This window comes from Acidovorax sp. NO-1, from assembly GCF_000238595.1.
GTDB lineage: Bacteria > Pseudomonadota > Gammaproteobacteria > Burkholderiales > Burkholderiaceae_C > Acidovorax.
The window spans coordinates 1-54,588 of record NZ_AGTS01000094.1 but is presented as its reverse complement, the minus strand read 5'-3'; the positions used below and the strand labels follow the sequence as shown (position 1 = coordinate 54,588).

Sequence of the window (54,588 nt, the reverse complement as noted above, 5' to 3'; positions counted from 1 at the left end):
GGTGGTGTCGGCCATGGTGTGTCAGGCCGCGCGGCGTGCGGGTTTTTTGGCGGTGGGCCTGGTGGCCCGGGCGGCCGGAGTGCTTTTGGCGGCAGCGGCGGGCTTTTGGGCAGCCGCTTTTTTGGCGGCAGGCTTTTTGGCGGGGGTGGCTGGAAGCCGGGTCACGGTGCCTTTGCCCCTTGCTGCTGCGCCGCTGGCGGGCTTGTCGGCAGGGCGTGGACCCTTGCCTTCCAGACTGCGTTTGAGCAGAGCGGTGAGATCGAGCACCTCGGCGCCGGCAGATACCGTGGGGCCGCTTTCCACTTTGGCAACATCGGCGATGTCGCCCGCCTGCGCCTTGCGTTCCACCAGCTCGTGGATCTGGTCAGCAAACGAGTTGCGGAAGTTGTCAGCGTCCCACTTTTGCGTCATGTCCTCGATCAGCTGCACGGCCATGGTCATCTCGGCGTCTTTGATGCCTGCGGCCTTGGCATCCAGTGGCGGCAGGTTCAGCTGCTCGAACGAGCGGATCTCGCCGCCCCAGCGCAGCAGGTTCAGGATCAGCGCCCGCCCGCACGGAATCAGCACAGCCAGGTGCTGCTTGGTCTGTATGACCACCTTGGCCACCCCCACCTTGTTGGTATTGCGCAGCGCTTCGCGCAACAGTGCGTACACCTTTTCACCGCGCTTGAGCGGTGCGGTGTAGTAGGGCCGCTCCAGGTACACAAACGGAATTTCGTCGGCGTCCAGAAACGCTTCGATCTCAATGGTCTTCGTCACCTTCGGGAACGCCGCGGCAATTTCTTCGGGCGTAAGCACCACGTAGCGGCCATCTTCGTACTCGACGCCCTTCACGATGTCGCTGCTGGCAATCTCCTTGCCGGTGACCTTGTTGACGCGCTTGTAGCCCACCGGCTGCATGGAGCGCTTGTCCAGCCAGTCGAAGTCGATGCCCGAGCTGGTGGTGGCCGAATACAGGCCGACGGGAATGTGCACCAGCCCGAAGCTGATGGCGCCTTTCCACATCGTGCGCGTGGACGTGGGTGCTTGGCCTGAGGTGTCTGCCATGGCGACGCTCTCGATTCAAAGGAGTTGACGGAGGGAGGCTCCAAGGTAGTGCCGGCGCAGCAGGCTTGGTGTAGGACAAGCTCAAGGCACGCGGTAGGGCCATGCAGACCCCCGTGAACACCCGCTGCTCACACGCTGGTCACACGCTGTAAGTGCGCTCGACAAACGCCTGGGTTGCCACCAGGCCCGCAGGCGTCCAGTGCAGGGCGGGAGACATGGCGCGCACCAGCAGGTCGCGCTGCTCGGCGGGTGCAAGGGTGGGAAGCCGCTCACGCAACAGCGACAGGTCGGTATCCAGCCACTGCGACGTGCTGCCCGCAGGGGCGGCAGAGCCGGCAGTGCCGCTGCGCCCCGCGCGCGCTTGCCGCAGCCGTTCGGCCACGCGAAAGCTCACCGGCCGGCGCGGCAATTGCGGCAGGCCATCGGTGCCGTGGGCGCCAGCCGCTGCCTCAAAGGCGGCCCCGTCGGCGCTGGCGTCGCCACGCAACCAGTCGTGTATCACCTGCAACTCGTACGGAGAAAACACACCAAACATCTCCGCGCGGTCTCCCTGCAGCAGGTTCCAGAACCGGCTTTCGGTGGCGGGCTGGTTTTTCCTGATCCAGCCTGCCTGCTCCAGGGCTGCCAGGAATGCCGGGACCTCCTGCGGGTCCGCCAGCCAGTCGTTGACCTTGCGGCCGGCCACTTTGCAGAAGTCGGAATGGGCGCCATGCCCGGCGGGCGCCTTCTGCGCAAAGATGCGCACGACTTCCTGGTCAATGTCGAAGCTGCGGATGACATCGAGCGTACCCACGCCCACGTCACCCAGGCGGGCGCCGGCGCGCACGCGGCGCCAGTATTCGCCGCCGTCGTCCATGCGCGGCGCGGCGTCGATGGCTGCCTGGCAAGCGCGCCGTGCGTGGCCGGTGTCGGCGTTGTCCACGGTCACATGCAGCGTGAAGTAATACGGGTCGATGCCCAGCTCATTGAGTTCGTAGGCCGTGATCAGCAGGTGCAGCGGCAGCTGTTCGTAGGCCAGGTTGAAGCCCACGATTTCGGGCAGAAACTCCTGCGCGTTCCAGCCCAGCGCCAGCTGGATGAGGCCTTGCTGGTAGTGCGTATCGGGCACTCCATCCAGCGGGTCCAGTCCATAACGGGCCAGCAGGCCGCGGTACAGCGTTACATGGTTCTTGTCGGCATCGCCGTTGCCCAGCTCTTCCAGGTACGTCAGCACCAGGTCGGACAGGCGCGGGTTGTCGGCATAGGCGCACAGACCGTAGAGCCAGGCGCCGTCCACCAGTTTGGTCGGAGCCACCTGGCGCAGAAAGTACAGCGCGTGGGCGCGGTTGGTGAAGTACCTGCGCGGCGCACCACCGTGGCGCGCTTGCAGGTAGTTCTGGTACTGCCCATGCACAGAGCGCATGTTGGTTTCCATCCAGTCCACCAGGCTGGCGCCAGTGGCGGGCAGCTCGTCGGCCCCGTTGGCCGTATCCCGCAAGGCATCCCGCAGGAAGTCAGCTGCAGCAGCACGCTCTTGCCCGCCGGGTATGCCATTGGCAAGGGGCTCGTACAGCGATCGGAAGGCATCCGGATTGGCGCTTGGGGCAGCGCCCGGCTCGCGCGGAAGGGTAGACGTGACGGATGGTGCTTTGAGTAGGGCAGACATAAAAGGGGGGATAAGGTGCCGACATGGCAGACATCCCTAGGATGGCCGCACCATCGTCCTTCCGGCATCGGGCCGAAGCCCTTGCCTGCGTGGGCTTGCTCCTACGGCGATGCATGGCGCACCCGCCCCCTTGTCGCGCTTACTTCCCTGTCGGGGGTGTGGAATTGCGTATTTGTTACCGAGAATGACTACGTCGCTCACCACAATGCGATTTCGGATATGCCTGCAGGAGATACGACATGCCGTTTGAATACCTTCGAGAAATCGCGCAGTCACAGCTTCCGCTCACCGTGGACCAGGAAGCCAACATCGACAAGCTGCGGGTGCTGCGCGCGGCGGATCTGGTGTCGGTGATGCTGCCGGGGGCAAAGTCCGAAACGCAGACCTTTGCCCGGGTGCTGGCCATCACGCCCAAGGGGCGCAAGGTGCTTGCCCAGGAGCTGGACCGATCTTTATGACGCGGCTGCGGACAGCGCTTTCTTGTTCTCCACGCCCCACGCGTGCTGTGGCAAGTCGCTGAAGTACCCGCTGCCGGGATGGCGAAGCGGTATTACGGTTCAGGTTTCGCCCCTCGTCGCATGACGGTGACGCACAGGGCATCTCGGTCATCTCCAGAAACCGCTCCAGCGTCAGCAGCACGACCTGCTGGCGCGCGCCGTGTTTCCGGTGCAGCGTTTTCTTCATTGCAGTGGTCCTTTCAGAAGGCGTTGCCTGCCAACGACGGTAGCGACCTGCAAACGCATCGCCGGTAGGGTGGCACCGCGGCAGCCTGTAGGCGCGGGCGACTCCCCCTGAGGGGGCATAACTTCTGATGCCTGGAGTCAATGTTGTCTGACGTTGTGGCAACGCCCGCCGCGGGTTAATGGAGCCAGGCAAAGCGCCCACCCACCGCCCCCGTCTCAGGAGACCGCCATGTCCGACAGCCACCGCACCGGGCCCCACATGCTCAAGCCGCGCGCACTCAAGCGCATGCGGCAGTCACAGGCGGCGTTGCGGCCACAGCGCGAGCCATTGCGGTTCCCCGAGCCCGAGCCGCCGGTGTGGAAGCCGCTGGGCTGATGCTGCGGTCTCCATCGCATTGCCTTTTAGTCCACATGCACCCGATGCATTCTTTATTGCACACCAACCCGGAGCAACGCCATGACAGCCAAACCACCTTTCCCAGACTTCAACCAATACGGACTCAAGGATGAGGATGGCCCACCCAAGCAGACCTACGCCAACCGCGCAGGGGGCGAACAGCCCGGCGTGGGCCCGGCCGATGCGGTGGACGCGTCCGGTCACAGGCTGGGAAAAACGGATTCGCATCCGGATCAAAAGCCTTCTTCACGCATGGGCCGTGCGGACATCGGCGAGACGGACAACAAGAGGCGTTAAGCCGGTTTTGCTGCACCAGTTCTTTCATCCATTGCCATGAACCCGTCCGGATACCAGCCCAACGACCTGCCGCCAGCGCGTCCCGCGCCTTATCCCTCAGGTACGCCAGGCGACTGGCGCACTTTTGGGGTGGGGGTGCTTTTGATAGGGCTCCTTCTGTGCGTATTGGCGTTTGCTCCGACGGGTGCCGACGCAGTGCGGGGCGCGATCGCTGAGGACCCCGCCTCCCGCACCACCCCCACCCCGCCAGCGGTGCCCCTGGAACTGCACCAGAGCCAGGCACGCGCTGCCGAAAGCACATTGGGGCAGCCGGTGACTGCCGGGGGGCTGTAATCGGTGCCAAATTGGCCTCCAGCGCTTGATGGATATGCGCTGACAGCTATCAATTATGTAGTAAAAAGCTAGAGACAAGATGCAAGAACCCATCGCAGGTCTTGCCTTGTGCATGGCTGCCTGCGTCAGCGCGGCAGGCACCCGGCAAAACCGCTGGGGCCCAGCGCTGACACGTCCGCCAGCGTCAGCGCCTGCGTCTGGTCGTTCTGGCCTGGAATCTTGGTGAGCCGCTGCCCGTTTTGCCAACGCCACTGGTTGCCGTCAAAGCTGTACACAAACGTATGCGTGCGGTTCGATAGCAGGTGTGCAGGTGTGAGGGTAATGGCCTGGGCCTCTGGCTGCGTGGCGGCGGTGGCCTGTGCTTCGTTGTCCTTCACCACGATCTTGCCCACGTAGGGCGTGACCGGCGACTCGGTGCGGTTCAGCTCACGCTGCACCAGCGCGGGGCTGTAGCCGGTCTTGATCCACTCGCCACTGGCCCCAGGGCGCACGTGGGGCTCGCGCGCTGCCAGAAACTCCGTGCACGCCGCCACCAGAGCGTCAAAACCCGCTGGCGCGCGGCCATCGGGTTCGGGTTTGCTGCAGCCCACCAGGGGCACTATCAACAGCAGGGCAGCAGCGAAGGGTCGCAGGGGCAAGGGCATGTGTGTCGGTATGGTTGTGGGCAGACTCATTGTGTGCGGATGCGGGCTGCCCGGCTTGACGGGTGTCAAGATGCATTGCTTTCGCGAGCCGGTTTCAGCGCGGCGGCGTCTGCCTGGTACCAGCGGCCCAGTGCCGATGCGTCGGTCAGCGCTGCCAGCACGGCCGCGTTCAGCTCGTGTGCGCTGGCAGGCAGCTGCACGGCCTGGTACGCCTGCGCGGTGCCCGCCATCAGTGCCTCGGCGTCGAGCAGCAGGCGCAGGTTTTGGGGAATCAGCGGCGCCAGCGTGGCGCAGTGGTGTACCGACAGCGAATGGGCCTTGCGGCAGGCGCCGGGGCGCACGCTGTAGATGGAGCAGCGGTCTTCTACCAGAAAACCGCAGGGCTGGCGGGCCGTGTTTGCATCAGCCTGGGCGACATGCTGGCGAAGCCGGGCCGTGGCGGCGTCCACGCTGCCTACCCCCTCGGCCACCAGGTGCAGCGCTATGCGAAACACCTCGGGCTCTGTGGCCTCTACCCGCACATGGCAGCAATGGGCGCAACCAGCCGTGCAGTCGGGCACGGGGCCTGCGGCGGCAGACTGTGTGGCCACGGTGTCCAGGCTGTGGTGCAGCTGCGCAGTGAAGGCGACCGCACCCTCCGCGGTGCCGGTGCGTTGGAGCGCGTGCACCGCCAGAGCACGCACACGGGCGATGGATTCCTCAAATGCAGATTGTTCGTCGTGGGACAGCATGGGGTGTCTTATACCTTCGGGATGGCATGCCCCTGCCGGGTTTCAGGGCTGGGCAGGCGTTGCCTTGCTATATTGGTCGGCTTTGTCACCACCGAGATGCACCCCCCATGACCGAGCCCATTCGCCTCACCCAGTACAGCCACGGCGCCGGTTGTGGCTGCAAGATCAGCCCCAAGGTGCTGGACGTGATCCTGGCGGGCAGCGGTTCGCAAACGCTGGACCCGCGCCTGTGGGTGGGCAACACCTCGCGCGACGATGCGGCCGTGTATGCGCTGGACGGCGAGCGCGGCGTGGTGTCCACCACCGATTTCTTCATGCCCATCGTCGATGACCCGTATGACTTTGGCCGCATTGCCGCCACCAACGCCATCAGCGACATCTACGCCATGGGCGCCGATCCGTTGATGGCCATTGCCATTCTGGGCTGGCCCGTCAACGTGCTGCCCCCCGAGGTGGCGCGCGACGTGGTGCGCGGCGGGCGGGCTGCGTGCGATGCGGCGGGCATACCGCTGGCAGGCGGGCACTCCATCGATGCGCCCGAGCCCATCTTTGGCCTGGCGGTGACGGGCGTGGTGGACAAGCAGCACTTGAAGCGCAACGACACCGCCACCGCCGGGTGCCGCCTGTACCTCACCAAGCCGCTGGGCATTGGCATCCTCACCACCGCCGAGAAAAAGTCGAAACTGCGGCCCGAAGACGTGGGCGTGGCGCGCGACTGGATGTGCACGCTGAACACCCCCGGCAGCCGCTTTGGCAAGCTGCCCGGCGTGGCCGCCATGACCGATGTGACCGGCTTTGGTCTGCTTGGGCACCTGGTGGAGATGGCCGAAGGCAGCGGGTTGACCGCGCAGATCGACTACGCCGCCGTGCCGCGCCTGGCGGGCGTGTCGCACTACCTGGCCGAGGGCTGCGCACCCGGCGGCACGCTGCGCAACTTTGACAGCTACGGCCACCAGATTGCCCCGCTGGCGCAGGAAGAACACAAGCTGCTGCTGTGTGACCCGCAAACCAGCGGCGGTCTGCTGGTGGCGGTGACGCCCGAGGGCGAAGCGGAGTTTCTGGCAGTGGCCGCCGGGCTGGGGCTGGCCCTTGAGCCCATCGGGCAGATGACAACGCGACAGCAGTTTGCCGTGGAAGTGCGCTGAAACCTCGAACACACGCCATACACCCATGCGCGACAACCTCACCGACTACGCACACATCTTTCTGAACGATGTGCCCATGATGGACGTGCGTGCGCCGGTGGAGTTTGCGCAGGGCGCGTTTCCAGGCACCGTCAATCTGCCCCTGATGGACGACAGCGAGCGGCAGAAGGTAGGCACCTGCTACAAGCAGCAGGGCCAGCAGGCGGCCATTGCGCTGGGCCACACACTGGTGTCCGGGCGCACACGGCAAGACCGTATAGAAGCCTGGGCCGGGTTTGCCAGGGCGCACGCACAGCACGGGGTGCTGTACTGCTTTCGTGGCGGGCTGCGCTCGCAGATCGTGCAGCAGTGGCTTTACAGCGAGGCGGGTATTGCCTACCCGCGCGTCATTGGCGGCTACAAGGCCTTGCGAAGCTTTTTGCTCGACACCACCGAAGCGGCCGCGTCGCAGTGCGGTTTTTATGTACTCAGTGGCCTGACCGGCACGGGCAAGACGGAACTGCTGGCGCAGCTGCCCCACGGGCTGGACCTGGAAGGCCATGCCAACCACCGCGGCTCCAGCTTTGGCAGCCGCGTTAGCGGCCAGCCCGCGCAGATCGATTTTGAGAACCGCCTGGCCATCGACATCCTGAAAAAACGCGCAGCAGGCCACCAGACCCTGGTGGTGGAAGACGAAGGCCGCCACGTGGGCAGGTGCGCCGTGCCGCTACCGTTGCGCCAGCGGCTGGAGCAGGTGCCCATCGTCTGTCTGACGGACGACTTTGACGGCCGCGTCGAGCGCATATTGCAGGACTACGTGGTGCAGCAATGCGCCGCTTTTGTGGCCGCGCAGGGGCCGCAGGCGGGTGTTGACCTGTTTGCCGCACGCCTGCTGGAGAGCCTGGACAAACTGGTCAAGCGTCTGGGCGGGACACTGCACCAGAGCCTGCGCGCGGCAATGCAACGCGCACTGGCGGTGCAGAAAGACACCGGCAACGCCGAGTTGCACCGCGACTGGATCACCGTGCTGATGCGCCATTACTACGACCCCATGTACGCCTTTCAGCGCAGCAACCGCGCGGAACGCATTTGCTTTGAAGGGGACCATGCGGCCGTGCTGGCGTATTTGCGCGAACATCCTCTGGGCGGCTGACAGGCGGCAGGCTGTTTTAGCAGCCGTCAGCGCCGCCGCCACTACGCATTGCGCTCAGGCACTGCCCACCAGCCAGGCAGCAGCCTGCGCACCTCATCGCGCGCGAACCGGTCGTCCATCAGATGCACCACGCCCTCGTCGCTGGGCGTGCGTATCACCCGCCCCGCCGCTTGCACGACCTTTTGCAGGCCAGGGTACAGGTAGGTGTAGTCATACCCCGCGCCAAACAGCGCCTGCATGCGCTCGCGGATCTGCTCGTTCACCGGGTTGACCTGCGGCAGCCCCAGGGTAGCCAGAAAAGCGCCGATGAGCCGGTCGCCCGGCAGGTCGATTCCCTCGGCAAACGCACCGCCCAGCACCGCGAATGCAATGCCCTGGCCGGAGTCGGTGAAGCGGGCCAGAAACTCGCGCTGCTCGCCCTCCAGCATGCGGCGCGCCTGTGCCCAGTGCGGCACGCCGGGGTGCTGGTTTGCAAACAGGGCGGCCGCTTGCTGCAGGTAGTCGTAGCTGCTGAAAAACGCCAGATAGTTGCCCGGCCGCACGCGAAACTGCTGGGCCATCAGCGCGACGATGGGCGCCAGCGATGCACTGCGGTGCGTGTAGCGGGTGGAGATGTGCCGTGCCACCTGCACCTTGAGCTGCGCAGCGGCAAACGGCGATTCCACATCCACCCACACATGGTCTTCGGGCAACCCCAGCAAGTCGGCGTAGTAGCGCGCGGGCTGCAGCGTGGCCGAAAACAGCGTGCAGGTGTGCGCGGCGGCAAAACGCGGCTGCAGAAACGGTGCGGGCACCACGTTGCGGATGCAGACCACCGAATCGCCTGGCCTGGGAGCCCCATGGGGCCCGGCTGCACGAGCCTGGGTGATGTCCACCATCGAATGCGCGTCCAGCAGGTCGGCCATGCGCTGCAGATGCAGCGCGTCGAAGTAGAAGGTCTGCAGTGCGCCAGCGGGCTCGGCAGGGTGGTCGGTGAAATGCTCGCTGAGGGTGGTGGTGCACTGCTGCAGCGCGGCCCGCAGCCTGTCGGGGAAGTCTTTCAGCACCGTGTAGGGCGCAGTGTGCGCCTTGTTCAGTGCCACCCAGGCGCGGCGCACCTTGTCGAGCGCCTTTTTGACGGCGGCGTGCTGCACGGCGGTGGAGCTGCGGCGGGCCTGCTGGAGCGATGCAGGGTGCAGCTCGGCGGTGTACATATTGCGGCCGCGATCTACCAGGTTGTGCGCTTCGTCCACCAGCAGGGCCGTGCGCCAGCCATTGGCTTGTGCCAGGCCGTAGAGCAGGCCACCCAGGTCAAAGTAATAGTTGTAGTCGCCCACCACCACGTCGGCCCAGCGGGCCAGCTCCTGGCTCAGGTAGTAGGGGCAGACGTGGTGCTGCAGGGCCACCTCGCGCACGCGGGTTTGCAGCAAGGCGGCAGGTTCCCCTGTGGTGGTGGCAATGGCTGCGGCGCGGGCGGCGGGCAGCCGGTCATAAAAGCCCCGGGCCAGCGGGCACGATTCGCCGTGGCACGCGTTGCCCGGGTGTTCGCAGGCGTTGTCGCGCGCCACCAGCTCCAGCACCCGCAGGGGCAGGGCCGGGGCGCTGTCCGAGAGGCGCGCGAGCGCATCCAGCGCTGTCTGGCGCCCCGAGGTCTTGGCGGCCAGAAAAAACACCTTGTCGATGCGCTGTGCCGGTGCGGCCTTGAGCAACGGGAACAGTGTGCCCATGGTCTTGCCAATGCCGGTGGGGGCCTGCGCCAGCAGGCAGCGCCCCGCTACCGCCGCCTTGTAAACCGCCTCTGCCAGCGGGCGCTGGCCGGTGCGAAAGCCACCAAACGGAAAGGTCAGCGCGTTCAGTGCCGCATCGCGCATCGCGCGGTGGGCCACCTGCTGTTCGGCCCAGGCGATGAAGCGCTGGCAGTGGGCGTCGAAGTGCTGGCGCAGTGCGTCGGCGCTGCAGCGTTCGGTGAACACCGTTTCCTGCTGCGTGCCCACTTCCACATACACCAGCGCCACGTCAATGTGCGTCAGCTGGTACCGTTCGCACAACAGCCAGCCATACACCTTGGCCTGGGCCCAGTGCAGCTGGCGGTGTGATGCAGGCTGGCGGTCGAGCCGGCCCTTGAAGGTCTTGATCTCGTCGATGCGCTGGGCCTGCGCGTCATAGCCATCGGCGCGGCCCCGCACCTGCAGGCCCAGGTAGCCGCCGCTCAGGGCCACTTCTGCCCGGTAACCGGGGCCCCGGCGCGAGGCGGCCTGCGCATGGCCCGCCATGCCTTCCAGCGCGGTAGGTGCCGGGGTGAAGCGCAAGTCCAGATCGCCTTCCTTGGCCGTGAACTCACACAGCTCGCGCACTGCCACGGTATAGGTCACGGCGGGCCGTCCTGCGGTGCCGCTGGCCCCGTGCCCGGCGCTGGTTCACCCAGGTGGCACTGGACCCCTTGCTCTTCAGCGCGCAGCGGGGTGGATTTGCACAACGCCATCCAGACGGCAAACGGCAGGGTGCAGCTGCGATGCCGCGCGGGTCGCAATTGCTCAAACCGGCCGGTGTCCAGCCCGCCGTGCAGCACCCAGATGCCAAACTGCTCGGGTATCTCCTCGGGCTCTGCAATGCCTGCCGGGAACACGTAGTAGCACTCCTCGCACAGCCAGTGGTAGGCCTGCCGCTTCGCCTCATGCCGCAGGTCTGACAGCAGGTCGGCACGGCTGTATTTGATCTCGTGCACCATGGGCTGCAAGTACGAAGGTACCGAGGTGTTGCGCACCGAATACAGGTCAGGGCGGGCCATGCGCCATACGTTGGCGGCCCGCCGTGCGGCGGGGGTGTCGTCGCCTCCGGCCCACAAGGCAGACTGCAAGGGCGTCGAGGGAGTTGCAGTGGTGATCGCTGACAGGGGGCGTTCAGCGGGTGGTACGGACTGCTGGGCCGCGCAAGCTTCTGCGCATGCTGCTGCGCATGCTGCTGCCGCAGGGTGTTCGAGCAGTGCATGCAATGACAGTTCTGCCCACACAATGCGCCCGCCCTGCATCAACTGCGCAGCAAACTTGTGTGCCAGCCTGTCATGGCTGCTCACCGCGCGCACGTTGCGCTGGCGCGCAGCGGCCAGTGTACGGATGCCGTCTTCAGTCAGCTTCAGTGTTTCCAGCCCACCGGGGTCTGCGTGCAGTGCAATACATCCGGCAGCCAGCAGATCAATTTCGATCCCATCCCTGCACGGCCAGCCCGCCGACCGCCAGACCTGCATCAGACGTGTGTGGTGATGGCGGGTAAGGCGGATGGGTGGGGCAGGGTCTGGCAAAGGGGCGTTGGGTGACGTCATGAAATACGACCGAGCCACGCTGCATAGCCCGGCAGGGCCTTGCCGGGCTGTGCGATGGAGTTGTCCATTGTCAAACGTGCATGACCGCCCTGGAGCCTCCATAGGCCTGCAGCGCTGCCTCAGAGGCGGCCAGGCGGTCAAGCTCTGCGCACACGTCGGCCATGCGTCCGGCAATGACAAGCCGGCCCGTACCGCCCGGCGCAGCGGCCTTGCGCACGACCATGTTGGGCCGGCGTGCCGTGGCGGGCGCAGCCCATGGCGAACCTGTGGCATTGCAAGAAGGCGCCAACGGCAAAAAACCTCTGCCGGGTGCCTGTGCCAGCCGGCTCCGGGTTCTGGCTGAAGGGGCCGGGGGTTGACGGTGAACGGCCAGTTGCCACGCGGCGGGCGCTGGCCGGGAAGGATCGCCGGACGGTTCTGGGGCGCCCGCGGTGTGTCCGGCGTCACGGCATGGTCGTGCGGCGCGGGGGCCTGCGCAGGCCGGGTGACCGGCGTGGCATGGGCGGTGGATTGTTGAGCCAAAGGGCTTGTGTGGTGCAGCCAGCGGGCCAGGTGGCGCAGCGGGCGGACGAGCGTCGAAAGGGTGGTCAAGGCAATTCCCATGTGAAAACTCCGAAGGTCGGGGGTTGGACACAGGCAGGATTGCGAAGTGAACCGGCGCCGCAGGGCTGGCGTACCGGCAAAACCGGTACGCCAAACGCCCGCCACCTGCAGCGCGGCAGCTCGCGAACAGGTTCGCGAGGGGATGCGAAGGAGCGCTCTGGCTACATCAGCATGGTGTTCCGGATGAGGCCGACGGCCAGGCCTTCAATCTCAAACGGTTCACCGGGCTGCACGACGATGACCGGGTAGTCGGGGTTTTCGGGCAGCAGTTCGATGGCGGTTGCGGTACGGCGCAGGCGCTTGACGGTGACGTCGTCTCCGAGGCGGGCCACGATGATCTGGCCGTTGCGCGCTTCGCGGGTGGACTGCACCGCAAGCAGGTCACCATCCATGATGCCGGCGTCGCGCATCGACATGCCGCGCACCTTGAGCAGGTAGTCTGGCTTGTGCTGAAACAGGCTGTTTTCCACGCTGTAGGTCTGGTCCACATGCTCCTGCGCGAGAATGGGTGAACCCGCCGCCACGCGGCCCACCAAAGGCAGTACCAGCTGCGACAGGCCCGGGATGGGCAGGCTGAACTGGTTGCCGCGCGCTGCGTTGATGGAGCGCACGGTTTCGCTGCGCAACCGGATGCCGCGGGATGTGCCGCTGACCAGCTCGATCACCCCCTTGCGGGCCAGGGCCTGCAGGTGCTCTTCAGCGGCATTGGCCGACTTGAACCCCAGCTCGGCGGCAATTTCTGCCCGTGTGGGCGGGGCGCCGGTGCGGGCGATGGCAGTCTGGATGAGATCCAGAATCTGTTGCTGGCGGGCTGTGAGTTTGGGGTTGTCGAGCATGGTGGTTCCCGTTGGAGGCAGCTACAGTGGCGCACAACTGTTTTTTAATCCAGTAACTGTATTTTTCACCAGTTTTTCGGAGTGCGCAAGTGAGTGGGCAAAAAATTGTGGTTTTGGGCACCGGGGGCACGATTGCGGGCACCTCGGCGCAGGCGGGGGACAACATTGGCTACACGGCGGCCCAGGTGGGTGTCGCGCGGCTGCTGGAGGCCGTGCCCGGGTTGCAGGCGATGGCGGGCACGCTGCTGGCCGAGCAGGTGGCCCAGATTGACAGCAAGGACATGGACGGGGAGGTGTGGCGTGCTCTGGCCCTGCGCTGCGCCCACCATCTCACAGACCCTGAGGTGCGCGGCATCGTCATCACCCACGGCACCGACACGCTGGAGGAAACCGCCTGGTTCTTGCACCAGGTGCTGGACGCCCGAAAGCCCGTGGTGCTGACCTGCGCCATGCGCCCGGCCACCGCGCTGGCGCCCGATGGCCCCCAGAACCTGCTGGACGCCGTGACCGTGGCGACGGCGCCCGGCGCCACTGGCGTGCTGACGGTGGCCGCCGGGGAGGTGCATGGCGCGCGGCACGTGCAGAAGGTGCATCCGTACCGTGTCCACGCTTTCACGTCGGGCGATGTGGGACCTCTCGCGTTTGTGGAAGAGGGGGCTGTGCGTTTGACGCAAAATTGGCCTCCATCGCTTGATGGTAAAGCGCTAATAGCTATTGAAAAAATAGCAAACATCGCCACTTGGCCCCGCGTGGAAATTGTCGTCAGCCATGCAGGCGCCACCGGGGCGGTGGTGGATGTGCTGGTGCGCGATGGCGTGCAGGGCCTGGTGGTGGCCTGCACGGGCAACGGCACCATTCACCATGCGCTGGAGGCAGCGCTTGTGCGCGCGCAGGCGGCTGGTGTGAAGGTGGTGCGGTCTACGCGGTGCCCCCTGGGCCAGGTGCTGCCCAAGCCGGGGGATGTGCTTGCGGATTCGCACGGCCTGTCTCCGGTCAAGGCGCGCATCACCTTGATGCTGGACCTGCTTCGCTAGCCCAAGCCAAGGACTGCACGGTATGTTCGCCGATCTCAAGACCCACGTATGGGCCTACCCTGCGCTGGAAGTGGCGCACATCGTGGGCATTGCACTGCTGCTCGGAAACCTGGTGCTGCTGGAGCTGCGGGTGTTTGGGCGCGGTGCGGCGTTGCCGGTCAGGGACCTGGCCCGGCTGAGCCTGTCGGTGGCGCTGTGCGGCTTTGGCCTGGCGGCGGCCTCGGGCCTGCTGATGTTTGCCACGCAGCCTGCCGAGCTGCTCAGCAACCGCATATTTACCTTGAAGATGCTGTTGTTAATGCTTGCAGGCTGTAATGCTGCGTGGTTCCATGGACGCGGGTCATTGGCGCGTCTGGACGGGCTGGCCCGTGCGCAGATGCTCGCATCCACCGTGGTCTGGCTGGCCGTCGTGGTTTGCGGCCGCTGGATTGCCTATGTCTAGCCAATCAAGGAGAGAACCTCTATGAGCCTGCAACGTCGTCACCTGCTCGCGGTCGCCGCAGCCCTGCCGCTGGCTGCCCGCGCCCACCACGGCTGGAGCAGTTTTGACCCCGACCGCCCCATCTACCTGGAAGGCACGGTGCGCAAGGTGCGCTGGCAAAACCCCCATGCCGAGCTGGAACTGGAGCTGCCCGCCGATTTGAAGCTGCCCGCCAGTCTGGCGCAGCGGGCCGTGCCCGCCCAGACCTCGCCGGTGGATGGCAAGGCGCTGCTGGCCAAAACCGTCTTGCCCACCCGCAAGGACCGTACATGGGAGATCGAGCTGGCGCCGCTGACCCGCATGCAGGCCTGGCAGGTGCCAGAGATCAAGCCGGGCGCGGTGCTGTCGGTGGTCGGCTTTACCCTGCGTGAAGAAAAGGGCGATGCGGTGCTGCGCGCCGAATACCTGTTTGTGGATGGCAAGGCCTACGCGCTGCGTTCCGGGCCTGCCTGAGCGACGGACTGCAACGGGCTGGCGGAGGGGCCGTTCAAAAAGCAAAGCGGCGCACCCTGGGGGGTACGCCGCTCTTTTTGATGGTCTTTCCCGGGTCTGGGAGTCGGCAGGTCAGCTGGCCAGTGCCTCGAAGGCCCGCGCGGTGATTTCGTCCACGGTGCCCGTGCCACTGATGGCGCGGTACTTGGGCGCGGTGTCTGGCTCGGCCTTGGCCCAGTTGCTGTAGTAGTCCACCAGGGGGCGCGTCTGGTCGCTGTAGACCTGCAGGCGCTTTTGCACGGTTTCTTCCTTGTCGTCTTCGCGCTGGATCAGGTCTTCGCCGGTTACATCGTCCTTGCCAGCCACCTTGGGCGGGTTGAACTTGACGTGGTAGGTGCGGCCACTGGCCGGGTGGGAGCGGCGGCCGCTCATGCGCTCGATGATGGCGTCAAAGGGCACGTCGATTTCCAGCACGTAGTCGAGCTTGACGCCCGCCGCCTTCATGGCATCGGCCTGGGGAATGGTGCGGGGGAATCCGTCAAACAGAAAGCCGTGTGCGCAGTCTGCCTGCGTGATGCGTTCCTTCACCAGCCCGATGATGATGTCATCGCTGACCAGGGCCCCGGAATCCATCACGGCCTTGGCTTGCAGGCCCAGGGGCGTGCCCGCCTTGACGGCCGCGCGCAGCATGTCGCCGGTGGAGATTTGCGGGATGCCGTACTTCTGGCAGATGAACGTGGCTTGCGTGCCCTTTCCGGCGCCAGGCGCGCCCAACAGAATCAGTCTCATGGAAGTCCTCGAAGGTTAGAAATCGGTCGGCGCCGCTGGCGCGGGCATTCGAAGGGCGCCTGAAGCCGTTCGGGTCGCCCGGGATGCGATGCTCTGGTTGCGGGCGAGGATAGCATGTGACTCCCTCGCCCTGACTTACACGGTACGCGGGCTTTCAGGGGCCGTTCTGTGGGCAGTGCAGCACATCAGCCAGCCAGCAGGCGGCGAACCCGCTCCAGGTCTTGGGGCGTGTCCACACCCGGCCCGGGCGCGGTATCGGTCAGGTGCACCGCAATGCGGTGGCCATGCCACAGCGCCCGCAGCTGCTCCAGCGCTTCCACGGCCTCTGTGGGCGCGGGCGCCAGTGCCGGAAACGCGCGCAAAAAGTCCGCACGGTAACTGTAGATGCCCACGTGGCGCAAGGGCGCGAACCCCGCCAGCGCGGCCACGCCGGGCGCTGCCTCGCGGGCCGCGCCGTCCCACCAGCACGCATCGGCATGGTCGCGTGCGAACGGGATGGGCGCGCGGCTGAAATAGTGCGCCAGCCCGCGCGCGTCCAGCACGACCTTGACCACGTTGGGGTTGGTGTAGTCGGCCAGCGAGGCAATGGCGTGCGCGGCCGTGCCCATGCTGGCTTCAGGCCGGGCGGTGAGCAGGGCCGCCACCGCGTTGATGAGGCCAGGCTCCATCAGTGGCTCGTCGCCCTGCACATTCACCACCACGTCGTCGCCCTCCAGGCCCAGCAGGGTGCAGGCTTCAGCCAGGCGGTCGCTGCCGCTGGCGTGGTCGCTGCGGGTGAGGATGGCTTCCACCCCATGCTGGCGGCAGGCGTCGAGGATGCGCACATCGTCAGCGGCCACCACGGTGCGCTGGGCGCCACTGGCGGCGGCGCGCCGGGCCACGCGCACCACCATGGGCAGGCCCGCAATGTCCGCCAGGGGCTTGTCGGGCAGGCGGCTTGACGCCATGCGGGCCGGGATCAGTACGGTAAAGCTGCCCTCGCTGGCGGCGGCGGCCGGGGTGCTCACTGCTCCAGTTCCTCGTCGGTGAGCGTGCGGGCCTCGTTCTCCAGCAGCACCGGTATGCCGTCGCGCACCGGGTAGGCCAGGCGTGCGCTGCGCGATACCAGTTCCTGGGCTTCGCGGTTGTAGGTCAGCGGGCCTTTGGTGACGGGGCAGACCAGCAGTTCAAGCAGTTTGGGATCCATGGCGGCGGGCTTTCCGGGGGAGGGTTCGTTCAGGCAGGTGGGGATGGATGATAGCGGCGGGCTCATGTCAACCGGGCTTGGCCCAGGGCTGCATCCAGGCGGGCGTCCAGTGCTTCCAAGAACCCGGGGTCGATCTGCAGTTGCAAGGGCACGGCCAGTGCATCCACGCCCTGCAGCCACAGCTTCACGGCGTCTTTTTCGGTGCAAATCAGGGTGTAGCGCTTATCAGACAAGCGCTTCCAGCTATTGAAATCATAGTGATCGGGCAGGGGCTCTGCGTGGGCCAGCGTGAGCCCCTGCGCCCGCAGCATGGCAAAGAAGTCTTCGGGCCGGGCCACGGCCGCCACCGCGTGCAACGGCTGGCCCTGCAATTGCGCCAGGGGCACCTGCGTGCCGTCCGCGCGCAGCGCATGCGGAGCCAGGGTGCGCTGCAGGCCGAACGCTGGTGCGGTGCCACCGGGCACGGCGTGGCCCGCGTGCAGCACGAAGTCCACGCTGCGCGGCCAGGGCTCGCGCAGCGGGCCCGCAGGCAGCAGAAAGCCATTGCCGATGCCTTGGTCGTTGAACACGCAGATCTCCACATCGCGCTGCAGCGCAAGGTGCTGCAGGCCGTCGTCGCACACCAGCACGTCGGTATCCGGATGGGCGGCCAGCAGGGCGCGGGCGGCGTCGATGCGGCGGGCGGCCACATACACGGGCACCGCTCCCGTACCGGGCGCCCGGCTCGCGGCCATGCTGCGCGCCATCAGTGCGGGCTCGTCACCGACATCGCTGGCGCTGCTGTGGGGCGTGGCGGCCCGGCAATCGGTGGTGCTGCGCCCGTACCCGCGGGAGATCACCCCGACGCGCAGTCCGCGCGCCACCAAATGGTGCACCAGCGCCAGAACCACGGGCGTTTTGCCAGCGCCCCCGGCAATCACATTGCCCACCACCACCACGGGCCGGCCGGGGTGCTCTGCCCGCAGCCACCCCCAGCGGTACAGGGCGCGGCGCAAGCGCACCACCAGGCCGTAGATGACCGAAACAGGCCACAGCGCCCATGCGGCCACAGAGCGCTGGTGCCAGACCTGTTGCAGGCCGCGCTGCGTGGAAGCGGTCGTGGAAGGGGTCGTGGATGAGGCGGAGGGCGGCTGCGGCCCGGCGGCAGCCATGCCCGTCAGCGGCTGGCGGCGCGGCCTGTTGCCGACGACTGCGTGGCAAAGGTGATCTGCGTGAGGCCCACGCGGCGTGCGGCCTCCATCACCGACACCACGGACTGGTGTGGCGCCATTGCATCCGCGCTGATGATGACCACGCTGTCACGCCCCGCAGCGGCGGCGGTGCGCAGCGCCTGCGCAATGGCGTCCACGCTCTTGCCGTCCACACCGGTCTTGTTGACGGCATAGCGGCCATCGGCCGCCACAGAGACGATCACCTCCTTGGGGTGGTCGCGCTGCTGCTCGGCGTCGGCCACGGGCAGGGTCAGCTGCAGTTCGGTGAACTTGCTGTAGGTGGTGGTCAGCATCAGGAAGATGAGGATCACCAGCAGCACGTCGATGAACGGGATCAGGTTGATCTCGGGCTCGTTCTTGGGACGGGGGCTGAAGTTCATGGGCGATGGCAAGGAAGCGGGCAGGCGGCCAAAAAGGGCTTTTTATTTGGCCTTGCGCAGGCGCAGGATGTGGCGCACAAACTGCTCGGACGCGAGCTCCAGCGTGAGCAGGTAGGCATCCACACGGGCGCGGAAGTAGCGCCAGAAGATCAGCGCCGGGATGGCCACGATCAGGCCGAACGCGGTGTTGTACAGCGCAATGGAGATGCCATGCGCCAGCTGCGCGGGGTTGCCGCCGCCCATGGCCTGGCCCATGCCGCCGCCACCGGCCTGCGAGCCAAAAATCTCGATCATGCCGATGACGGTGCCCAGCAGGCCCAGCAGGGGCGCGGCCGAAGCGATGGTGGCCAGGGCCGACAGGTATTTCTCCAGCCGGTGCGCCACCGCACGGCCAGCGCCTTCCATGGCGGCGCGCAGGTCGGTCTCGCTGCACTGGGGGTTGCTGTTGAGGGTGCGCAGGCCGCTGGCCAGCACTTCGCCCAGCGCGGAGTTCTGCGCCAGCTGGTTCACCACGTCGGGGGTGGGCACTGCTTTCGACGATACCGTGATGGCTTCATCGAGCAATTTCGGCGGCGCGACGCGGGCCGTCTTGAGGGCCACGAACCGTTCGAAAATCAGCGCCATTCCCAGGACGGAACACGCAATCAGGGGCCAAATGGGCCAGCCTGCGGCTTGTATGATGGACAGCAAATCTCTCTCCGGGCAGATGAAAGCAATCGGCGATTATGGCCCAGCTTGCAGCGGCTTCTGCGTCACAAACAGTTACCTCGCCGCGCGCCTTTTCCCCGGCCGGTGTCACCCACAAAATCTGTGGATAACTTTGTGGGAAACCCGGTCTCCGGTCCGTGCAAAGTGGCGCCACGCCGTGGTTGCAACAGATTGATGAAAAATTGCGCAGCAAAAATGCCTTATAAAACAACAACTTGCACGTGTCTGCTTGCTGTGCGGCCGGCTCGGGCCACAGCGGCAAGCTACCCCGCCGCTCCCGTGGCGCTGTGGAGTACTCGCTCTTCAAGCCCCGCGCAAACACGCGCCGCGCCTCATGGTTGAGCGCCCAAACCAAGCAGTGGCGCCGCGTGTGTGGGAAGTTGGCGCGCTATGCCGCGCCATTGCTGATGCGCTGGAGGCAAGGTTCAATCCTGTCGCGGTGCGCGGCGAGATAACGGGCTTTTCGCGCGCATCCAGCGGACATTGCTACTTCTCGGTCAAAGATGCGACTGGGCAGTTGCGCTGCGCCATGTTCCGCCGCGCCGCCAGCCTGCTTGACTTTTCGCCGCGCGATGGCGAATTGGTGGAAGTGCGGGGGCGCCTCGGGGTGTACGAGGCGCGGGGCGACCTGCAGTTCATCGTGGAAAGCATGCAGCGGGCGGGGCAGGGCGCTTTGTTCGAACAGTTCCTGCGCCTGAAGGCGCAGCTCGACGCCGAAGGCCTGTTTGACAGCGCCCGCAAGCGCCCGCTGCCCTTGCAGCCGCGGGGCATCGGTGTGGTGACGTCCACCGGGGCAGCGGCCTTGCACGACGTGGTCACGGCGCTGCGCCGGCGCGTGCCGCACATCCCGGTGGTGCTGGCGCCTGCGCAGGTGCAGGGCGCTGCGGCGCCGGCCTCGCTGGTTGCGGCGCTATCAAAACTGTATCTGCTTGCGCAAGCGGGGCAAGCCCCGGAGGCTGATTTGAGCCAGAATCCGCCGATTGACGTGATTTTGCTGGTGCGCGGTGGTGGTTCCATCGAAGACCTCTGGGCGTTCAACGACGAGCAGCTCGCCCGCACCATCGTGCAAAGCCCGGTGCCCCTGGTGTGCGGCGTGGGGCATGAGACCGACTTCACCATTGCCGACTTTTGCGCCGACCTGCGCGCGCCCACGCCCACCGCCGCGGCCGAGCTGGCGGCCCAGCCGCGCGATGTGTGGCTGGGCGCCCTGGGGCTGCTGGCCGCGCGCATCAGCGACGGGGTGCAGCGCCAGCTCGATGCCCGGCACCAGCGGCTGGACCAGGCCGCGGCGCGGCTGGGCCGGCCCTCGGGCCTGGTGGCGCGCGAGCAGATGCAGCTGGCCCGCCTGGCCCAGCGCATGCACCACGGCGTGCTCCTGAAATTGCAGCGCCTGGCGCAATCACAGCAAGCGCTGGCGGCCCATTTGCCCCAGGCGCTTCAACGCAACGTGGCGCAGCAGTCCGACCGGCTCGGCCGTGCCTCCTTGCGGCTGGAGCTGCTGGACCCGCGCCTGGTGCTGCAGCGCGGCTATGCGCTGTTGACCGACGCTGATGGCCACGCGGTGACCAGTGTGCGCCAGGCCCGTCCTGGCGATGCGCTGCGGGCCACCCTGGCCGATGGTGCAGTCGATGTGACGGTCACCCAGCCGCGGCTGCTGTGAAGCCTTGCTGAGGGCACTCGTGTAGGACATGGCCGGTTTGTGGCCCTGGCCGCCGGTTTGGCGTGGCCCCGGGCTGCACATGTCATCTGATGTTCCTACAATGCCCCCTCGCTCTGTGCCCGACTGCGTTGCTCAGGAAAGCAAGCGTTGCAGATGGCATCCCAGAATTTCTAACCACAAGGAAACACCACCATGGAACACACCCTTCCCCCGCTGCCCTACGCCATTGACGCCCTGGCCCCGCACTACAGCCAGGAAACCCTGGAATACCACCATGGCAAGCACCACAACGCCTATGTGGTGAACCTCAACAACCTGCAAAAGGGCACCGAATTCGAATCGATGACGCTCGAAGAGATCGTCAAGAAGTCGAGCGGCGGCATCTACAACAACGCTGCGCAGATCTGGAACCACACCTTCTTCTGGAGCTGCATGGCCCCCCAGGGCGGCGGCGAGCCTTCCGGCGCGCTGGCTGCAGCCATCAACGCCAAGTGGGGCAGCTACGCCGCCTTCAAGGAAGCGTTTGTGAAGTCGGCCGTGGGCAACTTCGGCTCGGGCTGGACCTGGCTGGTGAAGAAGGCCGACGGCAGCGTGGACATCGTCAACACCGGCGCCGCCGGCACGCCCCTGACCACCGCCGACAAGGCCCTGCTGACGGTGGACGTGTGGGAACACGCGTACTACATCGACTACCGCAACATGCGCCCGAAGTTTGTCGAAACCTTCCTCGACAAGCTGGTGAACTGGAAGTTTGCCGAAGCCAACTTCGCCTGATACGCCCACGGCGGCCCGCCCTGCGCCTGTCTCGGCAGGTCAGGCGGGCAGACAAAAAAACGGCCCTCGGGCCGTTTTTTTAATGGAGTTTGTGTGTTTTGAGGCTCTGGCGCTTGATAGGTAAGCGCGAGTAGCTATAAATATAGTAGCGAGCCAGCGCCCAAAAGGCGTGTTGCTCCGGCATCACTTGCGGCTGAAAAGCGCCCCGCCCAGCTTGGCGCCCGCCTTGATGTTCTTCTTCGCAAACCATCCCTGGTTCATCTCCAGCACATAGCGCACCGGCTTGGTGGAGCAGTGCGAATCCAGTGTCTGCGGCTTCATGTCGGCCAGGTTCACGATGGTGCCGTCGTCATCCACAAACGCTGCCGTGAGCGGCAGCAGCGTGTTCTTCATCCAGAAGCACTGCTGCGCGGGTTGCTCGAACACGAACAGCATGCCCTCGTGCTGAGGCATCTCCTTGCGGTGCATCAGCCCCGTCTGGCGTTCCTGGGGCGTGGCAGCCACCTGGGCGTCGATGCGGTGCATGCCGATGGTCAGCTCCGTGCGCTGCAGGTTCAACTGCGGCTGCTCCTGGGCCAGCGCCAGCGGGGCCTGTGCGGCCAGTGCTGCGCCCAGCAGGGCAATGGCCACGGCGCGGCGGGCTGAAGATCCGGAGGGCAGGGAAGAAGCGGTCATGGCATGGCTTTCAGGGCAAAGGGCAAGGCGGCAGGTTGCCACAACGTGGCGAGCTGGCAGAAAAAAGGCGCGGTCACACGCTCTGTCAGCCGGCGATTTTGATGCAATGCGCAGACCGGCGCACAAGGCCGCGCAAAGCGTGGGCGTTGTTCATCGCGGGCAGCAGCAATCAGCGCACGGTGGGGGGCGTGCTGTGGCGCGGTGGCGCCACGACGGTGCCGGGGGCGGACAGCCTGGGCCCCCGATTTTTTGTCATTAGAATGGCTCGGCCCATTCCTTTCCAGCCCATCTGCCGGACGTGCTTCGGCTTCCACAGGAGACCCCTTCCATGACCACCTACCAGCACATCAAGGTGCCTGCCGAAGGCCAGAAAATCACGGTCAATGCCGACATGTCGCTGAATGTGCCGGACCAGCCCATCATTCCCTTCATCGAGGGTGACGGCACGGGCCTCGACATTACGCCCGTGATGATCAAGGTGGTGGACGCCGCCGTGGCCAAGGCTTATGGCGGCGCCAAGAAGATCCACTGGATGGAGGTGTACGCGGGCGAGAAATCGACCAAGGTGTATGGCCCCGACGTGTGGCTGCCCGAAGAAACCTTGGCAGTGCTGCGCGAGTACGTGGTGTCCATCAAGGGCCCGCTGACCACGCCGGTGGGCGGCGGCATCCGTTCGCTGAACGTGGCACTGCGCCAGGAGCTGGACCTGTACGTCTGTCTGCGCCCCGTGCAGTATTTCAAGGGCGTGCCATCGCCGCTGAAAGAGCCCGAAAAGACCAACATGGTGATCTTCCGCGAGAACTCGGAAGACATCTACGCCGGCATCGAATTCGAGGCCGAGTCGGACAAGGCCAAAAAGATCATCAAGTTCCTGCAGGACGAGATGGGCGTCAAGAAGATCCGCTTTCCCAATACTTCGGGCATCGGCGTCAAGCCGGTGTCGCGCGAGGGCACCGAGCGCCTGGTGCGCAAGGCCATCCAGTACGCCATCGACAACGACAAGCCCAGCGTGACCATCGTGCACAAGGGCAACATCATGAAGTACACCGAAGGCGGTTTTCGCGACTGGGCCTACGCGCTGGCCCAGAAGGAGTTTGGTGCGCAGCTGATCGACGGCGGCCCCTGGTGCAAGTTCAAGAGCCCCAAGTCGGGCAAGGACATCACCATCAAGGACAGCATCGCCGATGCCTTCCTGCAGCAGATCCTGCTGCGCCCGGCCGAATACTCGGTGGTTGCCACCTTGAACCTGAACGGCGACTACATCTCCGACGCTCTGGCCGCGCAGGTGGGCGGCATCGGTATCGCCCCTGGCGCCAACATGTCCGATTCGGTGGCGTGTTTTGAAGCCACCCACGGCACGGCGCCCAAGTACGCGGGCAAGGACTACGTGAACCCCGGCTCCGAGATCCTGTCGGCCGAAATGATGCTGCGCCACATGGGCTGGACGGCGGCGGCAGACCTGATCATCAGCTCGCTGGAGAAGTCCATTGCCTCCAAGAAGGTCACCTACGACTTTGCTCGCCTGATGGATGGCGCGACCCAGGTGAGCTGCTCGGGGTTCGGGCAGGTCATGATCGAAAACATGTAAGCGCCCCTGGCGTCGCGGCGCGCTGGCGCTGCCGGGCCGGGTGTGAAGCCCCTGTTCCTGTGGAGGGAGCAGGGGCTTTTTGCTGCCGCCCGGCGCTGGCGACTTGACGGTTGTCAACCCTCAGCCTTCCCGCCTAAGATGGACCCGCCGCTCCCCGGGCCGCCATGGCACGGGTTGCCAGATGCCCCGGGTTTGTAATGCCCGGAGCGGCACTTGCACCTATGACGGAACCCCCCCTGCGCCGTGTGGCCGAGCCTGAGGCCACGAACCGCCGCTTTGCTGCGCTGGCCGCGCTCAGCCTGCAGGTGGCCGCAGAGCGCGAGCCGCAGGCGATGCTGTCGCGCGTGTGCAGCGGCGCACTGACGCTGGCAGGGGCGCAATTTGCCGTGGTGTGTGTGCAGGGCGCTCACGGCGGGCGTGCCATCACCTGCATGGCCGGGCTGAAACCTCCCGCCGGGGGCGGGCCTGAAACGAACCACATGGCGCCCCACCTGGCGCCCCACATTTCCCACGGCCTGCTGGGGCGTGTGCGGGCAGCGCGCAAGCCGCAGCGGGTGGTGTGCACGGGCGGCGATCCGTGCGACGTGGGCCTGCCCCCCGGCTACCCGCCGCTGTATTCAGCGCTGGTGGTGCCGGTGGCTTCGCAGGCCACGGGCCATGGCTGGATCTGCCTGGGCAACAAGACCGGGGCGGAGGCTTTCAGCGCCGAAGACGAAGAAGTGGTGGCGCTGCTGGGCGCCCACGCAGGGCGCCTTTTTGAACACGCCGACCTGTGCCTGCAGGCGCATCAGCGGGCCGAGCAGCTGCAGAACCAGGTGCACGACCACCAGCAGACGCTGGATGCGCAGTGTGCCAGCCTGGCGCGGCTGCGCCGCGCCCAGGCGCTGGCCAAGATCACGCACGTGATCAGCCGGCACGACGGCAGCTTTGAAAGCTGGCTCGACACCCTGCCGGGCATGCTGGGGCTGGTGCCCGAAGCCATGCCCCAGTCGGCACGCGACTGGCTGGCGCTGGTGCACCCGGACGACCGCACCCGGTTTCGCCAGCATGCCCTGCAGGCCGCCTGGCACGGCGCTCGCATGGACTTCACCTACCGAATCCTGCGCGCTGACGGGGAGTACCTGCACCTGCGCCAGGTGATGGAGCCGCTGGAGGAAGCCATGGGCCGCGGCGAGCAGGGCCGCTGGTTCAACACCATCCAGGACGTCACCACGGAAAAGCGTGCGGAAGAAGAGCTCCACGAGAGCGACCGCCGCTTCAACGACATGCTCGACAAGGTCGAGATGATTTCCATGATGCTCGACTGCGAAGGCCGCATCACCTACTGCAACGACTACCTGCTGCGGCTTACCGGCTGGCAGCGTGAAGAGGTCTCCGGGCGCAACTGGTTCGAGCTGTTCGTGCCGCCCGAAATGGCCCATGTGCGCGGCGTGTTTGCCGATCTCGTGGCCGACAGGCCGTCGGCATGGCATTTTGACAACGAGATCCTCACCCGCTCGGGCGGGCGGCGCCTGGTGCACTGGAACAACACCGTACTGCGGTCCGTTGGCGGGCAGGTCACGGGCGTGGCCAGCCTGGGCGAAGACATCACCGAAAGGCGCGATGCTGAGCGCAAGATCAAGCGGCTCAACCGCGTGTACGCCATGCTCAGCGGCATCAACACGCTGATCGTGCGCGTGCGCCAGCGCGACGAGCTCTTCAAGGAGTCGTGCCGGGTGGCGGTGGAGCACGGGCAGTTCAGGATGGCATGGATCGGCCGGGTGGACCGTGGCCTGGGGCGGGTGGTGCCGGTGGCGCTGTACGGCGCGGGCGCCGAATTTCTCATGCACATCCAGGACCACCTGCAACTGCATGCCCAGCCCACCCCGGGCGAGAGCCTGAGTGCCGATGTGGTGCGCACGGCACGCCCCGTGGTGAGCGACGACATCCAGCGCGACGCGCGCATCCTGCTGCCGCAATACCTGGGCGCGCAGGGCGTGGCGTCCATGGCCGTGTTGCCGCTGCTGGTGGCGCATGAAGTGGTGGGCGTGATGGCCCTGTTTGCCGACGAGGTGGGCTTTTTTGACGACGCCGAGATGCGGCTTTTGATGGAGCTGGCCGGGGACATCGGCTTTGCGCTGGACCACCTGGGTAAGGAAGAGCGGCTGCGTTACCTGGCCTACTACGACGAAATCACCGGCCTGCCCAACCACACGCTGTTTCTGGAGCGCAGTGGCCAGCACCTGCGCACCCGCGAGGGCGCCAAGGCCTTGCAGGCCATTGCGCTGCTGGACATCAGCCGGTTTCGCATCGTCAACGACACTCTGGGCCGCCAAGTGGGGGACGAACTGCTGCGGCAGGTGGCGCAGCGGCTGCAGCAGGCGGCAGGCGATGCCTGGGACGTGGCGCGCATCGGCGTCAACAGCTTTGGCGTGGCCGTGACCGAAGCACGCGACGCGGGCGCGGTGGCCCTGGCGGTAGACCACCTTCTGCGCGCGTGTTTTGACGCCCCCTTTGCACTGGGCGGCACCGAGCTGCGCATGGCCGCAAAGGCCGGGGTGGCGCTGTACCCCATGGATGGGGCCGATGCAGAAGCGCTGCTGCGCAACGCCGAAGCCGCCGTGAACAAGGCCAAGGCCTCGGCAGACACCCTGCTGTTTTACACATCGGAGATGAACACCCGCGTGGCCGAGGCGCTGAGCCTGGAAGGCCGCCTGCGCGACGCCCTGGAGAAGCACCAGTTCGTGCTGCACTACCAGCCCAAGCTGCACCTGCCCACCGGCACCCTCTCGGGCGCCGAAGCGCTCATCCGGTGGCACGACCCCGAGCGGGGCCTGGTGGCGCCCGCGCTCTTCATCCCCATCCTGGAGGAAACCGGCCTTATCTACGACGTGGGCCGCTGGGCCCTGCGGCAGGCGCTGGCCGACAACCTGCGCTGGCGCCAGGCAGGCTTTGCGCCCCTGCGCGTGGCCGTGAACGTATCGTCGCTGCAACTGCTGCACCGGGGCTTCATCTCCGAGGTGGCCGACGCCGTGGCCCACGACGCCCACGCCGCCGCCGGGCTGGAGCTGGAGATCACCGAAAGCATGGTGATGGGCGACGTAGACCACAGCACCCGCAGCCTGTGCGCCCTGCGCCAGATGGGCATCACCATCGCCATCGACGACTTCGGCACCGGGTTTTCATCGCTGAGCTACCTGGCCCGGCTACCGGTGGACACCCTCAAGATCGACCGCTCCTTCATCCTGGCCATGAACACGGGCCCCCAGGGGCGCGCACTGGTGTCCACCATCATCAACCTGGGGCATTCGCTGGGCCTCAAGGTGGTGGCCGAAGGCGTGGAAACTGCAGACCACTCGCGCATGCTGGCCCTGCTGGGCTGCGACGAGATCCAGGGCTACCTGCTGAGCAAACCCTTGCCGGCAGACGAGTTTGAGGCGCAGTTTCTGCAAGGCGCTGGCGGGGCGCCAGCTTCCTGAGCGCCACAGGGTCACAGATGCATGGGCACCTACGCCCATACGACCATACGCCCATACGGGCACACGGCGAGGGGTTTTGGCGCTGCGCCTATGCTGTGCGGGCATGCCACCTTTGCACCGTTTCACACCATCCCGCTTGCCATGGGCACTCCACACCACCACCACATCCCTCCCGCTGATCCCGGCCAACCCACGCGCCGCCTCATGCGGGTGGGCACCCTGGGCATCCTCGCGTTCTGGCTGGTGGTGATGGCCGTGCTGTACTTTGCCATGCAGTACACCCTTGAGCCCAAGGGCGCCACCGTCACGGCCGAGGGCGCGGTGGTGATCCCCCGCCACCACGACGGCCACTTTCGTGTGGCGGGCAGCGTCAACGGCGTGCCGGTGATGTTTCTGGTGGACACGGGCGCCAGCCTGGTCGGTGTGACGGACACCCTGGCCCGCCAGGCCGGCCTGCAAGGCGGCGACCCCATCACCTTCCAGACCGCCAACGGCCTGCGCGAAGGGCGGGTTGTTGCTTCCGACTCGGTCACCGTGCGGTCGCTGGCGGTGTCGGGCCTGCGCGTGGGCACCGGCTACACCGGCCGCAGCGACGATGACGCCTTGCTGGGCCAGAACTTTCTGCGCCACTTTGATGTGGAAATGGGCCGCGACCGCATGGTGCTGCGGCCCCGGGGCAGTTGATGTGGATTGCTATGTTTGTGATAGCTGTTGGCGCATGATGGATAAGCGCTAGCGCCACTTTTTCTTATATTTTTGGAAGTGTGTGGCTCGCAAGGGGTAGTTTGGGGCCCTGAGCCGACGGTGGGCATCCCGTTCCCAAGGCGGCCATTGATTCAAGCCGGATCGGTCAGCACCCACAGCGCGCAGTCTGCTGCCCCAATCCGGCCTGCGGGGCACGCTATAGTTTGTTGCCTTGATGCTTGCCGGGTTTCACGGAATTTTTATACCTGGATATTTGAACAGGCACCTGCTTGCAAACCCATGCTGCAAGCTAGTTTCAGGAGGAATTTGTGTCCAGAATATCCCGCAACGTCCAGTTTATCCCGCAGGGTTTGCGGTCTAAATTACGTTAAACATCGCGCGACTTCAATTTTTGGTCGTTATCAAAAGTCACCGAAACCCAACCGAAAAATTTAGGATTGAACATGGCACTCACGAAATTCGGATTCATCGTCACTGGCGACGACTTCGTTCAGTATCAGGGAACCGAAAAATTCTCCATGAAGGTCGTCGGCGTATCCGACGCAAGCAAAGGCGTAGCCGTTGCAAAGGAAATGGTCGCGGAAGGAATTCAACTCATTGAACTTTGCGGTGGATTCAGCCCTGTCTGGGCAGGAAAAATTATCGAGGCCATCGACTACAAAGTACCCGTAGGTGTAGTTGCATACGGCCCCGAGTCGATCGATAGCATGTATCGTCTTTTTGCCAACTGAGTTCGAAATGCCATTCAGTTCAAGCAATTCAGAACGTGATGTTTAACAAGTTGCTCGTCTCGGTCAAGCAGCAGCAGAATGCCGCTTCGCGGCGTATGCTGCGTGCCGGACAGCGCCAACGTTAGGCCACAAAGAAGCAAATATGAGTACTTACACGGGAAGCTGCCTATGTGGCGGAGTTCAGTTCAGGATCGCAGGCAAACTGAATCCCATCCAAGTCTGTCATTGTGTTCAATGCCGCAAAGCACAAGGCACGGCCGTCGCAACCAACGTACCGGTTAGCACCCACGCGTTCACGCTTGCGCAAGGCGGTGACCTGCTATCTACCTTCGAATCATCACCAGGCAAGAAGCGCGTCTTTTGCAAGGTATGTGGCTCGCCCCTATACAGCAAACGAGAATCACTGCCTGACGTCCTTCGCATCCGCATCGGTCTCATCAATGAAATCATTGAGGCCCCATTAGAGGCGCACTTCTACGCTGGCTCGAAGGCCAACTGGTGGCCCGTTTGTGACGGGCTTCCTCAGTTCGAAACCGGCCCCGACTCACCGAGGCTCGCGTGAACTCAAAACCAAAAAACACAATGCGCAACTCGGCCTCTGAAGCATCTTTCACCCGCCTAACTCGGCGTTCAACTGGACATCAACGTGCTGCGCACGTTGCTGCCAGTTAACTGGGGCGTTAGGCGTCAACAAGCACATGCTGCGCCGTTCTCGGAAGCCCAGACTGCAGCCAAGCCCCCAAAATCTCAGCCACTTGATGAAGTCCGATGAATGAAGCCGAACTCAATGCAGGACTCCCAGCTACGCCGCAATACCGCTACGCGGATCGCCTCGGCGATCATCTGTTTGTGGCTGGCCAGGTGCCTCTCGACTCCCATGGCCACTTGGTGGGCCCCGAAGACCCGAGCGCACAAGCCTTGCAGTGCCTGCGCAACTTAGAGCGGCTCCTCGCAGTACACGAATTTCAAGTCACGGACATTCGACAATTGGTCGTGTACGTGGTCGGGAATCAAGCAAGTCTCTCTGCGGCATGGTCAGCGGTCGCAGATTGGTTTGGTGGCCAAGTTCCGCCTGCTACCCTGCTCGGTATTGCCGGACTGGGCTACGTGGGGCAACTCGTAGAGATTGACGCCACAATAGTCAAGGCGTGAGGTCATCGCACCACATGACGCCTAACCCTTCCATCGAGGGGGTGACTAAAAGGCTGCGCCTTTTAGTCACCCCTCCTGTCAAACGTTATGCCCAATGAACCAAGTTGCACTGTCAATGAATGTTCGTCGTCTTGGCGCTGATGACGCTGCGGCGTTTTCTGCTCTACGGCGGGAAGTTACACGCGAAAATCCCATTCCAATGGGTTTGACGTTTGAGGAAGAACTCACTCGCACGTTGGATGGCTTTCGCGCGCAACTCTCTTCGCCTCTTCCAAACGCTGTGTTCGGTAGTTTCATTGAAGGCGAGCTTGCCGCAACAGCGGCCATTAACCGCGCAGGCCAATTCCCGTCATCGCATCACAAAATGGTGATGTGGGGCGTTTTCACTTCACCGCGGCTTCGCCGTCGAGGACTGAGCCGGCAGGTTGTAGACACCGCGCTTCAGCACGCCTTCGACAACGGTGTGAATCGCGTGAACTTGCAGGTATACGTGCCCAACGAACCGGCAATCACGCTGTACAAGTCAATCGGCTTCGTGGAATACGGAGTCGAGTCTGAAGCCGTGTGCCTTGATGGTCAGTATTACAACGGAGTTCATATGACGCTTGTGAAAGACAGGCATAACAAGCCGCTGCATCCGACCGCCTTCGGCGTTGGCTGAGCGGCAACGTTGAGCGTCTGCTGTCACGTTCCATCACCGGCGTCTGTCACAGGTCGCGCTGCGTGAATTCGTAATGCCGTTCGGACGACAGATTGATTCCGTCAGCCCCCAAAATGAAAACGCCAGCAGACGCTGGCGTTTCTTTATGGTGGGGTGCTCCCCATCACACCTTCTGCACCATTTTGATAATGCTGGAAAAATCCAGCGCCCCATGCCCCGCCAGGCTGTGCGCCGCATACAGGTTGCGCGCCATGCCACCGAGCGGCGTGGCAGCCTTCACCGCCATCGCGTTCTCTTGCGCCAGGCCCAGGTCCTTGAGCATCAAATCCGTGCCAAAGCCGCCTGCATAGCCCTTGCTGGCAGGCGCGGTTTCCATCACGCCAGGGAAGGGGTTGTACTTCTCCAGTGCCCAGTTGCCGCCCGAGCTGCGGCGCATGATTTCGCTGAGCACCTTGGGGTCGAGGCCGTTGGCAACGCCCAGGGCAATGGCTTCGCTGGTGCCGGCCATCAGGATGCCCAGCAGCATGTTGTTGCAGATCTTGGCGGTCTGGCCTGCGCCCACGCTGCCTGCGTGGGTTCTCGACAGCGGATTTGGCCAAATCGAGCGCCACGGTAGTGGCATGCATGTCGGACTCTTTGCTTTTGAAGATTGGATTCCCACGCCAATGAAGACCACTGCGCCGACTTCACGCAAACAAGCGGGGGGATTCCATCCCATCAGTCAAGCGGACTGACCTTGGCTGTCGAGCGTCACGAAGTCACAAACCGCCGCTTGACATTCGTATCCATATAGATACATTCTCGGCATGTTCACGGTACGTCAAACGCAGGAATTCCAAGACTGGCTTGATGGCCTCAAAGACCTCAAGGCTCAGTTGCGCATCGTCGCCAGGCTACGTCTGGCCGAAGCAGGAAATCTTGGCGACTGGAAACCAGTCGGAGACGAGGTATCGGAGATGCGAATCGCATTTGGTCCGGGCTATCGCTTGTACTTTACGAAACGCCAGAACGTACTCATCGTCATGCTCGCTGGCGGTGACAAATCAACCCAGGCAAGAGACATCAAGCGAGCTCAGAAACTCTTGCAACAGTTGGAGCTTGAGTGATGAGTACTTCCAAGACAAAGGCAAAGCTTCTCCCATTCGATGCGGCTCGTTACCTCACCGATGACGAAGCCATTGCCGAGTACATGACTGCGGTTCTGGACACCGAAGACACAGATCTTCTGCTGCTCGCGCTCAGCGACGTTGCACGCGCAAAGGGAATGGCGCAAGTCGCCAAGGATGCTGGTCTAGGTCGAGAGAGTCTTTACAAGGCCCTCGCACCGGGCGCAAAGCCGCGCCTCGACACCATTCTCAAGGTCGCTCGCGCCCTTGGGGTCAGGTTCTCAGCGCATCCCGTGTGACGCCAAACCTTTCCATCGAGAGGTCACAAGGGCTGCAAAAACGCCAGCAGACGCTGGCGTTTCTTTATGGTGGGGCGCTCCCCATCACCCCTTCTGCACCATCTTGATAATGCTGGAAAAATCCAGCGCCCCATGCCCCGCCAGGCTGTGCGCGGCGTACAGATTGCGCGCCATGCCGCCCAGCGGCGTGGCAGCCTTCACCGCCATGGCATTCTCCTGCGCCAACCCCAAGTCCTTGAGCATCAGGTCCGTGCCAAATCCTCCCGCGTAACCCTTGCTGGCAGGCGCGGTTTCCATCACGCCGGGGTAGGGGTTGTACTTCTCCAGTGCCCAGTTGCCGCCCGAGCTGCGGCGCATGATTTCGCTGAGCACCTTGGGGTCGAGGCCGTTGGCAACGCCCAGGGCAATGGCTTCGCTGGTGCCGGCCATCAGGATGCCCAGCAGCATGTTGTTGCAGATCTTGGCCGTCTGGCCGGCGCCCACGCTGCCGGCGTGGAAGATGTTGGCGCCCATTTTTTCGAGCACGGGGCGGGCGCGTTCCAGGTCGGCGGTGTCGCCGCCCACCATGAAGGTGAGGGTGCCTGCAATGGCGCCGCCGGTGCCGCCGGAGACGGGTGCGTCGATAAAGGCCACGCCCTTGGCCTTGGCGGCCTCGGCCACCTTGCGGGAGGTGGCGGCGGCTATTGTTGAGCAGTCGATCACCAGCGTGCCTGCTGGCAACTGGGCCAGCAGTTCGCCCGCGCCCAAGAAGAGGCCTTCCACATGCTGGCTGGCGGGCAGCATGCTGATGACGACTTCGGCGCCTGCGACTGCCGCCTTGGCGTCGCTTGCGATGGGCACGCCGTCTGCGGCCAGCTTGTCGCGCGCGGGTTGCGAGAGGTCGAACGCGCGCACCTCGTGGCCTGCCTTGTGCAGGTTGTGGGCCATGGGGCCGCCCATGTTGCCCAGGCCGATGAATGCGATTTTGGTCATGCTGTGTTGCTCCTTGATGTCGTTGTGATGGGGGTGAATGAAATACTATGAAATTGATAGCTGCTTGCGCTTATCCACCAAGCGCTAGAGGCTAAAAATGCTTGAAAAATGGGGGTCCATCGGTGCTGGTGAGTAGGTGCAGGTCAATCGGTGGTGGGGAAGGGGTCAGTCGTCGTCGGCTTCGAAAATGCTGTGTTTTCTGGCTGCACCCGGGCCCACGGCTTTTGGCGCGGGCAGTTTGCGGGGGGCGGGGGCGCCTTGGCCTTGCGCGGGGGCGTGGCCCTGGCGAGCGGGTTGTAGGCCAGGGCCTCCTGAATCCAGTAGTTCCACTGCGCCCGCGTGGCATAGCCGTTGGGCTCCACCCAGAAGTAGCCTTTCATGCCGCCGCCGGGCGACAACTCGCGGGTGTTCTGCATCTCCTGCAGCGCGCTGTGCTGATCGGGCGGCAGGCGCACCAGCAGCTCGTTGCCCTTGACGGCGATGCACATCTTGCCGTCCACAAAAAAGGCGTGGGTGCCGAACAGCGGGCGCTCTTGCACGTCGCTGCGGTGCGCAAGCGCCGTGCGGACGGCGTCGATCAGGTGCAGCGTTTCGTCAGAGAGCGGGCGGGCGGGCATGAATCTGAATCAATTTGGCCACTAGCGCTTGTGGGATAAGCGCGAGAAGCTATTAAATTGATAGTAATCGCGACTATCGGATCACCTCCGTGGCATCTCCGTCCAGCATGCGCCGCGCAATGATCACGCGCATGATTTCATTCGTGCCCTCCAGAATCTGGTGCACACGCGCGTCGCGCAGCAGGCGCTCCAGCGGGTATTCGCGGATGTAGCCGTAGCCGCCGTGCAACTGCAGGGCGTCGTTGATGACGGTAAAGCCTGCGTCGGTAGCAAAGCGCTTGGCCATGGCGCAGTAGGTGGATGCGTCGCGTGCACCCGCGTCGAGCTTGCTGGCGGCCAGGCGCACCATCTGGCGCGCGGCGACCAGCTCGGTGGCCATGTCGGCCAGCTTGAACTGCAGCGCCTGGAAGCTGGCGATGGGTTTGCCGAACTGCTTGCGGTCTTGCATGTACTGCTGGGCGGCGTTGAGCGCGCCTTGCGCCGCGCCCACCGAGCAGGTGGCGATGTTGATGCGGCCGCCGTCCAGGCCCTTCATGGCGATCTTGAAGCCTTCGCCCTCGCGGCCCAGCAGGTGGTCGGCCGGGATGCGCACGTTGTCAAAACTGATGGTGCGCGTGGGCTGGCTGTTCCAGCCCATCTTCTGTTCCTTCTTGCCGTAGCTGATGCCGGGCGTATTGGCGGGCACGGCAAAGGCGCTGATGCCGCTGGCGCCAGACTGCGCATCACCCGTGCGGGCCATGAGCACCAGCACATCGGTGCTGCCCGCGCCGCTGATGAAGGCTTTGCTGCCGTTGATGACGTATTCGTTGCCCACCAGCTCGGCGCGGGTCTTGAGCGAGGCGGCGTCGGAGCCTGCGCCGGGCTCGGTGAGGCAGTAGGACGCGAGCTTTTCGCCCGTGGTGAGCAGCGGGCCCCAGTGGTCGCGCACGGCGGGCGTGGCCCAGGTGCCCAGCATCCAGGTGGCCATGTTGTGGATGGTGATGAAGGCGGTGGTGCTGGGGTCGATGGCCGCCATCTCTTCAAACACCAGGGTGGCATCCAGCCGGGGCAGGGCGAGGCCACCGGCGGCTTCGGGCGCGTACAGGCCACAAAAGCCCAGCTCGCCCGCCTTGGCGATGGCTTCTTTCGGGAAGATGCCTTCCTCGTCCCAGTGCGCGGCGTGGGGTGCGAACTCGGCTTGTGCAAAGTCGCGGGCCGTCTGGGCAAAGGCGCGTTGTTCTTCGGTGAGTTCAAAGTCCATGGTGTTCTGTCTCTTGGCTTTGTGTTGTTCTGGGGTGGGGCGTGTTTATGGCTTGGCGGACGGGTGGTCCAGCGTCAGCCAGCGCATCAGGCCCTTGCGGCGCGCCTGGGTCTCGGCCGTCAGGCACTCGTGGTACAGGCGTGGCCACTGGGGCTGCGACTCGCTGCTGCGCTGGGCCTGCTTGCAGCGGGTGGTGCGCTCGCGTTGCCAAGCCGTGTGCTCTTGCCGCAGTTGGGGCCGCTCATGGGCCGACAGCGCGCGCATCACATCGGCATAGAGAATGGCGACCTCGGCATCGGCCGCCTGAAAGGCTTGCACGGCGCAGGCGTTGGTTTCATCCACGGTGCCGCCGGGTTTGCAGGCGGCACCGGCCTGTGCGTGGGCATCGGCGCTCATCAGCATCACGCAAACAGCACCGAGGCTGAAGACCATTGCCAATCCCCGCTTCTTCGTCTTGAAAAATTGCATTCCCCGCTTTTACCATCGACCAAAGTGGTCATGACTGGCGCGGCCCAAGGCCAGTGCCACCGTGCAAGGGCCGCCCCGCCGCACGGGTGGCGTCCCCCTTCCGCATCGCGCAGCGATGCAAGAGAAGGGGGAAGGAGCGCAGCGCCTCAGGGGGATGTCACTTCAAGCTAATCGTGGTGTTCACACCCTGCGACGTGGTGCTGTCATCAAACCAGCGTGCCGTTACCGTCTTGGTCTGCGTGTAGAACATGATGACCTGCTTGCCGTAAGGGCCCAGGTCGCCCAGCTTGGAAGCGCGCGAACCGGTGAACGAGAACAGCGGCACGGGCACGGGGATTGGCACGTTGATGCCGACCTGGCCCACGTCGATTTCCTCCTGGAACTTGCGCGCTGCCGCACCCGACTGGGTGAAGATGGCGGTGCCGTTGCCGTTGGGGTTGGCGTTGATGAACTCGATGGCTTCATCAATATCGGCCGCAGGCACCAGGGCCAGCACGGGGCCGAAGATTTCCTGGTCGTAGATGGCCATGCCGGGCTTGACGTTCGAGAAGATCGTCGGGCCCACGAAGTTGCCCTTTTCGTAGCCGGGCACGGTGGGCTTGCGGCCGTCGAGCTCCAGCGTGGCGCCGTCGGCAATGCCGCGCTCGATCAGGCCTTCCACACGGGCGAGGGCGGCGCAGGACACCAGCGGGCCCACATCGGTGCCCTTTTCGGTGCCGCCGTTGACCTTGAGCGTCTTGGCCTTGGCCACCAGCTCGGGGATCCACTTTTGCGCCTCGCCCACCAGCACCACCACCGGCAGGGCCATGCAGCGCTGGCCGGCGGCGCCAAACGAGGCACCGGCGATGGCGTTGAGGGTTTGTTCCTTGTTCGCGTCGGGCAGGATGATGGCGTGGTTCTTGGCGCCCATCATGCATTGCGCGCGCTTGCCGGCCAGGGTGGCGCGGTTGTACACATGGGTGCCCACCTTGGTGGAGCCCACAAACGACACGGCCTTGATGTCCTTGTGATCGCAGATCGCGTTCACGGCCATTTCGCCACCGTGGATCACGTTGAGCACGCCGGGTGGAATGCCGGCTTCCAGCGCCAGTTCCACCAGGCGCATGGTCACCATGGGGTCCTGCTCGGAGGGCTTGAGCACGAAGGTGTTGCCCGTGGCAATCGCCATGGGGAACATCCACAGCGGGATCATGGCGGGGAAGTTGAAGGGGGTGATGCCCGCGCACACGCCCAGCGGCTGCAACAGGGTATAGGTGTCCACGCCACCGGCCACGTTGTTGGCCAGCTCGCCCAGTTGCAGATTGCCGATGCTGGCGGCGTGTTCCACCACTTCGAGGCCACGGAACACGTCACCTTCGGCATCCGGCAGGGTCTTGCCTTGTTCGGCGGTCAGGGTGGCAGCCAGCTCGCCCATGTTTTCGCGGATGAGCTGCTGGTACTTGAGAAAGATGCGGGCGCGGGTGCCGATGGGCGTCTTCTTCCAGGTCTTGAACGCTTCCTTGGCCGAGGCCACGGCGGAATCGATTTCTTCGGCCGTGGCAAACGGCACGCGGGCCAGCACTTCTTGCGTGGCGGGGTTCACCACGTCGCGCCACTCGGTGGTCTTGGATTCGACGAACTGGCCGCCGATCAGCAGCTTGACGGTGGGGGCCTTGACGGCGGTGGATGCGTCCATGGATGTCTCCTGAGAAAAAGTAGCAAAGAAACCTGTGCAGAGCGCGCCGAGAAAAGCCCAGGCGCACGCCCCATCAACAACGCATGTTAGCTGTGCATAATTGTTTGAACAATGGATATTGATGCACTTTGAATCTGCAAAAATGCACACCTACCGGGGCAACTCGGTTTCCGCTATGTCCGAGCCCATGTTTCCCGATCGCAGCGTTGGCAGTTTTACTCACAAAAACATAGCTGCTTGCGCTTGATGGGCCAGCGATAGAGCCTGTTTTTGCATGTATTTCTAAAGATCATTCCGTCGCTGCACCACTGAGTACCCGCTGCGCCCAAGCGGGCAGGGCATCCACCAGCGCCGTGGTGGCCAGAGCGGTGTGAACGGCCACCAGGCGCGGCCCGCCCTGGGTGACTTCTGCCGCGTCGTACAGATACGCCACGTCGGCCAATTGCACTGCCTGGGCCAGATGGGTCATGGTGCGCGGGTAGCGCGCCAGGATGCGTTCGGGCGGCACGGGGTGGCCGCCTTCGCGCACGCGCTGGGCCACGCGGTCGAGCAGACGGGCCGGGTCGTCCAGCGCCACGATGTACAGCGCCACAGTGAAGCCGTGGCGTTGTGCCTCGGCGATCAGGGCCAGCTTGGACGGGTGGGAGAACACGGTTTCACTGGCGAACGGCGTGCGGGCGGCCAGCAGGGCGGTGCGGCGCGCGTCGGCCCAGGCGCGGGCGGCTTCGGAGCGGTCTTGCGGGTTGGCGATGTGCTGCAGATGCGCACGTTCATGCAGGTCAGCGTTCACGAACTCGAGCGGCGGCCCCAGGATGCCTTCACGCACCAGGGCGCGGTACAGCGTGGATTTGCCTGCACCGTTGGGGCCAGCAAGCAGGTGGAACCAACGTGGTGGGGCGGTCGCCATCCGCTCACACGGCGTGGGACTGGTTTTCTCGCACCACTGCGCGCACGCGCTGGGCCAGCGAGCCGCTGGTCTGCGCGGCCAGCAGGCGGGCGGTGAGTGCATCGACCGAGGCGGGGGCCGTGGCCTGTGCGTGGGGGGCGGCTTCGTATTGCTCGATGGCGGTGCGGGCTTCTTGCACGCTCAGGCCGGTGTGCTCCACGATCTGGCCCAGCGTGGCCCAGTATTCGATCTGGCTGGCCACCGATCGGCGCATGGGCTGCGCGGCCTGGCGGGCCTGTTCCACAAGGTGGCTGGGTAGCTTGACGGATGCAAACGGGGTGGCGGCCATGAAATTCTCCTGAGTGGCGCATTTTGCGCCATTCAGGTGGGTGCTGCAAGCGGCACGCAAAGAGGCGCATACGGCACCACGGCACCAGTCGCATTTGCGACCCTCACTACGGACCTTCCCTAGTGCCCCCGCCTTGCAAGGCTGCATAGCCTCGGAGCAAAGGATCTTCCATGCGCCCTCACCACCCGTTCTGGCCCCGCCGTCTGCCCAAATCCATCACGCTGCCATCCACCTCACTGTGGGACAACCTGGCCATCAGCGCGCGCCGCTATCCGGACAAGGCGGCGCTGGTCTTTTTTGGCCGCACGCTGAGCTACCTGCAATTGATGCAGGGGGCCGAGCGCCTGGCCGCACGGCTGGCACAACTGGGCGTGCAGCGCGGCGACCGTGTGGTGCTGTGCATGCAGAACTGCCCGCAGCTGGTGATGGCGCATTTCGCCATCCTGCGCGCCAACGCGGTGGTGGTGCCCGTCAACCCCATGAACCGGGCCGAAGAGCTCAAGCACTACATCACCGACCCCGATACCAAGGTGGCCTTCACCACGGGTGATCTCGCGCCCGAGCTGGCCAAGGCCAGCAACGCGCTGCCCGGTGCCGAGCGGCTGGCGCACCTGGTGGTCACGCAGTTCACCGATGCGTTTGATGCGGGTGTGTCCGGTATCGACGCGCCGCCCGAAGCCTGGTCGGAGTGGCTGGGTACGCGGCACCCGCTGCCGGGGCTCGACGGCGGCCAGGTCCACACCTGGACGGATGTCGTGGACTGCGCGGAGGCGCCGCCCGAGCTGGTGGTGGGGCCCAGTGACCTGGCGCTGCTGCCCTACACCAGTGGTACCACCGGCCTGCCCAAGGGCTGCATGCACCTGCACAAAAGCATCATGCACAACGCGGTGGCGAGCAGCCTGTGGGGCAACGGCTCGGTGGACAACGTGACGCTGGCGGTGGTGCCCATGTTCCACATCACCGGCATGGTGAGCGTGATGCATGCGTCCATCTACAGCGCGGCCACCCTGGTGATCATGCCCCGGTGGGACCGCGACCTGGCAGGGCGCCTGATCTCGCGCTACCAGGTGACCAACTGGACCAACATCCCCACCATGGTCATCGACCTGCTGGGCAGCCCCAATTTTGCGAGCTACGACCTGTCGAGCCTGGTCTACATTGGCGGTGGCGGTGCCGCCATGCCGCAGGCGGTGGCCCAGCGACTGCTGGAGCAGTACGGCCTGCGCTACGCAGAAGGCTATGGGCTGACGGAAACCGCAGCGCCGTCGCACTCCAACCCGCCAGACCACCCCAAGCAGCAGTGCCTGGGCATTCCTTTCATGAGCACCGATGCGCGGGTGATTGACCCGGACACCCTGCAGGAGGTGCCCGTGGGCGAGCAGGGCGAGATCATCATCCACGGCCCCGAGGTGTTTGAAGGCTACTGGAAGCGCCCGGACGCCACGGAGGCTGCGTTCATTGACTTTGAGGGCAAGCGGTTCTTCCGCTCGGGCGACCTGGGGCGCATGGACGATGACGGCTACTTCTTCCTGACCGACCGGCTCAAGCGCATGATCAATGCGAGTGGCTTCAAGGTGTGGCCGGCCGAGGTGGAGGCTCTGATGTTTCGCCACCCCGCCATCCAGGAGGCCTGCATCATTGCCACCAAGGACAGCTACCGGGGCGAGACCGTGAAAGCCGTGGTGGTGTTGCGCGCCACGCACCAGGACACCACCGAGCAGCAGATCATCGACTGGTGCCGCGAGAACATGGCCGTGTACAAGGTGCCGCGCATCGTGCAGTTTGTCAGCGCACTGCCCAAGAGTGGCAGCGGCAAGGTCATGTGGCGGGCCTTGCAGGAGCAGGAAGCGCAGTAGCCCGCCGGTTCTCAGTGGGTTGGGCTGGCACCCGTCAGCTCGACCAGGTCCCGTTCCAGCAGGGCCGGGTCTCCCAGTTGCAGCTCGATGAGGCGGCGCAGGTGGGTGACGCTGTCCAGGTCGATGCCCCGGCACAGCAGGCCGGTGTGCAGGCCTTCCACGTGCGCCACTTCGGCAGACATCGCGATGTGATTGCCGGTTTCTGCCAGCGGAATGGTGATCTGGCAGAGCATGCCCGGCTCCAGACCCGCTTGCGCGGGCGCAACGATCAGTGCGCCCTTGAGGGACAGGTCCTGCACATGCACGCTGAAGGCATTGCTGGACGTGGTGAGCAGGGCGGGTGCATCGAAACTGACGCGAACGAAGTGACGGCGTTCATGGGGCATCGCTGTCTCCTGGGCGGGGCTTGGTGTGGTTACATGCTACTCCAAGGCCGTCCGCAGATTCCCCTTGGTGGTATTTGCAAGCATTCGTTACCATGGGGTGTCCATCCTCTGTGGAGCCTGACTTGAATCCTGGCATGTACTGGCGTTGTCGATGGGGCTCGGGCCTGCGGTGGCTGGTTTTGCTGGCCGTGCTGGGCGCTGGCGCCATGGCATCGGCGGCGCCGCGCGAGCTGCGCGTGGGCATATATGCCAACGAGCCCAAGGTGTTTGTTGGCGCCGATGGCAAGGCTGCAGGCATCTTTGTGGACCTGCTGGAGATGGTGGCCGCGCGGGAGCAATGGTCGCTCAGATATGTGCCGTGCAACTGGCAAGATTGCCTTGACGCCCTGCGCGAAGGGCGGATCGACCTGATGCCCGACGTGGCGCAGTCTGAGCAGCGCGACATCCTGTTTGACTTTCACAGCCTGCCGGTGCTGCACAGCTGGTCACAGATCTACCGTGCGCCGGGCAGCCCCATCTATTCGATGCTTGACCTGCAGGGCAAGCGCGTGGCGGTGCTGGAGGGTTCGGTGCAGCGTGCCGCCTTCAGCAACATGATGGACAGCTTCGGCATCCAGGTCACGCTGGTGGATGCCTCCAGCTTCACGGGCGCATTTGCCATGGTGCAGCAGGGCGAGGCCGATGCGGTGATTGCCAACCATCGGTTCGGCAACCTGTATTCGCAGCGCTACGGCATGGTGGACTCGGGCATCGTGTTCCAGCCCGCAGCCTTGTTCTTTGCCACGGGCGCAGGGCGCAATGCCGATGTGCTGGCGGCGATAGACCGGTCGGTCAAGGACTGGCGCAGCGGTGCCGACCCGGCGTACGCGAAGGTTTTGCGCCGTTGGAGTGCGGCCGATGAGCCGGTGCGGATTGCGCCCTGGATCTGGTGGGGGCTGGGTGGGCTGCTGGCCTTCAGCCTGCTGGCGGCGCTGTCGGTGGTCGTGCTGCGCCGCAAGGTGCAGGAACGCACGCGCCACCTCAAGGACAGCGAGCAGAAGCTTGCGACCATTCTGGACAGCGTGGGTGCGTTCATTTACATCAAGGGCAAGGACTACCGTTACCAGTACGCCAATCACCATACGCTCCAGTACTTTGGCCTGCCCTCGCAGGAGGTTGTGGGCAAGGACGATGGGGCTTTTTTTGACGCTGCCACTGCGCAATCGCTGCGCGCCAATGACCGGCGCGTGCTGGAGGACGGTGAGAGCCTGGAGGTGGAGGAGCTCAATACCCCGGCGACAGGCGCCCCGCAGCGGGCGTTTCTTTCGGTGAAGATTCCGCTGCGCGATGCGAAAGGCAGCGTGGTTGCGCTGTGCGGTATTTCGACCGACATCACCGAGCGCCGCAAGGCCGAGGAGTCGCTTCAGATTGCTGCCACGGTGTTCGAGTCGTTCGAGGGCATGATCGTGACGTCGCCGGACAAGCGCATCCTGCGGGCCAACCAGTCGTATGCACGGCTTACGGGCTACACCGTGGAGGAACTGGTGGGCCAGACGCCGCGCCTGCTGCAGTCGGGCCGACATGACGCGGCTTTTTATTCCAGCCTTGAGAACTCGCTGCACACCACCGGCATGTGGCAGGGCGAGGTGTGGAACCGGCGCAAGGACGGCACGGAATACCCGGCGTGGATCACCATCACGGCGGTGCGCTCGCCCGAAGGCGAGATCACCCATTACGTGGGCACGCAGATCGACATCTCCAGCCGCAAGGCGGCCGAGGAAGAGATCCGCCTGCTGGCGTTCTACGACCCGCTCACGGGCCTGCCCAATCGCCGGCTCATGACCGACCGGCTGCAGCACAGCCTGGCCGCCACAGCCCGCTCGGGTGCAGGGGGCGCGCTGCTGTTTGTGGACCTGGACAACTTCAAGGACCTGAACGACACCCAGGGCCATGAACTGGGCGACCAGCTGCTGCGCCAGGTGGGCGCCCGCCTGGCAGGCTGCGTGCGGGTGGGGGACACGGTGGCGCGCCTGGGGGGCGACGAGTTCGTGGTGGTGCTGGAGGGGCTCGCCGCCAACGTGCAGGAGGCCGCTGCCCAGGCCGAGACCGTGGGGCGCACGGTGCTGCAGGCGCTCAGCCAGCCCTACCGGCTGGACGGCCATGAACACCACAGCTCCTGCAGCATCGGCATTGCGCTGTATGCCGATGCGCGGGGCTCGGTGGACGAACTGCTCAAGCACGGCGACATGGCGATGTACCAGGCCAAGGGGGCAGGGCGAAACACCTTGCGGTTCTTCGACCCGCGCACGCAGGCCAACGTGACGGCGCGCACCTTGCTCGAAGCCGGTTTGCGCGAAGCGCTGCGGGACGGCCAGTTTCTGCTGCATTACCAGGCCCAGATCCGCGAGCACGACGGCATTGTGGGGGCCGAGGCGCTGGTGCGCTGGCAGCACCCGCAGCGTGGGCTGGTGTCCCCGGCCGAGTTCATTCCGGTGGCCGAGGCTTCGGGTCTCATCGTGCCGCTGGGCGCATGGATCCTGCGCACCGCCTGCCTGCAACTGGTGGAGTGGGCCCGGAACCCCGTGACTGCGCGCTGGACGCTGGCCGTCAATGTGAGCGCACGGCAGTTCAGGCACAGCCAGTTTGTGGACGAGGTGCTGGGCGTGCTCGACGAGACCGGCGCCAACCCCCACCGCCTGAAGCTGGAGCTGACCGAAACGCTGCTGCTGGACGATGTGGAGGACACCATCCAGCGCATGGCCACCCTGCGGGCGGTGGGCATCGGCTTTGCGCTCGACGACTTTGGCACCGGCTATTCCAGCCTGAGCTACCTCAAGCGCCTGCCACTCGACCAGCTCAAGATCGACCAGGGCTTTGTGCGTGATCTGCTCACGGACACCAACGACGCGACGATTGCCCGCACCATCGTCACGCTGGCGCAGAGCCTGGACCTGGGCGTGATCGCCGAAGGTGTGGAAACCGCAGAGCAGCGGGACATGCTCTCCAGCCTGGGTTGCCGTACCTGGCAGGGCTATCTGTTCGGACGCCCCGGCCCCGCAGCCGACCTGCATGCGGCAGCGATGGGGGTCAATGCCTGATAAGCCTCATAAAAATGATAGCTGCAGGCGCATGTTGCATAAGCGCTGGAGGCCGATTTGGCTTGGAAAAAAATTGGATGTGGATTCCGCGGGCACCGATGTTGTCGCCATTTGCTTACATTTTTAACCTGCGGGGCGGTATATCTTGGCGATGGCTTTGTTACAAACGCAGGCCGACATGCTGACGATGACCACGTGCACCTGCCGTGCCATCCAGGCGTGGCAAATACAAGGAGTCCCCATGAAAAACAATGCCCTTCAAACCCTTCGCCTGCTTATTTCGGGCGCGGCTGCAGGCCTGCTGCTCGCAGCCGCAGGCGGCGCCCACGCACAGGCCTATGTCAACGCCACCGTGGGAGGCGAGCTGGCACCTGGCGTGTACGGCCGCATCAACATCGGCAACGCGCCACCGCCTCCGCTGATCTACGCCGAGCCGGTCATCATCCACCGCCCGGCCGTGGTGGTACCGCGCTCGCCAATCTATCTGTATGTACCGCCCGGCCACGCCAAGAACTGGGGCAAGCACTGTGCCCGCTACAACGCGTGCAGTCAGCCTGTGTACTTTGTGCAGGAGCCGCCTCCACGCCGGGGCCCGCCACCGTACAGCCACGGTCGCTATGACCGCCAGGATCGCCATTGGGACGACGATCACCGGCACGGGGGCAAAGCCGACCGTGGGCGCGGCCATGGCAAGGACAAAGACAAGGACAAAGGGCGCAAGCACCGCGACTGAAGGGCGCGTCGCCGTGATGTGATCAACGGCTGTTGGCAGCGAGACCGCAGTACCAGCGGTTAAGCTTTGCCCCATGGCCCACGTCACTTTCGCTCCCCCGTTCAGTGCTCCCACCGAAGTCGTCCACCAGCTGCGCCAGCACGGGTATACCGTGCTGGCGCCTTCCGATGTGGCACGCTGGGTGGGCTGCGACCTTGCCGCGTTGATGGCGCTGAATGCCGACTGGGCAGGCTTGCCCCCCGATGACTTTCTCAAGGATGGCGGCCGCTACCGGCGGCGGCGCCACGCCTGCTTTGTGGTGCAGAGCGGCCACATGCAGCAGGTGCCCCACCGTGCGCACTGGCAGCCGGTGGAATACAACGCCTTGCACGGCGGCATGGAGCGCTGGTTTGCGCCCATGGAGGCGGCCACCGTGGCGCAGCCCGTGTGGCGCCAGCTGCTTACAGCGCTGGCAGGCGTGTCTGACGCGGTGTTTGCGGGCCCACGGGCCCCGGTGCCCTGGTTTGTGGAGGCGCACCAGTTTCGCATCGACACCACGGATGGCATCGGACGGCCCACCCCCGAGGGGGCACACCGCGACGGGGTTGACCTGGTGGCCGTGTTTCTGGTCGGCCGCGAGGGCGTGAAGGGCGGCGAGACCCGTGTGTTCGAAGCCGCCGGCCCGGCTGGCCAGCGCTTCACGCTCACCGAGCCATGGTCCCTGCTGCTGCTCGACGACGCCCGCATGATCCACGAGACCACGCCCATCCAGCCGATGGCGGCAGCGGGCCACCGCGACACCCTGGTCATCACGTGCCGCAGGGGCAGCTTTCAGGGGGCGGACGCGGTGGAGCCGCCTGCACTGGCGGCCTGAACAATCCCTTTGGAACTGCATTGAATTTGATGCGAATCAAGATGCGCGGTAAGGTGGGCGTTCACACTGGTTCGTGTGGGCCACAAGCCCGCCACAACATTCAACCCAAGGAGAAGCACCATGTTCAAACACATTCTGGTTCCGGTCGACGGCTCTGATACGTCGATGCTGGCCGTGTCCAAGGCCGCCGGGCTGGCCAAAACCTTTGGCAGCGCCGTGACGGCGGTCTACGTGGTAGATCCCTATCCTTTCACCGGCGTCGGGGCTGACTTTGCCTACGGCCAGGCCCAGTACATCAATGCCGCCACCGCCGAGGCCAACACGGCCCTGGAAGCCACCCGCAAAGCCATGGCCGATGCCGGTGTGCCGGTGACCACCGTGGTGGGCGAGGGACATGCAGTGCACGACGGAATCCTGCGCGCCCTGGAGAGCACGGGCGCCGACCTGATCGTGATGGGTTCGCACGGGCGCCGTGGGCTGGAAAAGCTGGTGCTCGGCAGCGTCACCCAGCGCGTGCTGGGCGTGGTCCATATCCCCGTGCTGGTGGTGCGCGACTAGGCGCGGCACTCGGTAGCGCGCACTAAGCGCAATACGCGCACTAAGCGCAATACCCGCAATACGCGCATTCTGCAAAACGGCTCCTGGATGGAGCCGTTTTGTTTGGGGTTCAGCGTGGCGCTTGCCCGGCCACCAGCACCGGCGTATCGCGAAAACGCTCGGGCAGCAAAGCCTCGAGCTGCGCGATCTTGGGGCGGTCGTACGTGGCGATGTAGATGGAGTGCGGGTTGCGCGTCGCGTAGTCCTGGTGTTCGTCCTCTGCCGGGTAGAAGGCGTCCAGCGGGGCCAGCGTGGTCGCGATCTTGCGCGGCAGCAGCTGGGTGGCGTCGAGCTGCGCGATGTACTGCTGGGCAACCTCGTGCTCATCGGGCGTGGAGTAAAAAATGGCAGACCGGTATTGCGGCCCGTAGTCGGGCCCTTGGCGGTCGATTTCGGTCGGGTCGTGCGCCACCGAAAAGAAGATCTGCAGAAGCTGCCCATAGCTCACCACCTGAGGGTCGTAGGTAATCGCAACGGCCTCGGCGTGACCTGTTTTACCGGAACTGACCATCGGGTAGCTGGCCGTCTCCTTGCTGCCGCCTGCATACCCCGACACGGCATTCAGTACCCCCTGTGTGTGCTGGAACACAGCCTGCACGCCCCAGAAGCAGCCGCCTGCAAATACGGCAGTGGCGGTGGCCGGCGGGCTGGGCGCCTTCACATCAGTCTCTGGAGGCGGCAGCGCCACCGAGGGTCGGGCGCCGGACGTGGCGCCCGCATACAGCAAGGCCGCGAGCATCAGCACGCCCACCAGCACCAGCAGCTTGGAGCCGATGTTGGATGGGGGCTGGGGTGCGGTGGTTGCCGCAGAGGCCGGCGGGGCAGACGCCCCGGGGCGTTGCGCGGACTTGTGGGGAGGTTGCGGCACGGTAAAGGCTCCTGGGCCACGGCCTGCACGCAGGTGCATGCCATGGGCGGCTGTGGACGGCCAGGGGCGCCGGCCGCGCGTCAGGGCACCTTACTCGATCTTGGCGCCAGACGCTTCCACAATGCCTTTCCACTGCCCGTACTCCTTGTTGAGCAGGGCGCTGAACTGGGCAGGCGTCATGGCTTCGGGCTCGGCGCCTTGCGCCTGGATGGCGGCCTTCATCTCGGGGGTGGACAGCAGCTTGTTGATTTCTGCATTGAGCGTGGTCACCACCGATGCGGGGGTTCCGGCAGGGGCCAGCACGCCGTACCAGGTGCTCACGTCAAAGTCCTTGAAACCCGATTCCGCCACGGTGGGCACATCCGGCACCGACGAGCTGCGTTTGGCCGACGTGACCGCCAGCGGGCGCAGCTTGCCGGCCTTGATCTGGCCCATGGCCGAGGGCAGGGACGAGACCAGCAGGTCCACGTTGCCCGCCAGCGCATCCATCAGCGCGGGGTTGGAGCCCTTGTAGGGGATATGGCTGAGCTTGATGCCCGCCGCCTGCTCGAACAAATGGCCGGCCAGGTGGATGGACGTGCCGTTGCCGGGCGAGCCGTAGGTGATGGTGCCCGGCGCTGCCTTGGCAGCGGCCACCACATCGGCCAGGGTCTTGTACTTGGAGTTGACGCTGGTGGCGATGACCACGGGCGTCCAGGCCACGTGGGCCACGGCCGTGAGGTCCTTGGTCGGGTCCCACGGCAGGTTCTTGTAGAGCCAGGGGCCGATCACGAGGTTGTCCTTTTGGCCCATCACCAGGTCATAGCCCGTGGGTGCAGCCTTCACAGCCTCGCCAATGCCGATGGTGCCGCCCGCGCCCGCCTTGTTGTCCGCCACCACGGTCCATTTGGGGCCTTCGGTGAGCTTGGTGGCCACCAGGCGCGACAGGATGTCGGTGCCGCCGCCGGGCGGGAAGGGCACGATCAGGCGGATGGGCTTGGTGGGATAGGCCGCAGCCGGGGCCTGGGCGTTTGCCGTGGTGCCCAGGGCAAAAGCGAGGGCGGTGAAAGAAAGCAGGGTGCGGATCATGGCGGGGGGTGTCTCCGTCGGTTCAATGAGAGGGGGGCAAACGCGCTGCGCGTTCGGCTCTGCGGGTCTTAGTGCCAGCTCCTGTGGATGATCGCTGATCCTGCGCAAGGCCGGCCTTGCCAATGCAGGAGGGCAGCATCGCCTACGGCGATGGCTGCCGGGCCTGGCAGGGCTTCAGATGCGTTCAAAAATCGCGGCAATGCCCTGGCCGCCACCAATACACATCGTCACCAGCGCATAGCGGCCCTGGATGCGCTGCAGCTCATGCAATGCCTTGACGGTAATGAGCGCGCCCGTGGCACCGATGGGGTGGCCCAGCGAGATGCCCGAGCCGTTGGGGTTGACCTTGGCGGGGTCCAGGCCCAGATCCTTGGTGACGGCGCAGGCCTGGGCGGCGAAGGCCTCGTTGGCCTCGATCACATCGAGGTCGTTCACCGTGAGGCCCGCCTTTTTCAGCGCCAGCTGCGTGGCAGGCACCGGGCCGATGCCCATGTACTTGGGGTCTACACCTGCGTGGGCGTAGGCCACCAGGCGGGCCAGGGGCTTGGCGCCCCGCGCCTTGGCGGCACCGGCTTCCATCAGCACCACCGCGGCGGCGGCGTCGTTGATGCCCGACGCGTTGCCTGCCGTCACCGTGCCGTTTTCCTTGATGAACACGGGCTTGAGCTTGGCCAGGTCGTCCATCGTGGCGCCGGGGCGGAAGTGCTCGTCGGTGGCGTACAACACGTCGCCCTTCTTGCTCTTCAAGGTGACCGGCACGATCTGGTCCTTGAACACACCCGCCTGCGTGGCGCGTTCGGCCCTGTTGTGGCTCTCCACCGCCAGCTTGTCCTGGTCTTCGCGCGTGATGCCCCACTTGGCGGCAATGTTCTCTGCCGTCACACCCATGTGGATGTTGTGGAAGGGGTCGTGCAGTGCGCCGATCATCATGTCCACCATCTTGGTGTCGCCCATGCGGGCGCCCCAGCGCATGTTCAGGCTGGCAAAGGGCACGCGGCTCATGTTTTCAGCACCGGCGCCGATCGCCACGTCGGTGTCGCCCAGCAGGATGGACTGGCTGGCGTTGACGATGGCCTGCAGGCCCGAGCCACACAGGCGGTTGACGTTGTAGGCGGGCGTGCCCTCGCCGCAGCCGCCGTTGATGGCCGCCACGCGCGAGAGGTACATGTCCTTGGGCTCGGTGTTGACCACATGGCCGAACACCACATGGCCCACGTCCTTGCCTTCCACGTTGGCACGCGCGAGCGATTCGCGCACGACGAGGGCGCCCAGTTCGGTGGGGGGCACGTCTTTCAGGCTGCCGCCAAAGGTGCCAATGGCAGTGCGCACTGCGCTGACGACGACGACTTCACGGGTCATGGGGTGATCCTTTCAAAGGGGTTTCAGGTCAAATTGGCCACTGGGGCTTATCCAGCATGCGCTGGCAGCTATGAAAACAGGAATGATTCGATTCACGCGTCCCGGACATCGGCCACCGGGTTGGTGCCGAAGTCTGCGCGCTCCAGCCAGGCGAGCACGCGGGTGGCGGCTTCGGCGGGGGATGTGAGCTGGCCACCCGTCTTGAGGTTGGCGAAATTCTGGCGGTCCGGAAAGGCGGCCGGGTCGGCGCCGCGCAGCTGAACCTGCATGTCCGTGTCGATCACACCGGGCGCCAGCGAGCACACCCTGGCTCCATGGGGCTTGAGTGCCTCGTCCAGCGCCACGCAGCGCGTGAAATGGTCCATGCCCGCCTTGGCGGCGCAGTAGGCAGCCTGCGAGGCCATGGCCCGGCGGCCGAGGCCGGAAGAAATGTTGAGCACCTTGCGCGGCACCGTCCAGGCGTCGGTCGCGCCCAGGAAGGCAGCGGTCAGCTGCATCGGCGCCTCCAGCCCCACGCGCAGGGCGGTGGCCAGGTCTTCCGCGTCGCTGGCCGACAGCGGGGCGATGCGCGGAATCATGCCCGCGTTGTTGATGAGGATGGCGCTGGCAAACGCCTGCGGGCCCTGGGCCTGCAGCCAGGCTTGCAGCTTGTGGGCGGCCTGCTCGCCCTGCGAAAGGTCTTGCTGCCACTGTTCAATGGTGACGCCAGCTGCCTTGGCCTCGGCGGTCAGGTCAGGGTTGGTGCCACGGGCAATGCAGATCAGGGTGTTGCCGCTCTTGAGAAGCTGCTGGGCCATGGCCAGGCCCATGCCGCGCGATGCGCCGGTGAGGATGTAGAGGTGGTTGTGAGGCATCCCGCCATGGTACTGCGGGATGTGGCGGTCAGCTGTCGCCCGCAGGCTCCAGTATGGCCAGCAGCTGGGCCAAGCGCCGGTCCAGGGCCGCCACGTCGGATGCACGCATCGGGGCTAGCAGCGCATGCTCATTGGCCACATGGGCTTCCAGGGCCCGGTCGATCAGCGCCAGGCCGGCCGGCGTGAGTTGCACGAGCAGACCGCGGGCATCGGCAGGGTTCGGCAGGCGCTCAATCCACCCGCTGGCTTCAAGTTTGCCCATGCGGTGCGTCATGGTGCCGGAGGTGACCATGAGGGTTGAAAACAGCGTGGTGGGCGCCAGGCAGAAGGGGGCTCCAGAGCGGCGCAGCGTGGCGAGCATGTCGAACTCCCAGAAAGACAGGCCGAACGGCGCGAACGCGGCTTCAAGTCGCCGGTCCATCAATGCCGCGCAGCGTTTGAGGCGGCCGATGGGGCCCATGGGGGATACGTCCAGATCGGGGCGTTCTGTGTGCCATTGGGCCAGGATGGCATCCACGGCGTCTGGGGGGCGAAGGTCAGGCATGTGCGTAATTTGTCTTGATTTCGAGATTTTATGCTACAGTGATTTATCTTGAATTTAAGATAAAAATGAATTCAAACTCGACTTCGTCAGCATCACCGTCGTCGTCACCCAACTGGTGGGACGTGTGCATCACCGCGCTCGCGCCCATCATCTGGGGCTCTACCTACATCGTCACCACCGAGCTGTTGCCACCCGGCCGGCCGTTCACCGCAGCGCTGCTACGGGCGCTGCCTGCGGGGCTGCTGCTGGTGCTGTGGGCGCGTCGGTGGCCGGTGCCCGGGGGATGGGGGCGCATGGCTTTGCTGGCTGCGCTCAATATCGGTGTCTTCCAGGCGCTGCTGTTTGTGGCGGCCTATCGCTTGCCGGGCGGGCTCGCCGCCGTGGTCGGGGCCATTGGCCCGCTGGTGGTGATGGGCCTGGCCTGGGCGGTGGACCAGCGCCGCCCGTCGGGCGTGGCGCTGGGGGCGGGCGTGCTGGCGGTGGCGGGTATGGCGCTGATGCTGCTGGCCTCCGGCACTGTCTGGGATGGGTGGGGCGTGGCAGCGGCGCTGGCGGGCACGGTGTGCATGGCCATGGGCACGTTTCTCTCGCGCCGCTGGCAGTCCGGTCTGCCGGTGCTGGCCTTTACCGGCTGGCAGCTGCTGCTGGGCGGGCTCATGCTCGCGCCGGTGGCCTGGTGGGCCGACCCGCCTTTGCCCACGCTCACGGCCACGCAGGCCGGGGGGTATGTGTACCTGTGCCTGGCGGGTGCACTGGTGGCTTATGTGCTGTGGTTCCGGGGCATCGAGCGCCTACCCACCGTGGCGGTGGCGTCGCTGGGGCTGCTGAGCCCGCTCACGGCCGTGCTGCTGGGCTGGGCGCTGCTGGGGCAAGCCATGCGCGGCGTGTCGCTGCTGGGTATGGCCACGGTGCTGGGCTGTGTGCTGGCGGTGCAGTGGGCCATGGCGCAGCGCGGCGCAGGCCGCTGACACCCCAGGCGCTCCGCTCTTCGATGTGCTCCTTCCTTTTTTCTTTGTTGATCTGAAAGGTCTGTGTTTTCATGTCTTCTCACACCGTGGCTTCAGCCATTGAAACCCGCGTCTCCACCCACCTTTTCGATGCAAGTCATGCGCTGGATGAAGCCCAGATTGCCGAGCTGGTGCGCCTGGCCACGCTGGCGCCTACGGCCTACCACCTGCAGAACTGGCGCTTTATCGCGGTGCGCACGCCAGCGGCCAAGGCACGGCTGCACGCGCTGGCATGGCGCCAGCAGAAGGTGCTGGATGCGGCTGTCACCTACATCATCTGCGGCACGCTGCAGGCCCACACCCCACTGGCCGATCGGCTCGCGCCCGTGGTGCGTGCCGGTGTTTTTGGGCAGGCGGTGGGGGACGCCTGGGTGGCGCAGGCCACGGCGGCGCATGCTCCTGATGCCCAGCTGCAGCGTGATGAAGCGGTGCGCTCGGCCTCGCTGGCTGCCATGACGATGATGCTGGCGGCCGAGGGCATGGGCCTGGCCAGCGCACCCATGGGCGGTTTTGACGCAACGGGGGTGGCGAGCGAGTTTGGGCTGCAGTCCGACGAATTGCCCGTGATGCTGGTGGCGGTGGGACGTGCTGCGGTCATGCCTGTACCCAAGCCGCGCAGGCCGGTGGCCGAGGTGCTTGCGCTGGTCTGACGGGCCCCGCTGCGCATCAGAAACCCGGCGCGGATTCGAAACGACATGGCGCCCTGTGACGGGGGTGCACAAACTCCAGCACGCAGGCGTGCAGCAGCAGCCGGGGCGTTTTTTGTCGGGCGGTTTCGTCTGCATACAGCGCGTCGCCCAGGATGGGGTGGCCGATGGCGGCCAGGTGCACGCGCAGCTGGTGGGTGCGGCCGGTCACGGGTTCGAGTTCCACGCGTGAGCTGAATGCCGCCTCGTCCTGGGCCAGCAAGCGCCAGCGGGTCAGGCTGGGCTTTCCCTTCGCGGCATCCACCACGCGCAGCGGGCGGCGCTCCCAGTCGGCGGCGATGGGCAGTTCGATCTCGTTCCAGCACCGGTCTGCCGAGTACAGCAGCCCCTGCACCACGGCCTGGTAGCGCTTGTGCACCTGGCGCTCGGCAAATGCGTGGCTCAACTGCCGCTGGGCATCGATGTGGCGGGCCATCAGCACGAGGCCGGACGTGGCCTGGTCCAGACGGTGCACGATGAGCGCGCCGGGCCAGCGCTGCTGGGCGCGGGCACTCAGGCAATCTTGCTTGTCGGGCCCCCGGCCCGGCACGCACAGCAGCCCGGCGGGCTTGTCGAGCACCAGCAGGTCGGCGTCTTCATACACCACCTGCACGCCACCCGCCAGTTGGTCAGGCAGTGTCATCGCCTGCTGCACTGGTCGCTATGAGCCGCTGCACCGTGGCGCACAGTTCCTCCACGTCATTGGGTTTGTGGATCAGTGCGCGGGCACCTTCTGCCAGTGCGGCTTGCTCGATCTCGGCCGTCACATAGCCGGATGCCAGGGCGACCGGCAGATCGGGGCGGATCCGGCGCGCCTCGCGCACCAGGTCCACGCCGCAGAAGCCGGGCATGTTGTAGTCGGTCACCAGCAGGTCGTAAGCCTGCGGGGCGGCGCGCAGCGCGGCCGTAGCCTCATGGGGGTCTGTGAAGCCGCTCACCTCGTACCCGCGTCGGCGTAGAAGGCGTTGCACCAGAAACACGAGCGCCTGGTCGTCATCCACATACATCACCCGGTGTTTTTTGCCGGGCGCTTTCGCGTCACCCGGTGCAGTTGCGGTGGGGTGAGCAGTCAGTGCGCCGCTGGCCAAAACGACGGGCGCGACGTGGGCAGTTGGGGTGGCGGTGCTTGCCACCGGAAAGTACAGCGTGAACCGGCTGCCATGGCCGGGGGAGCTCTGCACGTCCACCCCGCCTTCGTGCGTGCGCATCACGCCGTGCACCACTGCGAGGCCCAGGCCCGTGCCCTGGCCGACGGGCTTGGTGGTGAAAAAGGGCTCGAAGATGCGCTCGAGCGTGGCGGCGTCCATGCCGGGGCCGGTGTCGCGCACGGTCAGCGCCACGTAATCGCCTGCGGCCAGCCCCAGTCGCTCGCTCAGGCGGTGGTCGGGCTGCACGGCGGCGGCCTCTACGTGGATGCTGCCGCGTTCGATGCCCTGGTGCTGGATGGCGTGGACGGCGTTGGTGCACAGGTTGAGCAGGGCTTGCTCGACCTGCGTGGCGTCGGCCAGCACGGGCGGCAGGCCGGCCTGCAGGTGCATGTGCAGCTCGATCGCGGGCGGCAGTGTCACGCGCAGCAGACGCTCGGTGTCATGCACCACCTCGGCCAGCGATACGGCCGAGCGCTGCGGCGGTTCGTTGCGGCTGAAGGTGAGGATCTGGCGCACCAGGTCGCGCGCGCGGCGGCCGGCCTTGTCGATCTCCAGCAGGCTCTCCAGCACCGGCGAGCCCGGTGCACAATCGGCCTTGGCCAGCTCCACGTTGCCCAGGATGGCCCCCAGAATGTTGTTGAAGTCGTGCGCAATGCCCCCGGCCATGGTGCCCACGGCCTGCATCTTGTGCGACTCGCGCAGTTGCGCTTCCAGCTCGCTGCGGTGCGCTTCGGCCTTCTTGCGGCCGGTCAGGTCGCGTGCGAACACGGTGGTGGTCTCGCCGTCTGCGTGGCGCTCGAACGATACGCTCACCTCCACCGCCAGCTCCTTGCCGCTGGCCGTGAGGGCGGTCATCTCGCCCAGCAGGGCCTGGGTGGTGAGTTGCGCAAACGCCAGGGCCTGCGCGGCATCGGGCAAAAAGCGCTCCAGCGGGCTGCCCAGCGCATCGCTGGCACTGCACTGGAACAGGGCCGCCGCCGTGGGATTGAACACGGTGATGCGCTGGTGCTGGTCCACGCAGATGATGGCATCGAGCGCAGAGTTGATGATGGCCTCCAGCCGCTTTTCGCTGGCTCGGATCTGCTCGTTGCGTTGCTGCAGGGTCTGTGCGCTGTGCTGCAGGGCCTGGCGCTCGGCCAGCAGCGGGCCCTGGTCGATCACCGCGCACAGGAACTGCGACAGCGGGGGCCCACTGGCCTGGGGCGCCTCGATGTGGGCAATGTGCAGGTCTCCGGTGATGCGCGTGTCGGCGCTGATGTCAAACACCACTTCTTTCACCTCGCCGCGGCCCAGGTCCTGCGCCAGGGCGAAGGCCTCGCGCACGCGCCGGGCGTCCTTGCTGCGCACAAAAGGCATCAGGGCAGTGAGCGGGCGGTCGCGTTCGGTGGGCTGAAAAGAGCGGTGCGCCATGGAATTGGCCTGCACCACCATGTCGTGCTCGTCCACCACCATCAGCGCCAGCGGCACGCTGGCAAACAGGGTCTCGAAGCGTTCGTAGGCGCTCTCGGCCACTGCCTGGCTGTA

The 54,588-nt window shown here is 65.4% G+C and carries 57 protein-coding genes and 1 pseudogene (1 of these 58 only partly in view); 26 read left to right on the top strand and 32 right to left on the bottom strand.

What is annotated here, in order from left to right; all coding sequences use genetic code 11:
• The 3 genes from ligD to KYG_RS15585 all read right to left on the bottom strand — a co-directional run.
• On the bottom strand, positions 1-15 hold the start of the coding sequence (gene ligD / locus KYG_RS15595) for a DNA ligase D (RefSeq protein ID WP_008905891.1). Its footprint begins 2,613 nt before the window's first position; the window shows 15 of its 2,628 coding nt (coding positions 1-15); its start codon is at positions 13-15; its stop codon lies off the left edge, out of view.
• Between the two features lie 6 nt (positions 16-21).
• Complete coding sequence (locus KYG_RS15590) at positions 22-1,047, bottom strand: Ku protein (protein WP_008905890.1); 1,026 nt, start codon at positions 1,045-1,047, stop codon at positions 22-24.
• 139 nt (positions 1,048-1,186) lie between these two features.
• Entirely contained in the window at positions 1,187-2,692 is a 1,506-nt protein-coding gene (locus KYG_RS15585; protein ID WP_085942597.1) for an iron-containing redox enzyme family protein, read from the bottom strand.
• Between the two features lie 239 nt (positions 2,693-2,931).
• Here KYG_RS15585 and KYG_RS15580 point away from each other — a divergent pair, with 239 nt between their 5' ends.
• From KYG_RS15580 to KYG_RS15575, 3 genes are all read left to right on the top strand, one after another.
• Entirely contained in the window at positions 2,932-3,150 is a 219-nt protein-coding gene (locus KYG_RS15580; RefSeq protein WP_008905888.1) for a hypothetical protein, read from the top strand.
• A gap of 454 nt (positions 3,151-3,604) precedes the next feature.
• Positions 3,605-3,751: a hypothetical protein gene (locus KYG_RS24850; protein WP_008905887.1), complete on the top strand. Its 147-nt coding sequence runs from the start codon at positions 3,605-3,607 to the stop codon at positions 3,749-3,751.
• Positions 3,752-3,832: 81 nt separating this feature from the next.
• Positions 3,833-4,069 (top strand): hypothetical protein, encoded by a 237-nt coding sequence (locus KYG_RS15575; RefSeq protein ID WP_008905886.1) that lies wholly within the window; start codon positions 3,833-3,835, stop codon positions 4,067-4,069.
• 458 nt (positions 4,070-4,527) lie between these two features.
• Here the strand turns inward: KYG_RS15575 and KYG_RS15570 are convergent, their stop codons facing one another.
• Complete coding sequence (locus tag KYG_RS15570) at positions 4,528-5,046, bottom strand: hypothetical protein (protein WP_008905884.1); 519 nt, start codon at positions 5,044-5,046, stop codon at positions 4,528-4,530.
• A gap of 65 nt (positions 5,047-5,111) precedes the next feature.
• Entirely contained in the window at positions 5,112-5,777 is a 666-nt protein-coding gene (locus tag KYG_RS15565) for a YkgJ family cysteine cluster protein (RefSeq protein WP_008905883.1), read from the bottom strand.
• 107 nt (positions 5,778-5,884) lie between these two features.
• Between KYG_RS15565 and selD the strand changes: the two genes are divergently transcribed.
• Together selD and mnmH are read left to right on the top strand one after the other, a co-directional pair.
• Complete coding sequence (gene selD / locus KYG_RS15560) at positions 5,885-6,922, top strand: selenide, water dikinase SelD (protein ID WP_008905882.1); 1,038 nt, start codon at positions 5,885-5,887, stop codon at positions 6,920-6,922.
• 25 nt (positions 6,923-6,947) lie between these two features.
• Positions 6,948-8,054 (top strand): tRNA 2-selenouridine(34) synthase MnmH, encoded by a 1,107-nt coding sequence (mnmH, locus tag KYG_RS15555; protein WP_008905881.1) that lies wholly within the window; start codon positions 6,948-6,950, stop codon positions 8,052-8,054.
• Positions 8,055-8,095: 41 nt separating this feature from the next.
• On the opposite strand, the gene KYG_RS15550 is transcribed toward mnmH, so the two are convergent.
• The 4 genes from KYG_RS15550 to lexA all read right to left on the bottom strand — a co-directional run bounded on the left by KYG_RS15550 (position 8,096) and on the right by lexA (position 12,791).
• Positions 8,096-10,405 carry an ATP-dependent DNA helicase gene (locus KYG_RS15550; RefSeq protein WP_008905880.1) on the bottom strand — a complete coding sequence of 770 codons (2,310 nt, stop codon included), beginning with the start codon at positions 10,403-10,405 and terminating at the stop codon, positions 8,096-8,098.
• Positions 10,402-11,277: a hypothetical protein gene (locus KYG_RS15545; protein WP_008905879.1), complete on the bottom strand. Its 876-nt coding sequence runs from the start codon at positions 11,275-11,277 to the stop codon at positions 10,402-10,404. Before KYG_RS15545 ends, KYG_RS15550 begins: the two co-directional genes overlap by 4 nt.
• Positions 11,278-11,422: 145 nt before the next feature.
• Positions 11,423-11,575: a hypothetical protein gene (locus KYG_RS24725; RefSeq protein WP_008905878.1), complete on the bottom strand. Its 153-nt coding sequence runs from the start codon at positions 11,573-11,575 to the stop codon at positions 11,423-11,425.
• A gap of 541 nt (positions 11,576-12,116) precedes the next feature.
• Complete coding sequence (gene lexA / locus KYG_RS15535) at positions 12,117-12,791, bottom strand: transcriptional repressor LexA (RefSeq protein WP_008905877.1); 675 nt, start codon at positions 12,789-12,791, stop codon at positions 12,117-12,119.
• A gap of 89 nt (positions 12,792-12,880) precedes the next feature.
• Here lexA and KYG_RS15530 point away from each other — a divergent pair, with 89 nt between their 5' ends.
• The 3 genes from KYG_RS15530 to KYG_RS15520 are packed head-to-tail and all read left to right on the top strand — an operon-like array spanning position 12,881 to position 14,759.
• Positions 12,881-13,825, top strand: a complete 945-nt coding sequence (locus tag KYG_RS15530) for an asparaginase (protein WP_034694908.1) — start codon at positions 12,881-12,883, stop codon at positions 13,823-13,825.
• 22 nt (positions 13,826-13,847) lie between these two features.
• Positions 13,848-14,267 carry a hypothetical protein gene (locus tag KYG_RS15525; protein WP_008905875.1) on the top strand — a complete coding sequence of 140 codons (420 nt, stop codon included), beginning with the start codon at positions 13,848-13,850 and terminating at the stop codon, positions 14,265-14,267.
• Between the two features lie 21 nt (positions 14,268-14,288).
• Positions 14,289-14,759 carry a DUF6152 family protein gene (locus KYG_RS15520; protein ID WP_008905874.1) on the top strand — a complete coding sequence of 157 codons (471 nt, stop codon included), beginning with the start codon at positions 14,289-14,291 and terminating at the stop codon, positions 14,757-14,759.
• 111 nt (positions 14,760-14,870) lie between these two features.
• Here KYG_RS15520 and adk read toward each other — a convergent pair whose 3' ends face one another.
• The 6 genes from adk to KYG_RS15490 form a co-directional block, all read right to left on the bottom strand.
• Entirely contained in the window at positions 14,871-15,527 is a 657-nt protein-coding gene (gene adk / locus KYG_RS15515; RefSeq protein WP_008905873.1) for an adenylate kinase, read from the bottom strand.
• Positions 15,528-15,712: 185 nt separating this feature from the next.
• The gene (gene kdsB / locus KYG_RS15510; RefSeq protein WP_008905872.1) at positions 15,713-16,534 is read right to left on the bottom strand and encodes a 3-deoxy-manno-octulosonate cytidylyltransferase; all 822 of its coding nucleotides are present in this window, start codon (positions 16,532-16,534) and stop codon (positions 15,713-15,715) included.
• Positions 16,531-16,713, bottom strand: coding sequence for a Trm112 family protein (locus KYG_RS15505; RefSeq protein WP_008905871.1), 183 nt, complete (start codon positions 16,711-16,713; stop codon positions 16,531-16,533). The genes kdsB and KYG_RS15505 overlap by 4 nt, the downstream gene beginning before the upstream one ends.
• Positions 16,714-16,775: 62 nt before the next feature.
• Entirely contained in the window at positions 16,776-17,864 is a 1,089-nt protein-coding gene (lpxK, locus tag KYG_RS15500; RefSeq protein WP_008905870.1) for a tetraacyldisaccharide 4'-kinase, read from the bottom strand.
• Between the two features lie 5 nt (positions 17,865-17,869).
• Entirely contained in the window at positions 17,870-18,304 is a 435-nt protein-coding gene (locus KYG_RS15495) for a biopolymer transporter ExbD (protein WP_008905869.1), read from the bottom strand.
• Between the two features lie 42 nt (positions 18,305-18,346).
• Positions 18,347-18,994 (bottom strand): MotA/TolQ/ExbB proton channel family protein, encoded by a 648-nt coding sequence (locus KYG_RS15490; RefSeq protein ID WP_008905868.1) that lies wholly within the window; start codon positions 18,992-18,994, stop codon positions 18,347-18,349.
• Between the two features lie 352 nt (positions 18,995-19,346).
• On the opposite strand from KYG_RS15490, the gene xseA reads away from it, so the two are divergent.
• Both xseA and KYG_RS25245 read left to right on the top strand, forming a co-directional pair.
• On the top strand, positions 19,347-20,672 hold the full coding sequence (gene xseA / locus KYG_RS25250; RefSeq protein ID WP_034694905.1) for an exodeoxyribonuclease VII large subunit: 1,326 nt from the start codon (positions 19,347-19,349) through the stop codon (positions 20,670-20,672).
• Positions 20,673-20,864: 192 nt separating this feature from the next.
• Positions 20,865-21,446, top strand: coding sequence for a superoxide dismutase (locus KYG_RS25245; protein WP_008905866.1), 582 nt, complete (start codon positions 20,865-20,867; stop codon positions 21,444-21,446).
• A gap of 183 nt (positions 21,447-21,629) precedes the next feature.
• On the opposite strand, the gene KYG_RS15475 is transcribed toward KYG_RS25245, so the two are convergent.
• Positions 21,630-22,121, bottom strand: coding sequence for a DUF192 domain-containing protein (locus KYG_RS15475; RefSeq protein WP_008905865.1), 492 nt, complete (start codon positions 22,119-22,121; stop codon positions 21,630-21,632).
• A gap of 328 nt (positions 22,122-22,449) precedes the next feature.
• Here KYG_RS15475 and icd point away from each other — a divergent pair, with 328 nt between their 5' ends.
• The 7 genes from icd (at position 22,450) to KYG_RS15445 (ending at position 30,416) form a co-directional block, all read left to right on the top strand.
• Positions 22,450-23,709: an NADP-dependent isocitrate dehydrogenase gene (gene icd / locus KYG_RS15470; protein WP_008905864.1), complete on the top strand. Its 1,260-nt coding sequence runs from the start codon at positions 22,450-22,452 to the stop codon at positions 23,707-23,709.
• Between the two features lie 221 nt (positions 23,710-23,930).
• The gene (locus tag KYG_RS15465) at positions 23,931-27,167 is read left to right on the top strand and encodes an EAL domain-containing protein (protein WP_008905863.1); all 3,237 of its coding nucleotides are present in this window, start codon (positions 23,931-23,933) and stop codon (positions 27,165-27,167) included.
• A 141-nt stretch (positions 27,168-27,308) separates the two neighbouring features.
• Complete coding sequence (locus tag KYG_RS15460; RefSeq protein WP_034694922.1) at positions 27,309-27,851, top strand: TIGR02281 family clan AA aspartic protease; 543 nt, start codon at positions 27,309-27,311, stop codon at positions 27,849-27,851.
• Positions 27,852-28,315: 464 nt separating this feature from the next.
• Positions 28,316-28,603: a DUF6506 family protein gene (locus KYG_RS15455; RefSeq protein ID WP_008905861.1), complete on the top strand. Its 288-nt coding sequence runs from the start codon at positions 28,316-28,318 to the stop codon at positions 28,601-28,603.
• 142 nt (positions 28,604-28,745) lie between these two features.
• Positions 28,746-29,165, top strand: a complete 420-nt coding sequence (locus tag KYG_RS23905) for a GFA family protein (RefSeq protein WP_008905860.1) — start codon at positions 28,746-28,748, stop codon at positions 29,163-29,165.
• A gap of 206 nt (positions 29,166-29,371) precedes the next feature.
• Positions 29,372-29,755 (top strand): RidA family protein, encoded by a 384-nt coding sequence (locus KYG_RS15450; protein ID WP_008905859.1) that lies wholly within the window; start codon positions 29,372-29,374, stop codon positions 29,753-29,755.
• Positions 29,756-29,849: 94 nt separating this feature from the next.
• Positions 29,850-30,416: a GNAT family N-acetyltransferase gene (locus KYG_RS15445; RefSeq protein ID WP_085942596.1), complete on the top strand. Its 567-nt coding sequence runs from the start codon at positions 29,850-29,852 to the stop codon at positions 30,414-30,416.
• Positions 30,417-30,579: 163 nt separating this feature from the next.
• Here KYG_RS15445 and KYG_RS15440 read toward each other — a convergent pair.
• A pseudogene (locus tag KYG_RS15440) lies at positions 30,580-30,990 on the bottom strand (NAD-binding protein); the annotation flags it as partial.
• A 232-nt stretch (positions 30,991-31,222) separates the two neighbouring features.
• Here KYG_RS15440 and KYG_RS15435 point away from each other — a divergent pair.
• Together KYG_RS15435 and KYG_RS15430 are read left to right on the top strand one after the other, a co-directional pair.
• Positions 31,223-31,522, top strand: a complete 300-nt coding sequence (locus KYG_RS15435; RefSeq protein ID WP_008905856.1) for a type II toxin-antitoxin system RelE/ParE family toxin — start codon at positions 31,223-31,225, stop codon at positions 31,520-31,522.
• Positions 31,522-31,821 (top strand): addiction module antidote protein, encoded by a 300-nt coding sequence (locus KYG_RS15430; protein ID WP_008905855.1) that lies wholly within the window; start codon positions 31,522-31,524, stop codon positions 31,819-31,821. The genes KYG_RS15435 and KYG_RS15430 overlap by 1 nt, the downstream gene beginning before the upstream one ends.
• 84 nt (positions 31,822-31,905) lie before the next feature.
• Here KYG_RS15430 and mmsB read toward each other — a convergent pair whose 3' ends face one another.
• The 7 genes from mmsB to KYG_RS15395 form a co-directional block, all read right to left on the bottom strand.
• Complete coding sequence (mmsB, locus tag KYG_RS15425; protein ID WP_008905854.1) at positions 31,906-32,793, bottom strand: 3-hydroxyisobutyrate dehydrogenase; 888 nt, start codon at positions 32,791-32,793, stop codon at positions 31,906-31,908.
• A gap of 143 nt (positions 32,794-32,936) precedes the next feature.
• Entirely contained in the window at positions 32,937-33,410 is a 474-nt protein-coding gene (locus KYG_RS15420; RefSeq protein WP_008905853.1) for a TfoX/Sxy family protein, read from the bottom strand.
• Positions 33,411-33,483: 73 nt separating this feature from the next.
• The gene (locus KYG_RS15415) at positions 33,484-34,650 is read right to left on the bottom strand and encodes an acyl-CoA dehydrogenase family protein (RefSeq protein WP_008905852.1); all 1,167 of its coding nucleotides are present in this window, start codon (positions 34,648-34,650) and stop codon (positions 33,484-33,486) included.
• Between the two features lie 45 nt (positions 34,651-34,695).
• A complete protein-coding gene (locus KYG_RS15410) occupies positions 34,696-35,082 on the bottom strand; it encodes a lysozyme inhibitor LprI family protein (protein WP_008905851.1) in 387 nt (128 codons plus the stop codon).
• Positions 35,083-35,275: 193 nt separating this feature from the next.
• The gene (locus KYG_RS15405; protein ID WP_008905850.1) at positions 35,276-36,793 is read right to left on the bottom strand and encodes a CoA-acylating methylmalonate-semialdehyde dehydrogenase; all 1,518 of its coding nucleotides are present in this window, start codon (positions 36,791-36,793) and stop codon (positions 35,276-35,278) included.
• Between the two features lie 289 nt (positions 36,794-37,082).
• Positions 37,083-37,700, bottom strand: coding sequence for an AAA family ATPase (locus tag KYG_RS15400; protein ID WP_008905849.1), 618 nt, complete (start codon positions 37,698-37,700; stop codon positions 37,083-37,085).
• 4 nt (positions 37,701-37,704) lie between these two features.
• The gene (locus KYG_RS15395; protein ID WP_008905848.1) at positions 37,705-38,028 is read right to left on the bottom strand and encodes a hypothetical protein; all 324 of its coding nucleotides are present in this window, start codon (positions 38,026-38,028) and stop codon (positions 37,705-37,707) included.
• Between the two features lie 170 nt (positions 38,029-38,198).
• Between KYG_RS15395 and KYG_RS15390 the strand changes: the two genes are divergently transcribed.
• The gene (locus KYG_RS15390; protein WP_008905847.1) at positions 38,199-39,884 is read left to right on the top strand and encodes a long-chain fatty acid--CoA ligase; all 1,686 of its coding nucleotides are present in this window, start codon (positions 38,199-38,201) and stop codon (positions 39,882-39,884) included.
• Positions 39,885-39,895: 11 nt separating this feature from the next.
• Here the strand turns inward: KYG_RS15390 and KYG_RS15385 are convergent, their stop codons facing one another.
• Positions 39,896-40,270, bottom strand: coding sequence for a PilZ domain-containing protein (locus KYG_RS15385; protein WP_008905846.1), 375 nt, complete (start codon positions 40,268-40,270; stop codon positions 39,896-39,898).
• Between the two features lie 122 nt (positions 40,271-40,392).
• Between KYG_RS15385 and KYG_RS25420 the strand changes: the two genes are divergently transcribed.
• The 4 genes from KYG_RS25420 to KYG_RS15365 all read left to right on the top strand — a co-directional run bounded on the left by KYG_RS25420 (position 40,393) and on the right by KYG_RS15365 (position 45,491).
• Complete coding sequence (locus KYG_RS25420) at positions 40,393-43,347, top strand: EAL domain-containing protein (RefSeq protein WP_304412028.1); 2,955 nt, start codon at positions 40,393-40,395, stop codon at positions 43,345-43,347.
• A 241-nt stretch (positions 43,348-43,588) separates the two neighbouring features.
• Positions 43,589-44,080 (top strand): hypothetical protein, encoded by a 492-nt coding sequence (locus KYG_RS15375; protein WP_008905844.1) that lies wholly within the window; start codon positions 43,589-43,591, stop codon positions 44,078-44,080.
• Between the two features lie 73 nt (positions 44,081-44,153).
• The gene (locus KYG_RS15370) at positions 44,154-44,933 is read left to right on the top strand and encodes a 2OG-Fe dioxygenase family protein (RefSeq protein WP_008905843.1); all 780 of its coding nucleotides are present in this window, start codon (positions 44,154-44,156) and stop codon (positions 44,931-44,933) included.
• 120 nt (positions 44,934-45,053) lie between these two features.
• A complete protein-coding gene (locus tag KYG_RS15365) occupies positions 45,054-45,491 on the top strand; it encodes a universal stress protein (protein WP_008905842.1) in 438 nt (145 codons plus the stop codon).
• A gap of 109 nt (positions 45,492-45,600) precedes the next feature.
• On the opposite strand, the gene msrA is transcribed toward KYG_RS15365, so the two are convergent.
• From msrA to KYG_RS15340, 5 genes are all read right to left on the bottom strand, one after another.
• Positions 45,601-46,437 (bottom strand): peptide-methionine (S)-S-oxide reductase MsrA, encoded by an 837-nt coding sequence (msrA, locus tag KYG_RS15360; RefSeq protein WP_008905841.1) that lies wholly within the window; start codon positions 46,435-46,437, stop codon positions 45,601-45,603.
• A 51-nt stretch (positions 46,438-46,488) separates the two neighbouring features.
• Positions 46,489-47,466, bottom strand: coding sequence for a tripartite tricarboxylate transporter substrate binding protein (locus KYG_RS15355; protein ID WP_008905840.1), 978 nt, complete (start codon positions 47,464-47,466; stop codon positions 46,489-46,491).
• Between the two features lie 174 nt (positions 47,467-47,640).
• On the bottom strand, positions 47,641-48,825 hold the full coding sequence (gene bktB / locus KYG_RS15350) for a beta-ketothiolase BktB (protein WP_008905839.1): 1,185 nt from the start codon (positions 48,823-48,825) through the stop codon (positions 47,641-47,643).
• Positions 48,826-48,917: 92 nt separating this feature from the next.
• Positions 48,918-49,679, bottom strand: a complete 762-nt coding sequence (locus KYG_RS15345; RefSeq protein ID WP_008905838.1) for an SDR family NAD(P)-dependent oxidoreductase — start codon at positions 49,677-49,679, stop codon at positions 48,918-48,920.
• Between the two features lie 28 nt (positions 49,680-49,707).
• A complete protein-coding gene (locus KYG_RS15340; protein WP_008905837.1) occupies positions 49,708-50,223 on the bottom strand; it encodes a MarR family winged helix-turn-helix transcriptional regulator in 516 nt (171 codons plus the stop codon).
• A gap of 65 nt (positions 50,224-50,288) precedes the next feature.
• Here KYG_RS15340 and KYG_RS15335 point away from each other — a divergent pair, with 65 nt between their 5' ends.
• Positions 50,289-51,191 carry an EamA family transporter gene (locus tag KYG_RS15335; RefSeq protein WP_050813871.1) on the top strand — a complete coding sequence of 301 codons (903 nt, stop codon included), beginning with the start codon at positions 50,289-50,291 and terminating at the stop codon, positions 51,189-51,191.
• Between the two features lie 71 nt (positions 51,192-51,262).
• Positions 51,263-51,880 carry a nitroreductase family protein gene (locus KYG_RS15330; protein WP_008905835.1) on the top strand — a complete coding sequence of 206 codons (618 nt, stop codon included), beginning with the start codon at positions 51,263-51,265 and terminating at the stop codon, positions 51,878-51,880.
• A gap of 16 nt (positions 51,881-51,896) precedes the next feature.
• On the opposite strand, the gene KYG_RS15325 is transcribed toward KYG_RS15330, so the two are convergent.
• Together KYG_RS15325 and KYG_RS15320 are read right to left on the bottom strand one after the other, a co-directional pair.
• Positions 51,897-52,559 (bottom strand): RluA family pseudouridine synthase, encoded by a 663-nt coding sequence (locus KYG_RS15325; RefSeq protein WP_008905834.1) that lies wholly within the window; start codon positions 52,557-52,559, stop codon positions 51,897-51,899.
• On the bottom strand, positions 52,546-54,588 hold a 2,043-nt coding region (locus KYG_RS15320), incomplete at its 5' end, for an ATP-binding protein (protein ID WP_008905833.1). The genes KYG_RS15320 and KYG_RS15325, both read right to left, overlap by 14 nt.

What these genes read in the sequence shown, in the direction of transcription:
- xseA (WP_034694905.1), top strand. Translation starts at nt 19,347, where the DNA reads ATGGTTGAGCGCCCAAACCAAGCAGTGGCGCCGCGTGTGTGGGAAGTT.
- KYG_RS15390 (WP_008905847.1), top strand. Translation starts at nt 38,199, where the DNA reads ATGCGCCCTCACCACCCGTTCTGGCCCCGCCGTCTGCCCAAATCCATC.
- msrA (WP_008905841.1), bottom strand. Translation starts at nt 46,437, where the DNA reads ATGCACCTGCGTGCAGGCCGTGGCCCAGGAGCCTTTACCGTGCCGCAA.
- KYG_RS15575 (WP_008905886.1), top strand. Translation starts at nt 3,833, where the DNA reads ATGACAGCCAAACCACCTTTCCCAGACTTCAACCAATACGGACTCAAG.
- KYG_RS15345 (WP_008905838.1), bottom strand. Translation starts at nt 49,679, where the DNA reads ATGCCTCACAACCACCTCTACATCCTCACCGGCGCATCGCGCGGCATG.
- KYG_RS15460 (WP_034694922.1), top strand. Translation starts at nt 27,309, where the DNA reads ATGGGCACTCCACACCACCACCACATCCCTCCCGCTGATCCCGGCCAA.
- KYG_RS24725 (WP_008905878.1), bottom strand. Translation starts at nt 11,575, where the DNA reads ATGGTCGTGCGCAAGGCCGCTGCGCCGGGCGGTACGGGCCGGCTTGTC.
- KYG_RS23905 (WP_008905860.1), top strand. Translation starts at nt 28,746, where the DNA reads ATGAGTACTTACACGGGAAGCTGCCTATGTGGCGGAGTTCAGTTCAGG.
- KYG_RS25245 (WP_008905866.1), top strand. Translation starts at nt 20,865, where the DNA reads ATGGAACACACCCTTCCCCCGCTGCCCTACGCCATTGACGCCCTGGCC.
- KYG_RS15355 (WP_008905840.1), bottom strand. Translation starts at nt 47,466, where the DNA reads ATGATCCGCACCCTGCTTTCTTTCACCGCCCTCGCTTTTGCCCTGGGC.
- icd (WP_008905864.1), top strand. Translation starts at nt 22,450, where the DNA reads ATGACCACCTACCAGCACATCAAGGTGCCTGCCGAAGGCCAGAAAATC.
- KYG_RS15580 (WP_008905888.1), top strand. Translation starts at nt 2,932, where the DNA reads ATGCCGTTTGAATACCTTCGAGAAATCGCGCAGTCACAGCTTCCGCTC.
- KYG_RS15430 (WP_008905855.1), top strand. Translation starts at nt 31,522, where the DNA reads ATGAGTACTTCCAAGACAAAGGCAAAGCTTCTCCCATTCGATGCGGCT.
- KYG_RS15505 (WP_008905871.1), bottom strand. Translation starts at nt 16,713, where the DNA reads ATGGATCCCAAACTGCTTGAACTGCTGGTCTGCCCCGTCACCAAAGGC.
- KYG_RS15495 (WP_008905869.1), bottom strand. Translation starts at nt 18,304, where the DNA reads ATGAACTTCAGCCCCCGTCCCAAGAACGAGCCCGAGATCAACCTGATC.
- KYG_RS15410 (WP_008905851.1), bottom strand. Translation starts at nt 35,082, where the DNA reads ATGGTCTTCAGCCTCGGTGCTGTTTGCGTGATGCTGATGAGCGCCGAT.
- KYG_RS15340 (WP_008905837.1), bottom strand. Translation starts at nt 50,223, where the DNA reads ATGCCTGACCTTCGCCCCCCAGACGCCGTGGATGCCATCCTGGCCCAA.
- bktB (WP_008905839.1), bottom strand. Translation starts at nt 48,825, where the DNA reads ATGACCCGTGAAGTCGTCGTCGTCAGCGCAGTGCGCACTGCCATTGGC.
- KYG_RS15585 (WP_085942597.1), bottom strand. Translation starts at nt 2,692, where the DNA reads ATGTCTGCCCTACTCAAAGCACCATCCGTCACGTCTACCCTTCCGCGC.
- KYG_RS15450 (WP_008905859.1), top strand. Translation starts at nt 29,372, where the DNA reads ATGAATGAAGCCGAACTCAATGCAGGACTCCCAGCTACGCCGCAATAC.
- KYG_RS15405 (WP_008905850.1), bottom strand. Translation starts at nt 36,793, where the DNA reads ATGGACGCATCCACCGCCGTCAAGGCCCCCACCGTCAAGCTGCTGATC.
- KYG_RS15395 (WP_008905848.1), bottom strand. Translation starts at nt 38,028, where the DNA reads ATGGCCGCCACCCCGTTTGCATCCGTCAAGCTACCCAGCCACCTTGTG.
- adk (WP_008905873.1), bottom strand. Translation starts at nt 15,527, where the DNA reads ATGAGACTGATTCTGTTGGGCGCGCCTGGCGCCGGAAAGGGCACGCAA.
- lpxK (WP_008905870.1), bottom strand. Translation starts at nt 17,864, where the DNA reads ATGGCTGCCGCCGGGCCGCAGCCGCCCTCCGCCTCATCCACGACCCCT.
- KYG_RS15330 (WP_008905835.1), top strand. Translation starts at nt 51,263, where the DNA reads ATGTCTTCTCACACCGTGGCTTCAGCCATTGAAACCCGCGTCTCCACC.
- KYG_RS15590 (WP_008905890.1), bottom strand. Translation starts at nt 1,047, where the DNA reads ATGGCAGACACCTCAGGCCAAGCACCCACGTCCACGCGCACGATGTGG.
- KYG_RS15385 (WP_008905846.1), bottom strand. Translation starts at nt 40,270, where the DNA reads ATGCCCCATGAACGCCGTCACTTCGTTCGCGTCAGTTTCGATGCACCC.
- KYG_RS15525 (WP_008905875.1), top strand. Translation starts at nt 13,848, where the DNA reads ATGTTCGCCGATCTCAAGACCCACGTATGGGCCTACCCTGCGCTGGAA.
- KYG_RS24850 (WP_008905887.1), top strand. Translation starts at nt 3,605, where the DNA reads ATGTCCGACAGCCACCGCACCGGGCCCCACATGCTCAAGCCGCGCGCA.
- KYG_RS15365 (WP_008905842.1), top strand. Translation starts at nt 45,054, where the DNA reads ATGTTCAAACACATTCTGGTTCCGGTCGACGGCTCTGATACGTCGATG.
- KYG_RS15325 (WP_008905834.1), bottom strand. Translation starts at nt 52,559, where the DNA reads ATGACACTGCCTGACCAACTGGCGGGTGGCGTGCAGGTGGTGTATGAA.
- KYG_RS15565 (WP_008905883.1), bottom strand. Translation starts at nt 5,777, where the DNA reads ATGCTGTCCCACGACGAACAATCTGCATTTGAGGAATCCATCGCCCGT.
- KYG_RS15455 (WP_008905861.1), top strand. Translation starts at nt 28,316, where the DNA reads ATGGCACTCACGAAATTCGGATTCATCGTCACTGGCGACGACTTCGTT.
- mmsB (WP_008905854.1), bottom strand. Translation starts at nt 32,793, where the DNA reads ATGACCAAAATCGCATTCATCGGCCTGGGCAACATGGGCGGCCCCATG.
- KYG_RS15370 (WP_008905843.1), top strand. Translation starts at nt 44,154, where the DNA reads ATGGCCCACGTCACTTTCGCTCCCCCGTTCAGTGCTCCCACCGAAGTC.
- KYG_RS15400 (WP_008905849.1), bottom strand. Translation starts at nt 37,700, where the DNA reads ATGGCGACCGCCCCACCACGTTGGTTCCACCTGCTTGCTGGCCCCAAC.
- KYG_RS15420 (WP_008905853.1), bottom strand. Translation starts at nt 33,410, where the DNA reads ATGCCCGCCCGCCCGCTCTCTGACGAAACGCTGCACCTGATCGACGCC.
- KYG_RS15475 (WP_008905865.1), bottom strand. Translation starts at nt 22,121, where the DNA reads ATGACCGCTTCTTCCCTGCCCTCCGGATCTTCAGCCCGCCGCGCCGTG.
- lexA (WP_008905877.1), bottom strand. Translation starts at nt 12,791, where the DNA reads ATGCTCGACAACCCCAAACTCACAGCCCGCCAGCAACAGATTCTGGAT.
- KYG_RS15435 (WP_008905856.1), top strand. Translation starts at nt 31,223, where the DNA reads ATGTTCACGGTACGTCAAACGCAGGAATTCCAAGACTGGCTTGATGGC.
- mnmH (WP_008905881.1), top strand. Translation starts at nt 6,948, where the DNA reads ATGCGCGACAACCTCACCGACTACGCACACATCTTTCTGAACGATGTG.
- selD (WP_008905882.1), top strand. Translation starts at nt 5,885, where the DNA reads ATGACCGAGCCCATTCGCCTCACCCAGTACAGCCACGGCGCCGGTTGT.
- KYG_RS15465 (WP_008905863.1), top strand. Translation starts at nt 23,931, where the DNA reads ATGACGGAACCCCCCCTGCGCCGTGTGGCCGAGCCTGAGGCCACGAAC.
- KYG_RS15335 (WP_050813871.1), top strand. Translation starts at nt 50,289, where the DNA reads ATGAATTCAAACTCGACTTCGTCAGCATCACCGTCGTCGTCACCCAAC.
- KYG_RS15415 (WP_008905852.1), bottom strand. Translation starts at nt 34,650, where the DNA reads ATGGACTTTGAACTCACCGAAGAACAACGCGCCTTTGCCCAGACGGCC.
- KYG_RS15520 (WP_008905874.1), top strand. Translation starts at nt 14,289, where the DNA reads ATGAGCCTGCAACGTCGTCACCTGCTCGCGGTCGCCGCAGCCCTGCCG.
- KYG_RS15375 (WP_008905844.1), top strand. Translation starts at nt 43,589, where the DNA reads ATGAAAAACAATGCCCTTCAAACCCTTCGCCTGCTTATTTCGGGCGCG.
- KYG_RS15570 (WP_008905884.1), bottom strand. Translation starts at nt 5,046, where the DNA reads ATGCCCTTGCCCCTGCGACCCTTCGCTGCTGCCCTGCTGTTGATAGTG.
- KYG_RS15445 (WP_085942596.1), top strand. Translation starts at nt 29,850, where the DNA reads ATGAACCAAGTTGCACTGTCAATGAATGTTCGTCGTCTTGGCGCTGAT.
- KYG_RS15545 (WP_008905879.1), bottom strand. Translation starts at nt 11,277, where the DNA reads ATGCAGGTCTGGCGGTCGGCGGGCTGGCCGTGCAGGGATGGGATCGAA.